This is a genomic window from Thermoactinomyces sp. CICC 10521 (genome assembly GCF_016055135.1).
GTDB classification, from domain to species: Bacteria; Bacillota; Bacilli; order Thermoactinomycetales; family Thermoactinomycetaceae; genus Thermoactinomyces_A; species Thermoactinomyces_A daqus.
The window spans coordinates 57,148-114,818 of record NZ_JAECVZ010000009.1 but is presented as its reverse complement, the minus strand read 5'-3'; the positions used below and the strand labels follow the sequence as shown (position 1 = coordinate 114,818).

The following is a 57,671-nucleotide window of genomic DNA, read 5'->3' as shown; positions in this document are numbered from 1 at the left end:
TTCCTTTTTCAGTTCGTCAGGTCTGATGATCACCGGGGACAGCGCAAGCATATTCCCGACATTCGTCGCCATATTTAAAAATACAGGTGAAAGATAAGTTAAAGTCAGCTTGTCGACAATGATGTAAGCAGCAATGCAGACACCGACTCCCAAAGACAGCAATATGGCCTTCAGCGGATGATCCGAATTCTTTTTCCCTCCTCTGCCACCGAGGAACATGATCCCAAACAGAATAAACCCCAAACCGATCCAGCTCCCGGCAGAGAGGCTTTCATGCAAAAAAAGAGTACCGATGACGGGGACCAATAAAGGGCTTGTTCCCCTCATAACAGGGTAAGCCAGGGACAAATCCCCGATGGTATAGGTTTTTGCCAGCAATACGACATACAGCCCGTGCAATAACATGGACATCAAAAGAAAGAGATACGCCGTCTTCTGGTCCGGCAAACCGCCGTTGTCCAAAATCGCCCATGGAAAAAAGAGAACGATCGCCACCCACTGACAGTACCACAGAAAAGCATTCTTATTGATACTCTTTTTCGCAAAGAGATTCCACAGAGAATGGACCAAACCGGAACCAAGCACCAACATCGCGGCAATCACCGCCACACGATTCACCCTCATTCGATTTGATTTTATTTTCAGACCATTAAAAAATATAACGTTTGCCCAAATCAGCTGAAAGAATGCATCGCAGGCCAGTAACCCGGATCTTTGAGTGAAAACCGGAAATAACACCAGCACGAAAAAACGCCTCCCTTAACCGAATCGATCAAGACAGGCGTTTTTAAGCGACATGTTTTGGCGTCCCAGGAGAGATTCGAACTCCCGACCGACGGCTTAGAAGGCCGCTGCTCTATCCAGCTGAGCTACTGGGACACAACTTGTTGATTGCGATAGCAAAATTATCATATACCAAACCAATACATTTCGTCAAGACCCATTTTTTAATTTTTACAGGCAATCAAACCAGTTATTGCAAAAAATCGAAACGAAGTCATTACCGTTAGAGAGGCGGAGCAGGATTTGCCCTGCTCCTCGTTTTTATTCAGTCCAGACGTCCCTTAAAGCCGCGCTGGCGGGTCGGTGTGCCGTCCGTCTTGTAATAAGTGACAGTCAACAGATCTTTTTCTTTTGTGAGCACAGCATAGGTCGGAAAGGGAAAACCGCGCGGAAGGGTAATGCTTCCCGGGTTAATCAGCAATACGTCTCCCACCTTTTCGCAAAAGGGAAAGTGAGAATGACCAAAACAGGCGATCTGCGCTCCAAGCTCTTGTGCCCGGTAGCGAACAGGCAGCGGAGTGGTTTTCACCTGATAACGATGCCCGTGTGTCACAAAAAACGTGAGGCTGTCCCGCTTCCAGATCTGTTCCATGGGAACCTGTTCCCAATCGCAATTTCCACGAACCACGGTTAACGAGCAAGCGGGCAGCTGTTTCTCGTCTGTGCAAAAATCGCCGCAATGGATCACATGATCCGCCTTGACGCGCTCCACAATCTGATTCAGCAATTTTCCTTTCCCGTGGGAGTCGCTGACAATGAGGACTTTCATCCGGACATCAACCTCCTGTCGGCAATGTTCATGAAAACAGATAACGCTCTTTCAATAAGGCGATCAATTTTTCAGTCGCCCTGGCCCTGTGGCTGAATGCAAATTTCTCTTCATTTGTCAGTTCCGCCATCGTTTTCCCTTTTTCGGGGAAGTAAAACAGAGGATCATAACCGAAACCCCATTCTCCGCGCGGTTGGTCTGTGATTTTTCCCCGGCATTCCCCGCGGACCACTTCGGTCTTTTCTCCCGGAACGGCCAGGGCCATCGCGCAGACATAAAACCCTTCTCTTCGCTCGGGCGGTATGGCTTGGATCTTGCCCAGGAGCTTGAGGTTGTTCTGTTCATCCGTCGCTCCCGGTCCGGAGTAACGTGCCGAGTAAACACCCGGCTCCCCTCCCAAGGCGGGAACGACCAGCCCGGAATCATCGGACACTACCGGAATATTTAACATTCGGGATATGGTCTCCGCTTTTTTGATCGCGTTTCCTTCAAACGTGTCGCAATCTTCCACAATCTCCGGCATATCAGGATAATCGGCCAAACCTTTAACCTCAAGCCCGAGATGTTTGGCAAACAGTTCGGCAAATTGTTTCAGCTTATTTTTATTTCCGGTGGCGATGGTAATGTGAGGATAAACCCAGCGTTTTTTCATGTTGTTTCCTCCCGCATCAAACATGGAAATGCCCATGAACGGGTTCGTCATGGGCAAGCGGCAGTTGCTGTACGCCATTTTTACGCTTTTTCCGAAGCCTCTTTTTTGACTTGGGCTGCTCCGACCAGCTCGGCATCTTCTCCCAAAATCTCTTTTTGCAGGCGGATCAGTTCCGACGTTCCTTTTTGGCCGAGGGAGAGCAATTCGGCAAGCTGCTCGGCGGAAAACGGCGTTTCTTCACCTGTTCCCTGAATTTCCACATACTGACCGGAGCCCGTCATCACGATATTCATATCGACAATCGCAGACGAATCTTCCTCATAGCACAAGTCGAGGCAGGCATGTTCCCCGATCACGCCGACGCTTGTAGCAGCCAAAAAGTCTTTGACCGGCAGGGATTTCAACGTCCCGTTTCTCACCAGCGGGGCAAGGGCCGAAACCATGGCGACAAAAGCGCCGGTGATCGAAGCAGTCCGCGTCCCTCCATCGGCTTGAATCACATCGCAATCCAGCCACAACGTCCGTTCGCCGAGTGCTTCCAGATCGACGACCGAACGAAGAGCGCGCCCGATTAAACGTTGAATCTCCATCGTGCGCCCGCTCAATTTCCCCTTGCTCGCTTCACGAATGGTCCGTGTCTGCGTCGCGCGGGGCAACATCGAATACTCGGCCGTGATCCAGCCCTTGCCGGAGTTTCGCAAAAACGGGGGAACCCGGTCTTCCAAAGTGGCAGTACAAATGACGCGCGTGTCCCCCACAGTTATGTAAACAGAACCTTCCGCTGTTTTAATAAAATCTTTTTCCATCGATACTTTTCTCAATTCATCATATGCGCGACCATCTACTCTCAATGATGTCACCCTCCTGTGCCAAGTCCCTTAAGTATAGCATACCCTTGGTTCAATTTCCGAATAAAGAAAAGAAAAAAGGATGATTACGTGATCATCCCGGAGTTGCCCGCAAACGAACCGTCAAGAGATGAATTGCATCCGTCCCTCAACACTTATCGTTTGCCGTTTTTTCTTATTTAAAGTGACTGAGGGTTTACGAATTTCGGACGTGTGACCGGCTGATCAAGCAAATCTTTTTCACCGGCCGCCATGATGTTTTGCTTTCCGTTTACACTCAGTTTTACCTTTTTATAACCGGTATTTTCCGTTAATGAAAGAACAATGGTTTGCAGCGCGTCTTTAGAAGCCGACCGGTTCCCATATTCGAGCAATTGCTCGCCAAAATCGGCAAAGACCGTGTCCCCTTTTACCTGTATTTTGTTTACCTCGGTATCGGAGTCCAAAGCTCCGCTCAAATCGGCATCCTGCCGCGGTCCCTTGATCAGTTCTTTGATGGTGACCTCCGCTGCATTTGACGTCTCATTGACCATTCTTGTGACCGGGACGTAATAAACCTTGTTATCAGGGGTTTGGCCGAGGAAATAAAGGGTGACCGGCATGCTTCGATTCATCTCGGTTCCTTCCGCCACTTCCAGATTGATCCCCAGATTTTCCCTGGTCAATCCCTGGGCCGGTGTCTTTTTCTTCGGCATTACCGCGATGGGTTTGCCCTCGACCCAGATATTTACTTCTTTTACTTGCGGAAAACCGGTCAACGTCCAAGTAACTGCCTCCAACATTTTTTCTTCCTGACCGGGATCATAGTTTAAAAACTCTTTGGAAAAATCGACGGTCGCCGTTCCATCCTGGATATTTAATCCTTTCAGCTGTGTCCCCTTTGGCAGGATCGGGGAAAAACCGTCCGGGATCATCGATTCCCCGGCCCCTCCCTTGACCATGAGGCTCAAGGCATCCCGGGCGATCGCCCTCCCCTTCGATAAAGGAATATTTAAGGCATAAGGGACGACATAACCGGAATCAGATAAAAAATAGAGTTCGGTCTTGCTCGTTTCCTTCGGGCTTTCCGCTTGTTTTGCCGCAACGGGGTTCGCGTTTGCGGGCGGAGGGTCGATCGGCCTGGATGTGTGTTTTTCCGGTCCGAACGTGCAACCGGTAACGGCCAGCGGCAACAGCAACAAGACGACGGATGCGCGAAACATCTTGTTCAACATGCAAATCCCTCCAAGGACAAGTCATCTACTATCATGTATACGAGCATTGGAGGGATTTAGCACATCTTTTTTGTCATTCTCTTCCGGGTGTGTGATGGTATTACGGGTTGGCCACCGGTACCAGTTCCGCCGTTTCCACCGGAACCGGAAAACCGAACCAACCCGCGGCGATTTCAGCAAATGTCTCCGGCGACCCGGTGGTAAAAAAACGATGGGAAGGATGTTCCCTCTCCGACAACAACTGCTGATGGTGCAATATGGTGCTCAGCTCCGCGGCAGTCTCTTCCGCCGAACTGATGATTTCCACCTGATCCCCCATCACTTTGCCAATCGCATCGGTCAATAAGGGATAATGCGTACATCCCAAGATCAAGGTGTCAATCCCCGTTCCTTTGAGGGGCTTCAAAGATTCACCGACAATCTGTTCCGCCATTTCAGATTGGTGCAACCCGCTTTCCACCAGCGGAGCCAGGGTTGGACAGGCCAAACTGTGAACCTCCAAACCCGGGTGAATCCGTTTCAGGGTCTGTTCGTAAGCGCCGCTTTGAATCGTCCCCTGGGTTCCGATCACTCCGATTCGCCCCGTCTTGGTCGCTTTGATGGCCGCGCGCGCTCCCGGTTCGATCACCCCCAGCACGGGAAGGCTCACATGTTGTTTAACCATCCGCAATGCCGCGGCGGTCGCCGTATTGCAGGCGATTAAGATTGCTTTCAGCGGAAACTGCAGCAAAAATTGGATGATTTCCATGGTGAACTGGCGCACTTCGTCCTCCGAACGCGGGCCATAAGGACAACGCTTCGTATCCCCGAGGTAATAAACCGTTTCTCTGGGCAACTGGCGCATCACTTCCCGGGCCACGGTCAATCCGCCCACACCCGAATCCAGAATCCCGATTACCCGCCCCTCTGTCTCTCGGCTCATGGTTTCTCCCTCTCCACTTCTCATCAATTCCGGCCATCCTCTCTGTTTAAATGGCATCAACTTCAACATCATATCATATGTAAAAAAATCATCCATGCACTGGACAAAACGAAGACTCCCCTCTCCCAGTCAAGGAGAGGGGGGAAGATTAAGCTTTTTTCATTTCCTCATGCAGAATGGATAAATGTTTTTGAATTTCAAGCGCCTCGTCATCACTCAAATGCGACAAAATTTCAGACAGATACTGGCGGCGCGTTTCCAGCACCTCCTCGATGATCTTCCGCCCTTTGTCGAGGAGATGAATACGTACGACCCGGCGATCCCGGTCATCCCGCACCCGTTCCACCATGCCGTTTTTCTCCATCCGGTCGATCAAATCGGTCATGGTGCTGCACGCCAGAAACATCTTTTGGCTCAATTCACCGATCGTCAAGTCTCCTTCATCTTTCAGCCAAATCAACGCCGTGAATTGAGGAGGGGTGATGGGAAAATGATTCAGGATATCCCGGCCTTTTCTTTTGACAATTTGACTGATTTCACGCAAAAGGTATTCGATTTCACTCACAATCTCGGGTGATAAGGACTGATGTTTATTCATGAAGCTCTCCTTTAACCTTTACATTAAGAATCACGATGGGAAAAAATGAGTTCTTCCTCGACGACTGAGTCCTTCCTGCATAGACATCGCTACGTTACATTATAGCAAATCACGAGGCCGATAGAAAATAAACCCTTTTCAAAGAGGTGTTTCCGTTCATCTGATTTGTCAGCAGACTTTCTCTTTTGATAAAATGGTTTCTCGTAGCAGGGTACCACCCACTTCTATGTGATAAAGGAGGTCTCCACATGAACGAGATGCCGAAATTCTTGCAAAAGATCGGGCAAGACTGGTGGCTGGTTGAAGATGAACGGGAAAACATGAAAATCAGTTACCGGATCAAAGATATTATATTTGCAGCACCATCCGATTTCCAACACGTGATGATTCTGGACTCATACGATTTTGGACGAATGCTCGTCCTGGACGGTGTGGTTCAAACCACCTCGCTTGACGGTCATATTTACAATGAAATGATTACCCATGTACCACTCTCCATTCATCCCGATCCCAAACGCGTACTGATTATCGGCGGCGGAGATTGCGGAGCGGCACGTGAAGCGGCTAAATACAGCGGAGTGGAACGAATTGATATGGTCGAAATCGATGAAATGGTGGTCCGCGTCTGCAAAGAACACCTCCAGGACGTATCCGGAAATCTTTCCGATCCCCGTGTTCATTTTATCTACAACGACGGGATTGAATACATTAAACAACACAAAAACGCGTACGATGTGATTATCGTCGACTCGTCCGACCCAATCGGCCCGGCCAAGCAATTATTTGAGCGCAGCTTTTACGAAAATATCCGTGAAGCACTCAAGGAAGACGGACTCATGGTCTGCCAAAGCCAGTCCCCGCTCTTTCACCGCGAAGTGATGAAGCAGACCGTTCATCATATTGAAGAGCTTTTCCCGATCAGCAAAATCTACATCGCAACCGTGCCAACCTATCCCGGCGGTTTTTGGAGCTTTACCATCGGTTCAAAGAAATACAAGGATCTCGTCGTGAAGAACTTTGATAAAGAGACCAAGTACGTCAACGAATCGATTTTACGCTCCTGTTTTGACTTGCCGGAGTTTCTGCGCACAAAATAAACAATAATCCCCGGCGCCAACGAACCTGCCCGGGGATTTCGCCAATTTCGCCAACTTAACTCTTGCCGCTGGCTTTCAGCAATTTTCGCCATCCATTCACCCTGGCCAACTCCAGGACTTCCTGTTCGATCATCGGATGGCCGCAGCCGGCAAAATCGAGAAACACTTCTTCCAAATCAGGATAATCCTTTCGCGCAAACGGACAACTTAAATAATGCAAAAAGTCGATAAATAAAGGATAATCTCCACGCAACGCCTCTTTTTTCAAATCCTCCAGCCTCATTAACCGTCCGAATTGAAAGTGAGCCAAAGCAGCGAGACAGTCGACCGGCACATCTGTCGGGCATATGCAGGCAGGATTCGATTCAATATACAAATCATCCAAATAAGACTGTTTATTTTCCGTATACGGACAGGGAAGGTAGTTGATCACCACGTAAAACTTCCCTTTATTTTCCCCTGCCGGAACGCGGTAAAAAGAAAAGATGGATGCGGAGTATTTGGTATAAAATTGGGAAATTTCCCCGCCGCTCGCGGAAGCCATCGTAATGAGTTCCGGGTCTAAAAACGGATTAAACACCGATGAATTTTCCAATGAAACCATGGTCTCGTCATAATGGCCGGAGCCGACAAACAAGGAAAAAACTTTGGCCCGTTCTTCACGCAGCTCGGTCATTTTCCGTTTGTGGCGCATGGCGAAAACCCGTGTCATCACGTCCTGGTATACATGGGATTGTTTGAGGAGCAGGCCCGGCTTCACATAAAATTCGGAAAAAAGGAGAAGCTGCTCCAATCGTGCTTCAATCGGGATCGTCACAGGCCGGTAAAGATCAAACGAGGCATAAATCCAGTGTTCATCCAACGGCTTATAGGCAATGGTGATGTTTCCTCCCGCCACGAATCCATCGGCACGCGCAAAGGCAATCGTATCTGTTTCGCGATTGATAAAGCGCTCTATTTCCATATCCAACGTTGTTTCATCCAATAACCTAAATCCCGTTTTATGCCAGCGTACATCATGAATCCATTCCTGCAGCCACTTAGGTAATAAATTCATGGAAATCATCCTTTTCCACTATGTATTCGTTATAAATAATCGATTTTAACATTTGGCTATAAATCAGTTTATTTAGCAAAATTATAAATCACCGGAAGATTAAGCTGCTATGAAAAAGGAGGAAAAACAAAAAGTTGTGCTTTTTTCTTTTCAGCTTCGACACGACTTTGGAATAAACAGGAATTAGATGAAATTCTCGACAGGATAAAGAAGAAAAAGAAAAACCGGACCATTTCCAAAAACATTCCAAATATTGATATCTAGATTCTCAATCGGAATTGTTTCCGGCTGTTTTGATTGCGTTGTGCAATTTGATGGTTTTGTTGATATTTATGCTTTTGGATTCGTAAAAACATCCTCTCCTTTGCCAAGTGGTAAAACTTTTGCACAGATGGCTAAACCGGACATGACAAAACGGCCCTGCCTTTTTCCACAGGCAGGGCCGTATTCGTTCCTCAAGCGACTTGTTCGTTTTTGATCTCTTTTTCGGAACGGTCACTCAGGCGAATCGGTTTCAAAAAGAGGGCAAACAGCCCACCGGCAAGAACCAGAACCAATCCCCAGACAAACGTGCTGTGCAGGGAATCCACCAGAGTGCTTCTCAGTACCGGCACCATGGATTCCGTTAAAAATGCGGGCAATTTTTTCAACGCATCCGGATTCAACAGCATCGAAAGCAGCGCATTCGGATCGTTCTCAATCATATCCTTAAATTTTCCCAGCACCGGTCCCAGCTGCGGAGGCATTTTTTGCATCGCAGGCAGCAACCGGTCTGTGAGCAACCCGCCGGCCCGTTGGATCATGACCGCATTGAGAACGGTAATCCCGATCGTTCCTCCGATCTGACGGAAGAACTGGCTGGATGAGGTCACCACTCCGAGCTCTTCCTTACTGAAACTCTCTTGCAAAGCCAGCGTCAGCGTCGGCATCACAAGCCCCAGTCCCAGACCGGAAACCAGCATCACTCCCGTTACATACAATTTTGTCGTATGCTGGTCAAAGAAGGTCATCATCACAAATCCGGCAGCCATAACGGCCATGCCGATGATCAACTGCGGTTTTACCCCGATTTTCAGCACAAGGCGTCCGCCGATAATGCTGGAGATAATCATGGTGATCATCATCGGAGTCATGATTGTTCCCGATGTGGTTGCACTGACACCGATCACCCCTTGCATGAAGAAGGGAATGAATGTGAGTGCGCCAAACATCCCCACTGCCATAAAGAAACCAACTGCATTCAGCAAGGTAAAGGTACGGTTTTTGAACAGATAGAGGGGGACGATCGGCTCCTCCGCTTTTCGCTCAACCAATACAAAAGCACCAAGCGCTACAACCGCCAGGACAAAGAGACCGATAATTTGCCACGAATCCCAGGCGTAGTTTTTTCCTCCGATGGACAAAGCCAGCAACAGGCTGACGATGCCCACGACCATCGTAAACATCCCCCAGATGTCAATCCGAACCGGACCGGAAACTTTTTTCCCTTTCAAGCCCATCCAGATAAACAGGACGGCCAGCAAACCCACCGGCAGATTAATGTAGAATACCCAGCGCCAGTTGAGCGAATCGACAATCCATCCGCCCACCTGAGGTCCGATCACAGAGGACAAACCGTACAGGGCACCGAAAACCCCCTGCCATTTGGCCCGCTCTTTTCCGGTAAACAAATCCCCGATAATAATCATCGCCATCGGCATCATAATACCGCCGCCGATTCCCTGCACGGCGCGGTAGATGATCAGACCGGTCATATCATTTGCAGTTCCGCAAAGCGCCGATCCGATGATAAAAATGACCAATCCTGTCACGTAGATGATTTTGCGCCCGATCAAATCGGCCAGTTTTCCGGCAATCGGGACAATCGTGGTCGAAGTAAGCAAGTAAGCGGTCGTCAGCCAGGCCATTTTATCAAGCCCGCCCAGTTCACCCACGATCCGGGGCATTGCCGTACCCACGATCGTACCATCCAACGCAGCAAACAACATGGCAATGATCAGGCCGGTGATCAAGGTCTTTCGTTTTTCCGTTTGCTTATGTTCCATCATCGTTCACATCCTTTCTTTCTCTTCCATATACGCTTTGTTCCAATTTCTCATAAAGCCGAATGAGCAAATCCAGTTCCTCTCGGCTGAAACAAGCCAGATAGTCGGCGGTTAACCGATCGCATTTCTGTTTCGCTTCCGCTAAAATGTCTTTACCTTCATCAGTCAGTTCAATTACGACCGCGCGCCTGTCAGACGGATCTTCTCTCCGGTTCACCCAGCCGGCCGAGACCAACCGGTCGATCATCAGGGTGATTGCGCTCGGTTTCACCTCCATGATGTTGGCAATATCGGTTACCCGGCAATGTTCCCGTTGACCGATAAATTGCATTATCATAAACTGAGGTTTGGTCAATCCGGTCTTGGATAACTGCTCTGCGACATCGGCTCCTATTTTCTTAAAGATCGATTGGAACAGCATTTGTAAACGGGTGATTGTTTCCTCATCGGATATTTTCATACTCACTCCCCCGATGCCGTTATTTAAGTGCATTAAATATTAGCACAGATAAATATTAATCACATAAATCAACTCTGTCAATCTCATTTTTAAATAAAATCATGCAAACAAAAAAACCTTATGGTTTTCCTCGCCATAAGGTTATGTTTCCCCGGATGGAACATGTTGTTTTGGTTTGCCCGAAAATTTTACCACTCGGCCACACTGCCATCATCGTGGCGCCAAACCGGATTTTTCCAATCATGTCCGGTTTCAGCCATTTTCCGCACTTGTTCCTCATTAATCTCAATGCCGAGTCCAGCCCCTGTCGGAATTTTGACATACCCGTTTTTATAGTCGAAAACAGATTGGTCAACAAGATAATCCAACAGGTCACTCCCTTGATTGTAGTGAATGCCCAGGCTTTGTTCCTGAATAAAAGCATTATGTGATGTTGCGTCCACTTGCAGACAAGCGGACAGTGCAATCGGGCCGAGCGGGCAATGGGGGGCAAGCGCCACATCGTATGCTTCGGCCATTGCGGCGATTTTTTTGCATTCAGTGATTCCGCCGGCATGGGAGAGATCCGGCTGGATGATGTCACAATAACCATTCGCCAGCACTGTTTTAAAATCCCAACGGGAAAACATCCGCTCGCCCGTGGCAATCGGGATCGAGGTAATGGCTGTGATCTCCCTCAATGCCTCATTGTTCTCTGGCAGAACCGGTTCCTCGATAAACATCGGATGAAACGGCTCCAGTTCCTTGGCCAAAAGCTTGGCCATCGGTTTGTGCACCCGACCGTGAAAATCGATCCCGATACCGATTTCGTTGCCCACCTCTTCACGAACCCCGGCCACCCGTTCAATCACTTGCTCCACCTTCGCGTATGAATCGATATAGTGCAATTCCTCGGTCGCGTTCATCTTGACGGCTGTAAAACCGCGCTCAACCACTTTCTTTGCAGCGCGGGCCACATCGGCAGGGCGGTCTCCGCCAATCCAGGAATAGACACGGATCGATTCCCGGCAGGCTCCGCCCATCAGTTCATGGATCGGAGCATTGTAAAACTTGCCTTTGATATCCCATAACGCTTGATCAATGCCGGCAATGGCACTCATGAGAATCGGGCCTCCGCGATAAAATCCGCCGCGGTACATCACGTTCCAATGATCCTCGATTTTCAGGGGATCCTTGCCGAGCAAATACCCCATAAGCTCGTCGACAGCCGCTTTGACGGTCCTGGCCCGCCCTTCGATCACGGGCTCTCCCCATCCGCTGATTCCCTCATCGGTTACAATTTTTAAAAAAAGCCAGCGCGGCGGAACCAAATACGTTTGATATCCGGTAATTCTCAAATTCCCACTCCTCCATCTCCCCGCTTTACCCTCTCGCGCTTCTTCCCTTTTCAACCAGACGAGCCGCTTTTTGCGTCAGTTCTTCCAAGTACTCCCGATCCACTTTTTGCGTCTTCCTCACCAAGGCGCCACCAATCCCCACAGCGATTGCACCGCTTTTGATGTAAGCAGACAGATTTTCTTCATTCACCCCGCCTGTCGGAATGACGGGAATTTGCGGCAGCGGATCACGCACTGCTTTGATGTATGCCGGTCCCAGCACATTGGCAGGGAAAATTTTGACAGCATCTGCCCCGTGTTCAAACGCGGTCAGCATTTCCGTCGGGGTGAAAACCCCGGGGATGCTGATGGCCCCGTAGCGTTTTGTCATGCGAATGGTTTCCAGGTTGAGGGACGGGGAAAAGATAAACCTAGCCCCCGCAGCAAGCGCCATCCGGGCCGACTCGGGATCCAACACTGTTCCGGCACCAATCAGCATTTCACCGGCAAACTTCTTCGCCGCCCGTTCGATCACTTCACATACGCCCGGCGTATCCATGGTAATTTCAATCGTGCGAATGCCGCCGTCCCGCAATGCCCCGATGATCAACTCAACATCCTGCGGTTGGTGGCCGCGCACAATGGCGATAATGCCGCTTTCCTCAATTTGCTTCAGAATCATATTCTCCCCCCTATCTCAGCACATCCTGACCGGATTGGTTCATGAACCGCATCAGCGTCTCCCGCAGTGGCAATCCCTCGAAATCCCCTCTTACCTCAACGGCCAGCGCCGCAACCGCACAAGCTCGGCGAACCGCCTCCGCGAGAGAAAGACCGTCCAATAAACCCGACAGCAAACCGGCAGCAAAGGCATCACCCGCCCCAACCGGATCGGCCACTTCTTTGACAGGAAAACCCTCAACATAACCGGAATTGGCCGCGGATGCGTAAAACGCACCTTTGGCCCCCAGTTTTACCACCACCAGCCCGGCTCCCCGTTCCAGCAAGCGGCTGGCCATCCGTTCCGGCCCGGATTCACCGGTCAGCAGGACGCCTTCTTCTATCCCCGGCAACACGATATCCGCCTGAGCCGCGATCTCTCCCAACGCGGCCTTCGCCTCTGCTTCTCCCCACAACTTGGAACGGTAATTGGGGTCAAACACGACCTTGACACCATGTTTTTTCGCCAGTTCAACCGCTTTTAACGCCATGGCCCGGCAACTCCCGCTCAGCGCCGGCGTGATGCCGGTCAGGTGCAGATATTTGGCTCCGGCGAGATAATCTTCGTTTAAAAACGATTCATCCATCTTGCTGGCTGCACTGTTGCTGCGGTAATAATAGACCCGCAACTCCCTTCTGTGCAGAGGTTCCTTCACCATCAGGCCCGTGGGTGCCGCCGGATGCTTTTTCACCTGTGTGGTATCCACCCCCTCGCCGCGCAGAAAGGAAAGGATCGCCTCCCCAAACTCATCCTGACCGACCTGGCTCATCCAGCCGACCCGGTGACCGAGCCGGGCCAACCCTACGGCCAGATTGCTTTCCGCGCCGGCAAAACTGAGCGAAAAATCCTTGGCATAACGGAGCAAACCGGTATTTTGGGGAGTGAACAAAACCATCGTCTCCCCAATCGTGACAACATCCACTGCACAACCTCCCTTTAAGGGATATATCCCATATTTCTTGAAATCACCCTGGTCGTGCTCAGCAAATGAAACACGATAAAATCATGTCGCTTCCGAATGCGATCTTTCGGCCCGGCCACACTGACTGCGGCAAAAACCAGTCCGGCGACATCAAAAACCGGGGCCGCGATGCAATACAATCCCTCTTCATTCTCCTCATTGTCAACGGCGTAACCCTGCTCCCGATACTGAATCAACAGCCGGTCCAGTTCATCCCGGTCGGTCACCGTGTTCTCCGTAATGGGGTGAAGCGCGGATTTGTCCAGGATCCGGTTTCGCTCTTCCTCCGGCAAATATGCCAACAGCACTTTGCCCAGACCGGTGCAATACATCGGCTTGCGCGATCCGATCTGCGCACTGGTCTTAATGGAGCGGTTGCTGTCTTCTTTGGCGACATAAACCATTTCATCGCCCGACAAAATCGCCATAAAAACAGTTTCCTCCACTTGCTCGGCCAGCCGTTCCAGCGGCCATTTTGCCTCCCGGTACACATCCATCGATTCCATGCTGCTCGTTCCCAGCTGGATCAACTTCGGCCCGAGCCGGTACTTTTTTGTTTCCGTCGCCGACAGATATCCGTGTTCATAAAGGGTTTTCACCAGATTAAACGTGCTGCTTTGCGGAAAGGATAAAGCGCTTGCAATTTCCTTTATATTCAAACCTTGCGGGTGATCCCGCAATAATTCAAAAATCTCCAGTACACGAACAGCCGATTTAACGGACATGGGACCTCCTTATTCACATATGTGAATCCGTTTTCTATCTGTAAATTTGTGTCGGTATCATAACATCTCTTTTATTTTATTTCAACAGAAATATAAATTCAGAATATAAAGGTTTTTGTAGTATTATCGAATTAGGAAGAGAAGAAAGCCCAAAAAAGAAAGGAGCTTGTTTATGCGCTTGCCTGTTTGGCGTGTATTGTTGGTTCTGGTTTTATCCTTCAGTTTCACAATCCCTGCCGCAAGCGCAAAGGAGCAGATGAAAGACAAAATAACCCGCACAAAGGCTTACAGCGAATTTCGCAATTTTGGCATCGGCGCTCATGCAGGAACCCGATTTTCCGGCAAAGCTCTCCGGCTGAACCCGCTCGCATTAAAATCCGGCACCGACACTGCCGGAAAATATAACCAAAGCTCCTATTATTACGGGCAATGGACCTCACCCGTGATAAAGAAAACATTTCTCGAGGCGATCGCCTCATGGCAGGCCAACACCCCGACCGGCACATGGAGCGAAGTGGAGTTGCGCAGCCGGGTCGACGGAAAATGGACGAAATGGTACAGCATGGGCGTATGGCTGCAAGGAGACACCCCTTTTAAACGCCACTCCGTCAACGGGCAGGGAGATGCAAACGGCACTGTGGCCACCGACACGCTCATCCTTAAGAAAACAGCTACGGCCGTCCAAGCGCGCATCACGCTGTTTACGACCGATCCGATGCTTACACCTGACTTTCGCTCTCTCGGCATCACCTTTGCCAACGGATCGGACCGTCCCGGAATCGTGCCTGGCACCGGCCTGGTCAGCGATCTCGATGTCCCGTTGCGGTCGCAGATGGTTTTTCCCGACGGCGGTGAAGCCTGGTGTTCGCCAACTTCCACATCCATGGTCATGGCTTACTGGGCCAGGGTGATGAACCGTCCTGAATGGAACCGGACCGTCCCTGACGTAGTGAACGGCGTATGGGACTATGTTTACGACGGGGCCGGCAACTGGCCATTTAACACCGCTTATGCCGCTTCACTCGGCCTGGAGGGAAAAGTGATCCGGGTGAGCAGTCTGGCTGAGCTGGAGCGCTGGACAACTGCCGGCGTTCCGGTCATCGTCAGTATCGCCTACAAACCGGGTGAGTTGGATCATACCCCGATCCCCAGCTCAAACGGTCACCTTCTCGTCATTCGCGGGTTTGACCAAAACGGCAATGTCCTCACCAATGACCCGGCGGCTCCGAGTGATGATCAGGTCCGCATCACCTATGACCGCACCCAGTTTGAAAGCGTCTTTCTGAAACACTCCAATGGCACGGCATATCTGATCTATCCCAGAGGCTGGCCTGTGCCGGTGAGCAACGGTCACTGGTAAAAAAAGCCTGGATCGATTCCGAAAAACGGAAAAGGTCCAGGCTTGGCTTTTTCTCATGTTTTAAGAACTTATCCTACTCAAGAAACCCGGGATTGTTTTGCAGGAAATTCTCCCATGCCCGTTTTGTGCTCTGGTTGAGTTCATCCCTTGAAGCGTGGAGTCTCTTTTCCGCATCCCCGTAGCCGATTTCAAGATCCCCGTTGGAAAGCCCTTGAAAGATCGCATCCGCGAATTGATCCACCGGTGCCCCGAAAGTATGTAAGCCGACGCCGCCCAAGTCCGTATTTACTGCCGGGGGCAGGACTTCAATTACTTTTACATCCGTGTCGGCCAATTGATGCCGCAGCGAGATCGTGAAGGAGTGAAGGGCTGCTTTGGTCGCACTGTAAACGGGAACCCAGACTCCCGGTGCCAGCGACAGCCCGGAAGAGACATTGATTATGGCTGCGTTCTGTTTTTTCACCAGATGCGGGATGAACAGCATACAGAGATGAATGGGGCCATCCAGATTGATCGCGATTTCTTGGCGGTAATAATCCCACTCTTTGTCCACCCGCAAAAGATTGACCCGCTGCTGAATCCCCGCATTATTCACCAGGACATTCAGTTCGGGAAATTCGCTCTTGACCCATTGAAACAAGGAAAGGCGATCCTCCACATTGGCAACATCACAAACCCTTGTATGCAGCTTTGGAAACTTTTCTTTTGCTTCTTTCAGCTTTGCTTCCCGGCGGCCGACGATGATCACTTCATTTCCGGCCTGCAAGAACCGTTCAGCAAAGGCGAGGCCGATTCCCGATGCCCCGCCGGTAATCAAAATGGTATTGCCGGATATATTCACTGATTATCCTCCTCCGTTCTCTCCATCCACATAACGGCCGTAGTCAGGGATGGCGATGCGGTCAAACTCTTTCGCCAGCTTCTCCAGTCCTTGCCGGAGCGCCTCTCCTTTCATCGGCATGCCATGTCCGGCCACGACCCGTAACGGCTTCAATGCTTCAAGACGCCTGACAGATTCACGGGCGGCCTGCCAATCCGTGGTCCAGTATCGCGGTGGTCCGCAGATTTCCGGCTCCTGCATGATCATTTTAAACAGCGAATCCTGTTTCACCGTCAAAAATGCATCACCGGCAATAAGGGAGCGGTCTGCTTCGCGGAAGAGGGAAACATGTCCGGGGGTATGCCCCGGTGTATGAATCCACTTCCAACCGGACAGTCCCGGTATCCTGCCGTCTGACGGGAGTTTCCGCACATGATTTCCCAAATCAACAGGGTCGACCGGAAAGAGCGCGGATAGTTTGGCCACCATTCCTCCCTCCACCGCGGGGTCAGGTTTGGGGTATTTGGACTTTCCCGTTAAATAGGGCAATTCCAATTCATGCGCATAAACCGGTACATCCCATTTTTCCACCAGATCGACAACAGCCCCGACATGGTCGAAATGCCCGTGTGTCAGCACAATTGCTTCAGGCTTGCAATCGTCGCCAAACCACTTCTTCGCGGCAGAAACAATCTCATCCGCCGACCCCGGCATCCCTGCATCTGCCAGAATCCATTTCCCCGGTTGATCATCGGAGCCGATCAAACAAACATTTACCATTTGCAGAGTCTGACAGTACAGACTAGGAGCCACCTCCTGACTCACTCCGCTTCTGATGGACGTTGCCGGGATCATCGTGCCTTCGATCGTATCTTTCATTGTCCTTCCCCATCACCTTTCTCTTTTTTGGCTAGTTATGGCCGGTTGATCGCATAAGTATTCGGATGGAAGGCAACTGACAGGGAAGGCACACCGGGTTTGGCGGGATCAAAATGCCCGCTTCAATACGTCAGCCACTTTTTGCACCAAATGATTGGCCTGATCAAGCACTTTCGTCATGTTGAAAAATCCGTGAATCATCCCTTCGTACCGGCAAAGCTCCACAGGTACCCCGGCTTCCTCCAACCGGCTGGCATACGCTTCTCCTTCGTCGCGAAGCGGATCGTATTCCGCAGTCACCACCAGGGCTGGAGGCAGGCCGCTTAAATCTTCGGCCAGCATGGGTGAGACATGGATATCGAATCGATCTGCCTCTGTCCGCAGATATTGACGGCCAAAATACAACATATCTTCTTCCGTAAGGAAAAGGCCTTTTCCAAACTCATAATAGGACGGATAGTTTTTCGACACATCGGTGACCGGATAGATCAAAACCTGAAAACACAACGCCGGTTCTTTCTTTTCGCGGGCCATGAGCGCGACGACAGCCGCGATATTGCCCCCGGCACTGTCCCCGCCAACCGCGATTCTCCGCGGGTCCCCGCTGAAAGAGGCAGCATTTTCGGCAACCCACTTGGTCGCAAGGTAACCATCTTCCACCGCCGTCGGAAATTTATGTTCCGGAGCGAGTCGATAATCGACAGAGACGACCACGCAGTTCGCCCGGTTGGTAATGGTGCGAAGGGGAGAATCAAGCGTGTCCAGATCCCCCAATACCCATCCCCCTCCGTGGAAATAGACAAAAACCGGAAAAGGTCCCTCACCCGAGGGGGTATAGATGCGGATGTCGATTTCGCCGTCCTTTACCGGAATCCGGCGATCCTCCACCTTGGCGACCGCTTCCGGAGGTGCAGCAAAATGCTTCACGCTGTTGCGAAACAAATTTCGGCTTTCTTCAGGAGCCAGTTCATGAATGGCAGGCCCTTCCATCTTTCCCAATTGCTCAAGCAATTGCTTTACCTGCGGATCCAGAGCCATTTTTTTAACCTCCGTTCACCGTTCAATTTACATCCTTTCGCCATCGAAACACAAAACCATCCTGATTTGTTGGCGGGGCATAACCCGACATCCCATGACCATTTCACAAAAAAAGGATGCTGCAACTTTTGCGCTTCCTTTTTCGTCCCTTAAAAAAGGGGATTTTCCCCCTTATTTATTTTATCATTGAGATCGGTTGTTTTGCGCTTATTTCCTTCAAACTTGTGGAATACTTTGTTCAAACCTTTCCTCGTGTCAGGATAAAAATTGGCTGTGGAGGCATTTATGGAAGGTCATCATTCACTTATTTCCCTCATGATTGTAGTCATCGCCGCCTTTATCGTCCCGATCGTGTTGCACCGCCTCAAATGGAATTTTATCCCTGTGGTTGTCGCGGAAATCGTGGTCGGTCTCGTTTTGGGCAAAAGCGGATTTTCCATAATCAATCAGGATAACTGGCTGGAATTATTATCAATGCTGGGGATTATTTATCTGATGTTTCTCAGCGGCCTGGAGATCGATTTCAATATGATCTTCCAGTCAAGAAAAAAGGAAAAAGGAGCACCCAATCCGCTGGCAATCGGATTCATCAGTTTTTTGAGCATCATGCTGCTGGCATTTGGGTTATCGATCAGTTTTTACGTGTTCGGGCTGGTCAAGGCACCCTTTTTTATGACTCTCATCATCTCCACCATTTCGCTCAGCGTAACCCTGCCGGTCATCAAAGATAAGGGAATTGCCCGCAACACCCTGGGGCAATCCATTCTGGTCACTGCCGTGATCGCTGATTTTTTAACGATGATCTTGCTGGCTGTTTATGTATCGCTTCGATCTCCGTCCGGATTTAAAAGCATCCTGTTGCTGATGTCGCTCTTCGTCATCTTTTTTGTGGTCTACCGTTTGATCCACACCTTGAAACCGGCCAACCTGACAGAAAAAATCTCAAAAGAAACGATTTCTATCGGAACGCGGGGCGTTTTTGCCCTCATTCTGTTTTTTGTCGCTCTTTCGGAAACCGTTGGAGCCGAAAACATTCTCGGCGCTTTTTTGGCCGGGATGATCGTCTCCCTGTTATCTCCCAAAAAATCTTTTGTCAACCAATTAACGGCCTTTGGATTTGGTTTTTTAATTCCCATCTTTTTTGTGATGGTAGGGGCCAAACTCGATTTAATCAGTCTGATTAAAGATCCGAAAGCCCTGATTACGTTTCCGCTTCTTCTGTTATCTTTTTACCTGTCCAAAGTGCTGGTCGTGTTTATCTTCCGCCGCTGGTTTGATTGGCGCAGCTCCATCGGCTCCGGCTTTTTGCTGACATCCACCTTAAGCCTGGTTATCGCCGGAGCGGCAGTCGGGATGGACCTCCAGATCATCACCAATACCATGAATACGGCATTGGTTCTGGCCGCGGTCGTCACAGCGATTTTGTCCCCCATTCTCTTTCAGCGGATCATCCCGGATGCAGAAGAGAAACAGACAGCTTCGGTCGCATTGGTCGGCATTAATGCCGTCACCCTGAAACTGTCCCACGATCTTCATGAAGACGGTTATGATGTGACGCTGTACGGACCAGACAAATCCAATTTGGAACATATGAATGACCGGCCGTTTAAAATCTGCGAAATGCCGGTTGCCGATCCCGAGCATCTCGATGAGCAAAAAGTGTTTGATAAAGACATTGTGATCGCTTTTACTTCAGATGACCGGCGAAACGTCGATATTGCGATGGCAGCGGAGAAAAAGGGCGTCAAACAAGTGATCGCACGCGTGGAAGACCCGAAATTGCAACAGCCGGCGAAGGATTCGCGCATTCAGTTCACCTCCGCCTTCTTCTCCAACACAACCCTGGTCAAAGCGATGATCGAGTATCCGTCCCTGTTCCGCCTGGTAACGGATGATGCGGGATATTTGATGGAAATCCCCCTGGCCAACCAGCGATACCATCTGACGCGCGTCCGCGATCTGCCCTTTCTCGGAGACACCCTCATCATCCGCATCTTTCGCGGAAATGAGGCGATCATCCCTCACGGGGACACTTTGCTGCAGGTCGGGGACCGCTTGATCATCAGCGGAAGCCCGGAATATGTACACAAGCTAAACCACATGCTTCAGTAAAGATGCCTTTGGAAAAATTGCGAGGTTTGCAGGGGAACGGGGCCCTGAACAACCAAAAAGACCCTTCTCCCGGCTTGTGAAGCTGTTCAGGAAGGAAATGAAAAACCGCTTCTGAAAATGCGGATCCAGAAGCGGTTTTTCATTATTAGGTATTTTTTTCTGTCCCGTTTGGTTTCAACTGTTCAAAAGAGTCGATGATAAGTGCTTCAATTCGTTTTCCCCGATCGCGCAAATCCTCTTCATTTACCCGGAAGCGGATCTTGCGCTCATCCAGGTCGAGCATATCGTCGACCATACTTTTAAGTCCCTTCCTTTTCTGATCCAATTCAAGTTCAAAAAGGTTTTTATGCAAATATTCGAGCGAAAATTCGGTGCAATAAGGGCGGTAACGTTCCGGAATGCGCAAACGGTAAAAACGGGCCGGGGCGCGATCAATGCCCAGGCGTTCCAGAACCTCGTTCACCAATTTCCTCTCTGCCACCCCCAGTTCCTTCTCAAAAAGCGCTTTCATCCTTTCTCCGCCTTCCTCGTGATCACTCGCTGAGATGTTAAGCATCCGGCTGTTCCGGCCGAGGAAGCATTTGATTTCACCGTTCCCTTTCCACAGGAGTGACACCGTGGCCGAAACCAGCCCGCCTGATTCAAGCGAAATCGATTGGTAATATGGAAAAGCGGGCGCAGTCGAACCAAAGGGAACCATCGGCCCGCTCATTTTGACCACTTTCATGCCCAAGGATTCCAGAATATCGAGCAATAATTGCAAATCGCGATGGGGCAGAATCGTGACCTCGTCATTATCGTGCGGATTGATGGCAAAGGGAATGTCCAAATCGGTGATTAAATTGGTACAAAATCCTTCCCGGAGATAATCGTGAAAAGTACAAGGCATCGTCTCCGGCACTTCAAGCTGAAAGGGGATCACTTTTTCTTCCTGCGGCCGGATCGTTCCGATCGGTCCGATTTTCACCTGTTTCCATGTATGTTTAACCGATTTTTTATGGTCATAGCGATATTCGCACACCAGGGTTAATGTGGCATTATTGATTTTCTGCTCGCTTTTCCCGCCGACGAGACGGAGTTGTCCGCCTACCTTTTCCCCCTGGCGCAATTCTTTTTTCTCCAATATGGTGTCGACAATGGTTCCGCCGATGTTCAAACTGGCTAATATCTTCCCAAACATCTTTTTCGTCTCCTTCTGTCATATTGCCCTGTTTTCTTTTCTCTTGTTCTTTCACATTTCCTTCATTTGAAACCGAAAAATACAGAAAACCCCGGACCAGGCTCCCGAGGTTTCCCTCACCTTCCCGCTTCCGGGGGCAACCGAAATGACAAGAGTTTTTTCTACGATTCCCCCTGACAGCACTCCTTCACCTTGGCGTCGAGATCCGCTTCGGCTTTCGCCAGCCTCTGCCGCTCCTGCATCAATTTCGCTTTCTCCGACTCCCAAATCCGCTCGCGCTTCCTGATCATTTCCGTCACCACTTGGGGTGCAGGCCCGCCAGTGCGATCTCTCCTATTGACAAAATACTCAGGATCGGCGATTTTGCCCCACATTTTCTCATCCAAATGCAGTGCTTTCCCCGTCACCTTAAGCGCTGCATCGTTCACCCACCCCACCGGAACCTGAGCGAGCCCGAGTTGGGACGAAGATGCCTTGGCAGCGACAAACGCGGCAATCGAATGGGCTTTGCGAAACGGGATTCCCTCTGTCCGGAACAGATGATCGGCCAGTTCTGTGATGGTACAGCAATATTTTCCGGCCTCGGCGCGGAGTTTGCCCCGGTCGACTTGCATGGTGGCGAGAACAGCCGTTAGCAGGCGGACAACGCGCTCGCTCTTTTCCAGAGCCTGATACAGGTGGGGCTGCAGATTCTCCTCGGTATCCACAATATCGCCAAACGGAGTATTATGCACCATCATCACGACCGCCTGCGCCTCACCGATCGCGCTGCTCGACAAAGCGCGGGCATGCTCCAGGCTGACAGGGTTCCGTTTCTGTGGCATGATGCTGCTCACCTGCACATACGGGTCGGCAACGCGGATCACCCCGGCTTCTTTCGTGCACCAAAACAACAAATTGTGCAAAAAGCGCCCCAAAAACGTCATCAACGATAAAGCTGAAGTGGCCGTTTCCACCAAATAGTCGGCTCCGCCAATCGCATCATAGGTATTTTCAATCACTTCGGAAAAACCGAGCCAATCACATACCGTCTGCCGGATAATCGGAAAGCCCGTTGCAGAGAGAGCAGCCGCTCCCATCGGGCTCCGGTTTACCGTTTTGTACGCACTCCAGCATCGTTCCGTTTCGCGGCGCAGTCCGTCAAACACCGCCAGCAGATAATGCGCGAGCGTAATCGGTTGTGCCGGCTGGGTATGGGTATGAGCCGGCATTAACGTGGAAACGTGCTCCCCGCTCAATTCCAGCAACGTTTTTTTCAACCGCAACAGCTGCCGGATCAGCGCCAGCAACCTGTCTCTCAACACCATCCGGAAAACGGTGACGCCCAAATCGTTCCGGCTTCGTCCTATGTGCATATTGCCGGCCAGGTCATCCCCGATCTCCCCGGCGATTTTCGCTTCCAGCAGGAAAAAGAGATCTTCATGGCGTGGATCATAAGCCAATGCCTGACTGCCTTTCTCCCGGATTTTCCCGATCGCCCGAAGCATTTGCGCCGCTTCCTGCCTGGAAAGAATCTCCGCATCAAACAGCATCCGGACATGGGCGCGCTGAACTTCCATCATAGCATGATACAAATGATCGCGCTGCAGTTCGAAAACCGGGCGCAGAATGGATTCTGCATAGGTTTTGCCGGGGAAAACGCTTCCGTCTTCCCGGGCAATCCGGTCACAGAGGCGCATGTGCCGTCTCCCCTTTTTATTGTGAAGATGTCGATGTGTCGAAAAGAGCATGTCTGTTTAAAGGGTATTTTGCATCTTGACGCCTAAGAACCGATTGGAGACAAACATGACCAGCGCGATCAACAAAATCTGATATACCGCATAAGCGGAAGCCTGACCCAGGTTAAACATGCGCAACTGATTCATGATCTCGATCGAGATCGGCCGATTATCGATGGTATAGAGAAGAACGGAAGAAACAAATTCACCGACAGCCGTCACAAAAGCCAGCAATGCACCGGCCATCATCCCGGGAAGCACCAGCGGCAAGATCACGCGGCGAAAAGCGGTAAACCATCCAGCCCCGAGATTTCGGGCCGCCTCCTCCAGCGAGTCGTCCAGTTGGGCAAACGCCGCACTGGTCGGCCGCACGACCAAGGGAATATGACGGATAAAATAAGCGAGCGGCAAAATCCAAAAAGTCCCGACCAAAACATGGCCAAATCCGAAAAAAGCAGGGACATTAAAGGCAAAAATCAGGTTCATCGCCACGACCGTCGCCGGCAATGCCCAAGGCAGCATCACGAGAATATCCAGCAGGTTTTTGCCGCGAAATTTCCGTTTCACCAACAGGTACGCCGTCAAAACGCCGAACAGGAGATTGCCGGCCGTGGCCAGAGCGGCCATCCACAAACTGTTGCGGATCGGTTCCCAAATCGAGGGATCTTTCATGAGCAGAATGTAATTTTCCAAGCTGAATTCCGTCGGATATGTCTGATATGTCCACGTCCCTTCCGGCACAAATGACAGCAGGATCAGGGTGAAATGCGGCAGCAACAGCACCGCCACCATGAGGATGCCCAAAAAGACCAGCAGCCATTTGACATAAGGATTGCGCACTTCCCTCCGCCGCCCGCTCACCCCTTTTTCCGATATATGATAATCCCGCCGTCCTTGATGCCACCGCATAAACAGCAAAAAGGAAATCGAGACGACGGACAAGATCACCGACTGGACAGCCGCCATCTGCATATCCCCGTTCAATTTGGAAAAATAGATCTGCAGGCTGAGCACGCGGTATCCGCCAGCCAGCAGAAAAGGGGCGGAAAAGGAAGCCATCGAGGTCATAAACACGAGCAGGGACGCGGCAATCAGCGACGGGGTGAGCAGCGGCAGGGTGATCTTGCGAAACACGGTCCACGGCCCGGCCCCCAGATTGACGGCAGCCTCTTCAACAGACGGATTCAACCCCTGAAGCGCCGATGAAACCGTCAGATAAAAATAAACATACATGGTGTAAGTGTGAACAAGCAAGATTCCTGGCACACCCGACAGCGTAAACGGCGGTGTGCTGAGCCCGAGCAAATGCTGCACGGTCCGTGTCACCAGACCTGATTCCCCGTACAGAAAAAGAAAAGACATTACCCCCACCAAAGACGGCAAAACCATGGGCATCACGGCCGCCATCTGAAACAGGCGCCTCCCGGGAAAATCGTACCGGTGGAAGATCAGCGCCAGAGGAACCCCGATCAATGCGCTGAAAATCACGCTTAGCAGAGACAGATAGACGCTGTTCCACAACGCTTCCAAATTGGACAGGCTGTCGCCGGTGAAAAAACGGCGGTATAACTCAAATCCCCAGTGACCGTTAAACCGGATGCTGTTCACAAAAGTTTGCCATGTCGGATAGAGTACATAACCGATCAGCACAAACAGAACCGGCAGCAATAAAATCCAGGTGGTTCGATTCCGCCAAACATGCCGCAGCACAATCTCCGCTTTTCTCCTCATTCCTCCTCTCCCCTTTGGGCAAACAGTCGCAATCGTTCTGCGGGAAAGTGAAAGAACAGCGCCTCCCCTTCTTTCATTCCCTGAAAGCGGTGATTGAGGATCAACGAACGCAAGCGGGTTCCATCCTCCGCTTTCGCCGTGCAGTGAATGGAAAAACCCATAAACTGAATCAGCTCCGTCGTTACGGAAATCGTATTGCTCCCGGGCCCGGTTACGATTTCCACCGCTTCCGGGCGAATCGACAGCCACATGGTTTCCCCGACCGCCGCCTCCCCTTCCACCGCCGTTACGGGCACTTCAAACAGGGCGGAGGCAGCGCAAACCAAAACCGAATCACCTTCCCGTTTGAGCACAGTCGCAGGCAAGAGATTGGTCTCACCGACGAAAGAAGCGACAAACGCATTCTTCGGGGATTGGTAAATTTCCTCCGGGGTTCCTACCTGTTGGCATGTTCCTCTCTGAAAAACGGCAATGCGGTCGCTCATCGTGAGCGCTTCTGTCTGATCATGAGTCACATAGACGGTCGTGATGCCGAACGAGCGGTGCAGCGCCAAAATCTCCGACCGCATCTCCTCCCGCAAACGTGCATCCAAATTGCTCAAGGGTTCATCCAGCAGCAGAATGCTCGGCCGAATCACCAGGGCACGGGCCAGCGCCACCCGTTGCTGCTGCCCGCCGCTGAGTTCGGATATTTTGCGATCTTCAAAACCCTCCAAGCGTACGCGCTGCAAAATGTCTTTCACCCGTTTTGTTCGTTCCGGTTTGGAAAGTTTGCGGACAGTAAGCCCAAAGGCCACATTTTCCATCACCGTCATATGTGGAAACAAAGCGTAATTTTGAAAAACCATTCCCGTATTGCGCTTATGCGGCGGGACGGAAGTGATCTCCCGTTCTCCCAGAAAAATCCTCCCTTCACTCGGGAAGGTAAAACCGGCAATCATGCGCAGGGTCGTTGTTTTCCCGCAGCCACTGGGACCGAGCAAAGTAAAAAATTCTCCGTTCCTGATCTCCAGATTCAAGTTTGCCACTCCGATGACATCCTGAAAGCGCTTGGTAACCGCTTCAAAGCGAACACTGCTCATGGCTGCCTCCCATCCGGATTTCGGCACTGTTATTTTGATTTGTTTTTGATATTCTGTTCCCAGTAATTCATCCACTCTTGTTCTTTTGCCTGCACAAGTTTGAAATCAAGATCCATCGGCGTAATCTTGCTATCCTTGATCCACTCCGGCAATCCGGTCACGTCCGTGCGTGTCGGAATGCGATAATATTGTTCCGCCAAGTATCTCATCGACTCCTGCGTATTGACAAATTCATAAAAAGCCTCAGCGGCCTTTGGATGTTTTGCTCCCTTTATAATGGCGATTCCTTCAGTCAGAACAGGGGTTCCGCTTTTGGGAATCACGTAATCAAACGGGTAATGTTTCTTTTCCTTCAGCATCACGGTATCCGGCATATCCCACACCGTAATGACTCCCTCACCGCGTGCGATCTGGTTGTACATAATTTCCGGATTGGCCGCATAGGAATGGGTATTGGCATCGAGTTTTCTCAGCCATTCATAGCCCTTTTGCGGGCTGTGATCCTGTTGCTCGAAACGATAAATCATCGCACTGAAAATGGTGCGCATCGTCCCTGAGGCAAGCGGATAGCGGATAATGATTTTCCCTTTCCACTTGGGGTCGAGCAGGTCATCCCAGTCCTTCGGAGCTTCGGAAGGAGAGACCTTCTGTGAATTGTACATGATCACTTCCGGGGTTTGACTGGTTCCTGTCCAACTGTCATCCACAGCACGGAATTGCCTGGGCAACGCCTTGCTGTAAGAGGGATGATAGGGTTGAAGCAATCCTTCCTCCCTTGCCTTTTCAAACATGACCGACGGCGCTCCCCACCACACGTCCGCTTGTGGATTTTCCCTTTCCGACCGAACGCGGTCCAAAATCTCCTGCGAACCGATATCCAGCCACTCTACATCGACATGGGGATGCGCTTGTTCAAACCGTTTTTCAAACTCCTGCAAGATCTCTTTGCCGTGGGGAGAGTAGACGACAACCTTTTCTTCCAAACCGCCTTTGTCGGCGGACGGAGGCGTGGTGGCCAAACAACCGGTCACAAACAGAAAAACGAGGGCACCGCTCAGCCAACAGCGCCATCTTTTCTTCATCAAACCCCTCCTTTTTCCTCCTTCATCATCCGCCAAAAACTTCCTCTCTACTTATATTACACAAAAATACGATAATTATGAAATAAAATACTAGTCAATCAATTGTCGTGTTGGCTCAATCGCCTTTATGATCGATTTCCATTCTCTTTCTTTCTCTTCATTTCTTCGATTCCCGAATTTGAAAACGAAAACCGGCTTCTGGTTAAATAAATATACAGATAAAAATAAACTTTCATTCCATTTCACAAAATAAAGATCAAGAAAACTGCTTTCACAACATCCCGGGTCAGGCAACCAATTTTAATCCGAGGAGGAAAAAGCATGAAAATGTCACGCAAGCGGGTTTTGATCGCTCTGCTGCTCGTTTTCGTTCTGTTATTCCCCTTGGCCTCCCCCTCACGCTCCGTCGCGTTTTCCACTGCATCCGAACCGGATCAGGAACTGTGGAAAGCACTGCGTCCGCTCGACACCATCGTCAACTTTATGAACACCGGCGCTCACCCCGATGATGAGAACAGCGCTCTGCTCGCTTATCTGTCATTGGGTAAAGGGGTACGGACGATCAGTGTCCTGGCCAACCGCGGCGAAGGCGGTCAAAATGAGATCGGACCCGAACTCGGAAATGCACTGGGAATTATTCGCAGCCGCGAATTGCAGGAAGCCGCCAAAGTGCTGGATGTTCATCTGTTCATGCTGAGTGAAGACTTAAATGACCCGATCTATGACTTCGGTTTTTCCAAATCACCCGAAGAAACCTTGAAAAAATGGGGTGAAACCCTGACGTACGAACGGTTGATCCGCCGGATCCGCCAAGAGCGCCCGGATATTATCATGCCCTCTTTCCGCGATGTCCCGACCGAACACGGCCATCATCGGGCGATCAGCGAACTGACGGTGCGCGCCTTTAAAGATGCCGCCGATCCCAGTGTTTTTCCCGAACAGATCAAAGCCGGGCTGAAACCCTGGCAAGTGAAAAAACTTTATCTGCCGGGAACAGACGGGCACGAAACGCTGCGCTTTAATGTCGGCGGAAAAGTCGATCCGGTATACGGACTCACCTATCCCCAATTGGGAGAGGAATCACGCAAAAAACACAAAAGCCAGGGGATGGGGCGCGACCTGCCCGTGGCTGACCAGTATATCTCCCTGGAATTGATCCGTTCTTCCGTCAGCGCAACCGGACCGGAGACGTCCCTGTTCGATTCACTGCCCTATGATTTTAAAAGTTACGCCAGCCAGGTAAAAGACCCGGCCCTGAAAACGACGTTAACTCATCTGCAAACCCAGTACGAACGAACCCAGAACGCCTATCCGAACAGGCCTGAGGTGACTGCCGCCGCTGTCAAGGCATTAAGCATGACGCGAATGGCCAAGGAATTGGCTGCCCACGCCCCGTTAAATCACGAACAAAAAGATGACCTCTTGTACCGCCTGAACATCAAAGAACAGCAACTGCAACATGTGATCACCATCGCCGCAGGCATCCAAACCCGCGTGACCCTCGACCGCGACGTCTGGACCCCAGGCTCCACCTCCACTGTCAAACTACAGCTGAACAATACCGGAAACAACGCCATTCATCAGGTCCGGATCCACCCCCTGCAACCCGCAGGCGGATGGAAATTCGCGATGAAGCCTTATCGAACCTTTCTCCCTTCCAAAGGAGAAATGACTGTTTCCTTTGCGATGACCGCTCCCGCCAATCCCGAATCGTATTTCCATCCCTATCATCCTCCGGTTTTGCAAGTGGATCTGTCTTACCTGATCGGAGGACAAAAAGTGACCGAGCAAATTACCGCCGATCCGCTGACCTTTACACCCGCCCTGCTGCCGGATTGGGGGATCACACTCACCCCCGAAGCGAGCATTCTGAATACGGAAGCGACACAACCTGAGCAAACGATTGCGATTAAAGTGACCAATTATAAAAACGGCCCCAGCCAGGGAACGATCTCTCTGGACTTGCCAAAAGGCTTCAAGGCAACTCCGGCAAAATGGAACGTGCAATTTGCCAAAGCGGATGAAACCAAAAACTTTACCGTCCGCATTCAGGCCACCGGGCCGTTAAAAGCTCAGCAATACCAGATTCCGGTCACCGCCGCCGTCGGCAACCACAAGTTCCATGCCCAGGTGGAACGCATCTCCTACCCTCACATCGGCACCAGCTACTACATCACCGATGCAGCCATCAAGTTGAATGCCTTTCCTCTCAAACTTGACCCGTCCTTAAACATCGGCTATGTGGACAGCGGCTTTGACGATGTTGCCGAACATTTGCGGCAAGCCGGGTTGCACGTGACAATGCTGACTGAGGATGACCTGAAAAACGGGGATTTAAGCGTATATGATACGATCGTTGTCGGGATTCGCGCTTATCTGTCGCGGGATGACCTGCTGGCCAACAATCAGCGTCTTCTCGATTACGTAAAAAACGGCGGCCATGTGGTCATGCAATACCATAAGCCGACCGACCGCTGGAAACCGGAGCTCGCTCCCTATCCGCTCACACCCGGCGATCCGCCAATCAACTGGCGGGTCACCGATGAAACGGCACCGGTCACCTTTTTAAAACCGGATCATCCCTTGTTGCAATGGCCCAATCCCATCACTTCCGCCGATTTTGACGGCTGGGTGCAAGAGAGGGCAGTCTATTTTCCCTCTGACTGGGACCGGCAGCACTATGTTCCCCTCTTCTCGATGGCTGATCCCGGGGAAAAACCGTTCGACAGCGGGCTGTTAGTGGCCGATTACGGGAAAGGCACCTATCTGTACACCTCCATGGTCTGGTATCGGGAAATCCAGAATCAGGTACCCGGTGCTTACCGGATGTTTGTCAACATGGTCAGTTATCCAAAAGGAAAACACTGACACAGAAAAAAGGGGGTCTCCCGCGCTTCGGGAGACTCCCTTTGTCATGTTTACAACACGGCGGAAAAACACTGCTCAATAACCCTGCTCCTTAAAAAACCGCAGCTGCTTTCCGATGGGCAATCCTGCGAGCGGAACCGCCACAGGAATCGTTTCAGGAAACAACTCAATTAAAAAAGTGCGATAATCCTCCCCGGCATAAAAAGCAACCAACTCGATCTCTTCCCAGGCGATCGACTGTTTGCGCAGTTGATCGAGCAGTTGAATATGAACGCGCACTGCCCAATCCCGGCGCTGTGACGCACTTAACTGGCGCATCGCCCGGTCAAAAGGGGCAATCATCTGCTTTTCATGCAACAACCCGTAGTGGGCGGAAAGAATATAGACTTGGTCATAATGATCTTTGCAATAGGAAAAAGCTTTGCGAAACAGCGCGGAAGTAAACATTTCGCAGGCGGGGCAGCGAATCTCCCTTTTCATTTTCGAGCAGCTGACAAAAGCGATTTTCATAGAAGAGGATTCCCCTCATCTTTGGTTTTAACGGAGAAAGTACAAGCGCGTCATCGGAGATCAGCCCGGTATTTGTCTCATCAACATTCCCGGAAAAATCGACAGACTAATCCTATTATATATTTATTTTAAAAACAATCACACTTGATGTTCACAATCCGGTCTCAGTCCGGCCGTATGTGTCACAGAAAAAATTCCGCCGCTTCTTTGCGACGGAATTCCGCTGCTCAGCTACTCTCTCACTTGCCCGGTTCCGCGGATCCGGTATTTATAACTGGTTAATTCCTTCAGTCCCATCGGTCCCCGCGCATGCAACTTTTGCGTGGAAATGCCGATTTCCGCTCCATAGCCAAACTCAAAGCCGTCGGTAAAGCGGGTGGATGCATTATGGTACACCGCAGCAGCATCCACCTGTGCCAGAAACGCTTTCGCCGCTTCGTTGTCTTCGGTCACAATCGCTTCCGAATGGCGGGTGCCAAACTTTTCTATGTGCGCAACTGCTTCTTCCAGTCCGGATACCACTTTCACCGCCAGCGTCAGATCGAGAAATTCGGTCGCATAATCCGCCTCCGAAGCGGGCACCAGTTTTAATCCCGGAGTGTGGCGCAGAATTTCGCATGTCTTTTCGCATCCACGCAGTTCAACGCCTTTTTCAGCCAGATCCCTGCTTGCTTGCGGGAGCCAGACAGGAGCGATCGCTTCGTCGACCAATACGGTCTCGATGCTGTTGCACACCGATGGCCTTCCGGTTTTGGCATTGACAACAATTCGGGTGGCCCGCTCCGGATCAGCCGCCTGATGGACATAGACGTGGCAGTTGCCCACTCCCGTCTCAATCACGGGAACCAGCGCATTTTGGATGACGCGCTGAATCAATCCGGCTCCCCCGCGCGGAATGGCCAAGTCGACCGTATTTTTGGCGCGAATGAGAAAATCGACCGTCTCCCGTTCCGGGCGGTCAATAAAATGAATCGCCTCCGGGGGCACGTTCGACTGGCGCAACCCTTTTGTCAATGCTTCGATCAGGGCATGATTGGAGCGAAGCGCTTCTTTTCCCCCGCGCAAAACCACGGCATTTCCCGTTTTCAGGGCCAGCCCGGCCGCATCGACGGTAACGTTGGGCCTCGATTCATACACCATGGCAATGACCCCGAAAGGAACGCGCACCTTCTCCACTTTCAGCCCGTTTGGCCGCTGGAAGGTTTCCAGCACCTCTCCCACCGGATCATCCAGTTCGACAATCTGCCTGAGACCTTCGATCATCTCCAGCAAACGGGATTCGTTCAAGCGTAACCGATCCAGCTTACCCTCCGGCGTTCCTGCTGCTCTGGCCGCCTGGATATCTTTTTGGTTTGCCATAAGGATTCTCTCCCGTTCCCGCCACAGTGTATCTGCCATCTCAAGGAGTGCCTCATTTTTCTCCTCGGTGGTGCAAAGAACCAGCTTTCGGGAGGCCTGTTTAGCTCTCTCCGTCTTTTCAATCACATAACGCTGCAATTCATTTTGTGTCATCACTGATTCCCCTCTTTCACAAGAATCACCAGTGCATCCCGATGGATGACGACCGGATAGTGGCTTTGCTTTTTCTCCACTTTTTTTCTCTCCAGAAGCAACCGCAAATCAAAGCTGGAGAAATGGACGATTCCCTTGCCGATCTCCTCTCCGTCTGCTTTCCTGATCGCAACAGCCGCACCTTCCAAAAACTCCCCACTCACCTTTTCCACCCCCGCGAGGAGGAGGCTGCCATAACCATCGATCAAAGCCTCAGCAGCACCTGCATCGACGGTGACACTTCCTTCCACTCTCGTGCCGTAGGCGAGCCAGGACTTTTTTCCCGAGAGACGGTGGTGGGGAAAAAACCGCGTCCCCACCTGTTGCCGGGAAACGATTTTCGTTAATACGTCCGGCTCCTGACTTGATGCGATAAAGGTCTCAATCCCCGACTGCGTGGCAATTTCGGCTGCTGCCAGCTTGGTCTGCATGCCGCCGGTTCCAACCCGGCTGATGCTTTGACCCGCCATCGCTTTTAAACCGGGCGTAATCTCCGTCACTTCAGAAATCCGCCGCGCATTCGGGTCCCGGGCCGGATTGGATGTATACAATCCGTCGATGTCTGTCAGCATCACAAGCGCATCCGCCTCCGCCACCAACGCAACAAGGCTGCCCAGCGTATCGTTATCGCCAAAGCGGATTTCATCCACTGCCACGGTGTCATTCTCATTGACAATGGGCAAAATGCCCCGGCGCAGCAAGGTTTCAACCGTATTCCGAATATGGATGTACCGCTTGCGATCCTCCACATCCGCACGTGTCAGCAAAAGCTGGGCGATCTGAATCTGTTCAGCCGCGAAGAGCTGCTGGTACATCCCGATTAAAATGCCTTGTCCCACTGCAGCAGCGGCTTGTTTTTCGGGAATGGTAATCTGTGCACGCGACCAGCCCAGTCTTTCCAATCCGGCAGCGACGGCTCCGGATGAAACCAGGATCAATTCCATCCCCTGCCGGATCAGACTTGCCATTTGCGCTGTCAAGCTTTTCATTTTCTCTTGTGATATTTTTCCGCCGGCTTCCGTTATGCTGCTCGATCCCACCTTTATGACCATGCGTTTTCCCTGCAAGGATACCACCACCTTCAACCATTTTTATCGAAAATATTCCTCTCTTTTGCGGCAAGCCCCGGATGAAACTCAGTCAAATCGGAAACTTTCACAGTAAAAAAGAAAAGAACCCCTCATCCCCAGAAGGACGAAAGGTTCTTTCGCGGTACCACCTTCATTGGCAAATCCGCCCAGCAGCAGCGGATCGCCCACTCGAACCGATAACGGCGGTAACCGTCCCGCTTTTCACAGGAAGCTCAGGAGGCGGGGTTCAGCCCGGGCGGCGGCAGATTCTTCCAGCCTCTGAAATCTGCTCTCTGGGCGCCGGAACCAAGCTTACTCACTCCATCATTGCGTCAACCGATCCATTATATAGAATTGTTTATAACCGAAAAGACCATGCCTGTCAACGATTTTTTCTCAATACCCGCGTTTCGCCAGAATCAGCCCGCTGATGCCGCCGATCAGGGCGAAGATGATCAGGTAGGAAAAACCGACATTAAACGAAAGGCCGAGAATATACGTCCCCACCGCAGCGATGATGTTTTCCAACCCGTTTAACAGCCCTGCGCCGATTCCGACATTTTGGCTGGGAAACATGCGTTGCAGCGAACTCCAAATCGTGGGTAAAACCACGCCGTTCATCGCGGCCGATACGGAGATGAGCAGCATCGCCAGCACGAGATTATCCGTATGCGTTCCCAAAAAGAGCCCCACACCGGCAATGATGGTTCCAATCCCGGCAAAGATGGAACGTTTCATCAGGCGGTCGCTGGCAACAGCGGTCAAAATAATGGCAATTGTCATCAAGATATAGGGCAGCATGTACCAAAATCCGGTCATATGAAGGGAAAGATGGCGCACCTTCATCAGATAGGAGGGAAGCCAGAATAAAATTCCGTAAAAGACCGTCGCCATCCCCGACCAGTTGATCAAAAGCAGCCAAAAATCCGCTTTTCTTAAAACATCGCCGACACCCACGCTGGAGGCGCTTTCATCCTTGCGCCCCTTTTGAATATAGGCGAGCTCCTCCGCGGAAACAAAACGGCTTTCCTCCGGCCGGTCCTTCGCAATACTCCAAAGAATCGGGGCCATGATGATGATCCCGATGACAGCCATCACGATAAACGGGGTTTTCCATGTGCCAGTTGACAGGATGAGCCAGGTCACAAACGGCCCGGTGATAATCGGCCCCATCGTCAGCCCGAATTCCCAGAACATGTTTGCGCGAGCACGTTCATGGGACGGGAACCACTCTTTGACCCACTTTGAGTTGAGCGGCCAGTGCATCCCTTCCCCCAACCCCAGGAGAACCCGTGAAAAAACGAGCGCCAATGAACTCCAGACAAAACCGGTGAACAAGGTCATGAGCGACCACCAGATCAGCGCGAACAAGGCGACTTTTCTCGGCCCGAAGCGATCACCCAGGTAACCGCCGAACAGATTGGACAATCCGTACATAAAGAGAAACAGGCTATTGGCAAGAGCGAGTGCACTCTCCGTGACCACTCCGTCCTTGACCATCTCGGGACCGGCGATGGAAATATTGGTCCGGTCGATGTAGGAGATTAAGAGCAAAACCCATAAGCAAACGGCAAACCACCAGCGAAAATTCATTTGTCTCACTTTTTTCGCACCATGATTCTCTTTCACAGCTTGATTTTGTGATGCAGACAAACTGGTCAACCCCCTTCTTGAGCTGGTTCACTGACCGCGGGCAACAAAGACAATTCTCCATATACAAAAATATTCCTATTATCTAATAATTTAATCGTATTGAAAAACACCATTCATTGTCAATGTTTTCCCGCTCCATTCCCCGTTCACTCATTTCGTTGACATGTGTGGCAGAAATGGAAGGGAGGAGGCTCCATGATCCGGAAAACGATCAATATTACGAGAAAACCTCCCCCATCCGGAGGAGGTTTCGTCTTAATGCGAATGTGAAAACAAAGCCTTTCCGCTTTTTCGCTTGCCCCGGAACGAACGTTCAAACGACTTTACGCACATCGGGCGGCGGAACTTGGCGGTCGTTCACCGGCATCGTGTAACATCTGGCCGACATTCCTTGATCAGGCCGGTAAACGGCAAACAGAGCGACGTCCCGCCGAAGAATTTCGCCTGTTCGCAGATAAACGTCCAAATCGAAAGGCAACATATCGACAACCGCATGTTTGAACAGATCGCGCTCGGAAAGCCCAAGGTTTGCGAAATCGCCTGAAAGAAGTTCCGGTTGTTCCGCAGCCTGTCGCAACAGAGCAGCCTGCTCTTCCTTGCTCAAACTCAGCTCCCACCAAACCTTGCGCGGGCGGTGTTTGTGTCCGAGGTAGTAGTCGTATTTCATCAAGCCGAGAATCAGGTCAAGATGCCTGGTAGCCCGTTCCAACAAAAAAGCATGCAAGCGGGTGAACAAATCTTCCAGCTGATGACCGATCTTTTGCCAGCCCTTGCGTTCCCAAAAATCCCCGAAATCCTGGAAGAAATCAAAGGGAGACGGAAACTCCCGCTCCACCAGATAGGAAATGGTATGATCCATGCGATGGGCATTCCAGTACTTTTCCAAAACATCCTCGACGCGCTTGATGCGGACAATGTCGGAAAACGGGAGAATCTCGTTCCCCAGGATTTCATAAGGCGCTTTCTCCATAAATACATAGCCGTACTTCTCCGCTTCCAGCCGCATCCCGGTTCCCCGCAGCATTTTCAGAAAGCCGAGCTGCAACTCTTCCGGCCTCAATGCAAACACATCATTGAATGTTTTCTTGAAAGTGTTGTAATCCTCCAGCGGCAACCCGGCAATCAAGTCGAGATGCTGCGCGATTTTTCCGGACTCCTTGATTTTGGTCACGGTGCGGCTCAGCTTGGCAAAGTTCTGCCGCCGTTTGACCGCTTCGTTTGTCGGGTCGTTGGTCGATTGCACGCCGATCTCAAAGCGGAAAATGCCGGGCGGGGCCTTTTCCGCCAGAAAATCCAGCACTTCCGGGCGCATAATATCCGCAGTAATCTCGAACTGAAATGTACAGCCCCCATGGTGATCAATCAAAAACTGAAAAATCTCCAGTGCATAATCCCGCTTAATGTTGAAAGTGCGATCGACAAATTTGATCAGCTTTGCACCGTTGCGGATGAGGTAGAGCAAATCCTGCTTCGTCCGCTCGATGTCAAAATAACGGACCCCCACTTCGATGCTGGATAAACAAAACTGGCAGCTGAACGGGCAGCCGCGGCTGGTCTCAAAGTAAACAACGCGATTGGGCAGATGGGGAAGGTCTTCCTCAAACCGGTGCGGTGAGGGAATTTTGTTCAGATCCAATTTGGGGCGCGGCGGATTGATGATGATTTCATCACCTTTGCGCCAAGCAAGTCCAAACACAAAATGGAACTTTTGTTCACCGCTCAACTCGGTCAGCAAGTGATGAAATGTCTCTTCCCCTTCACCCATCACAATAAAATCGACTTGGGGCAACCGCTCCATCCATTCTTTTGTGTCATAGGACACCTCCGGCCCTCCCAGGACGATTTTCACATCCGGTTTTACTTTCTTCAGCATGTCAATCACGGTGATCGTCTCTTCGATATTCCAGATATAACAAGAGAAACCGACCACGTCGGGAGCGCGGTTAAACAGGTCGGAAACGATGTTCATCTCCGGATCCTTAATGGTGTACTCCGCGATTTCCACAGCAAATTCACGCTCACAAAATGCTTTCAAATAGCGCAAAGCAAGCGAGGTGTGAATATATTTGGCGTTTAACGTCGATAGTACGATTTTCATATAAACCTACCTCATTTAACGTTCTTGCAAAACCTCCCCTTATTCTACACCGAATGAACCGCAAAAAAAACCCGCAACGAGGCGGGTTCAAGCTTTCCGCTGCTTGTAGCGGAGATATTGGTAACGGATAAAGCATCCGATGCAAAAACCGAGAATGGCCACAAAGGCCGCGATTCCCAACAGAATGGCAAATACATACCCAACCGCCGGCACTCCGGCATAAAATCCGATCAGGCTGAGTACCAGGCAGACAGCTGCGATCATCTGGTTAAATCTCTGCTGGTCAGGATCTTCCATCGCATAGTGCGAATGCGGTTTTCTTAAAAACGGACGAACAACCCAAAATACCGGATTTTGGCCCACGATCAGACTGTACAGCCCGGTGAGCAACGGGAGCAGCAAAATCCAGTATTGACCTGTGATCAGGGCAAAAACAACCGACAGTACCTGAAACCATTGGTTGGCACGTACCAGCGGGCGCGGGATTCCGTTCATCGGCGTCCACCTCAATGCTTATATTCCACTTCTCCTGCTTATTATACCAATTTTAAAAAAACAGACAATATTTATTCACCTGTCTCTCTGTTTGTTTTTTATTTTAAAATAAATTTTCCCAAGGCTCACCATCGCTGCGGGACCCTTCGGAAAAGATCATGACTTTTCACCAGAGTCCGGAACGCAAAAATCTCCTTCATCGTTTTTGGATCCCAAACAAATTCCCTTGCAAAATACATTGCAAAAAAATCACAATTTATTATAATGTAGTAAATCGATAAAAAAACATATATTTTCACGTTTTATACTCTTATCCAGAGCGGCGGAGGGACTGGCCCGATGAAGCCCGGCAACCCCGGTGAGACGAACCGGAAGGTGCCAATTCCTGTAGAGACTGAGCATCAGTTTCTAAGAGATAGGAGAGGAAAATGGATCACAAAGCCTCTTCTCTGGATCAGGGAAGAGGCTTTTTACTGAGAAGGAGGAAAAACATGAGCGAACAAAAAAAGCACCAGCTTGAAACGATTGCCGTCCACGGCGGACAGGTACCTGATCCGACAACCAATGCCCGGGCCGTACCGATTTACCAAACGACTTCCTATGTGTTCAATGATCCCCAGCATGCGGCGGATTTGTTTGCGTTAAAGGAATTCGGCAATATCTATACCCGCATTATGAACCCGACCCAGGACGTATTTGAAAAAAGGGTGGCCGAACTGGAAGGAGGCGTCGGGGCGCTGGCGACCAGTTCCGGACAGGCAGCGATCACTTATTCCATTCTTAATATCGCCAATTCCGGAGATGAAATTGTCGCTTCAAGCCATCTTTACGGCGGCACGTTCAACCTCTTCAGGCATACACTGGCCAAACTGGGGATCACAGTGATTTTCGTCGATCAGTCCGATCCGGAAAATTTCCGCAAAGCCTTCACTGATAAAACCAAAGCAGTCTTCGCCGAAACCATCGGCAATCCGCAAACCGATATCCTGGACATCGAGGCAGTCGCGAACGTTGCCCATGATCACGGTGTTCCTCTCATCGTCGACAATACGTTTGCCACGCCATATTTATGCCGTCCCTTTGAATTCGGGGCTGATATCGTCGTCCACTCCGCAACGAAATTTATCGGCGGTCATGGCAACAGCATTGGCGGGGTAATCGTCGACTCCGGCCGTTTTGACTGGACGAACGGGAAATTCCCGGATCTTACCGAGCCTGATCCCAGCTACCATGGCGTCCGATATACCGAAGCGGTCGGCCCATTGGCCTACATAATCAAAGCCCGCGTTCAACTGCTGCGCGACACCGGCGCCGCCATTTCTCCCTTTAATGCTTTCCTTCTCTTGCAGGGACTGGAAACCTTGCATCTGAGAATGGAACGGCACAGTGAAAATGCCCTGAAAACAGCGAAATATCTGGCAGAGCATGAAGCAGTGGAATGGGTAAACCATCCCGGCTTGCCAACCCACCGCACCTATGAGCTGGCGCAAAAATACCTCCCCAAAGGCCAGGGAGCCGTTTTCACCTTCGGCATTAAGGGAGGTTTGGAAGCCGGCAAGAAATTTATCCAAAATGTGAAGCTCTTTTCTCATCTCGCCAATGTCGGTGATGCCAAATCATTGGTCATCCATCCGGCGAGCACGACCCACCAGCAACTGTCGGAAGCGGAACAGCGCAGTGCCGGTGTAACGCCTGAACTCGTCCGCCTGTCCGTAGGCATTGAATCGATCGACGATATTCTTGAAGATCTCGATCAGGCTTTGCAGAAAAGCCAACAGTAAATACACAAGCAAGTTCACTCAATTGAAGGCAAAACACCTTTCTCCGGCAATAGCCATGGGGGGAAGGTGTTTTTCTGTGAAAGTTCGTTGCCGGCTAATGCCACGGTGTCCCCCCTCACCTGCTGGCTAACATCCGGTCAGCGGATGCCTTTTCTCTCCATTTGCTTTAACCCCCACCTTTGAAAGGAAACCAATCCCACTTCCAACTATTTCTACTAAATATCGTCAAAACCTATGTTATCCTCTAATAGAGAAACGCTCAGCTTCACTGTTGAGCCAGGAAATGAACAGGAGGGTTATTCTGTGAAAAATCGTCGTATTTTGACTTCATTGGCAATTGCAGGAGCATTGGCTGTCACCAGCCCGCTTACAACTTTTGCTGCCGGCAAACAAGATCCCGGTACAGAAGCTGATTCCGCCAATTCCTCTTATTGTCACTATATTCAAGAAACCTTGAAAGAGTTGCATCTCGACCAGCTTCTCAAACAATACGGCATCAAAGTGGACTCGCTGGAAATCATCCAAAACCGGCCGCAATCCGTTCCGGTACAGCCCAAGCAGATCCAACAGCAACCGGCTCCGGTCAAAAAGCAACCTGCAACCAACCAGACGACAAAACCGGCATCGACCCCACCGTCTTCTTCCGGACAACAACAAACCGGCTATACGCTGAGCGAATACGAGAAACAAGTGGTTGACCTTGTCAATCAGGAACGGGCCAAATACGGGTTGCCTGCCCTGAAAATCGATTCGAAATTGAGCCGGATGGCACGGGACAAAGCACAAGACATGCATGACAAACACTATTTTGACCACAACAGCCCGACTTACGGCTCTCCATTTGACATGATGAATAAGTATGGCATCCAATACAACAGCGCCGGAGAAAATATTGCCATGGGGCAACCCACTCCGCAAGAGGTTGTGATAGACTGGATGAACAGCAAAGGACACCGTGAAAATATCTTGAATAAAGATTTCAATTACATCGGTGTCGGTTATGTAAAAGACGGAAATTACTGGGTACAAGAATTCATCGGAAAATAAACGGTTATTTGAAAACATGCAGCTCACGGCGGGCTGCATGTTTTTTGTCTCGCGCTTTGGCTGATGCATGACAGAAAGGGCGAATAAAGAGCGCGGGGTCCCTTTTCTGAAGCGGTTTCCAACTCTAATCAAACTGCTTGGAATACAGGTGTGCATATACCCCATCTCGTGCAAGTAACTCATCGTGCGTACCTTGTTCCACAATACCACCCTCCGTCAGTACAATAATTCGTCGGGCATTGCGGATTGTGGAAAGGCGATGGGCAATCACGAGGGTTGTACGTCCTTTGGCCAATGATTCCAGTGATTCCTTGACAATGCTTTCACTCTCGTTATCCAGCGCGCTCGTTGCCTCATCCAAAATCAGAACGGGTGGATTTTTCAAGAATACGCGGGCAATACTCAGCCGCTGCTTTTGCCCACCAGACAATTTGACACCTCTTTGTCCGATCTTGGAGTGATAGCCGTTTGGCAAGCTCATAATAAAGTCATGTGCATTGGCATGCTTGGCTGCCCTGATAATTTCTGCATCGCTCGCCGCTGGATTTCCGTAGCGAATATTTTCCAACACTGTTCCCACAAAAAGGTAAACATCTTGCTGTACAATACCGATGTTATTTCTTAATGATCGCAGGTCAAGATCGCGGACGTTGATTCCGTCCAGCAACACCTCCCCCTCTGTCACGTCATAAAAACGGGGGATGAGCGAGCATAATGTAGTTTTTCCCGCACCGGACGGACCAACCAACGCAACGTACTCCCCGGGTTGTATACGAAGCGACAGATTTACCAATACATTGTCCAAATGGTCTTCGTAACGGAAGGAAACCTTCTTGAACTCAATCTCTCCATGTACCTGTGGCAAGGTTATGGCATTCGGTTTGTTTTCGATTGCCGGCTTCAGATTCATGATTTCCATAAAGCGCTGGAAGCCCGTGATCCCTTCTTGAAACTGCGTGCTCATATGAGTCAACTGTTGAATGGGTTCAATCATAAAGCCGATATACAGTAGGAAAGTAATTAAATCAGCTAACTCTAAAGTATTATTCACAATACTGACACTGCCAAAGATAATCACCGTGATCATAATCAGTTGGATAAACGCTTCAACACCATTGAAAAAATACGCTTCCGCCTTGTAAGTTTTTTTCCGGCTATCGAGGAAACAATTATTTTCCCGGTTAAACTTCTCAATCTCCACGTGCTCGTTGGCAAACGATTTTACCACGCGGATTCCCGACAGACTGTCCTCCACCTGTGCGTTTACGTCCCCGATTCGCTCTTTGTTTCTTCTTAAAGCCTTGTTCAACTTCTTATTAAAATACAATGTGAAGACACCCAAGAATGGCAAAAAGCAGAACACAGCGATTGTTAAAGGGGCGTTAATGAAGAACAAAATGACAAATGCTCCAATAAAACGGGCGAGATATTTGGCGTAGTCTTCCGGGCCGTGATGGCAGAGCTCGGAAAGCAGTAGCAGGTCGTTCGTTATCCGAGACATGAGCTGACCTGTCTTTTCCTTGTCGTAAAAGCTTAAGGAAAGCTTCTGCATATGCGCGAACAACTCACCGCGCATATCCCTTTCCATACGGGCACCAATCTCATGACCTTTGTAGTCTACAAAATAGTTTCCGACATTCTGGATCACGACCAAAACAAGCATCAGCCCGCCGATCTGGTACACTTCATCTAACGCAGTGGATAAGTCTCCTTCCAGAACATCTTTCGTTATATACCGAACGAGCAATGGAAACACCAAACTCACAGCAGAAACGATCAAGTCGCATGCCAATACCGAAAGAAACGGCATTAAATACGGTTTGTAATATGAGAAAAATTTTTTTACCGGAAAACGCATGATTTACCCCTTTTTGTGTTATTTAAATAAACACATATAAGGGGTACATCATTTACAGATAAGAGGATGTCACACCCTTATATGTTTGTACGGTTTGATTTGTCATGTTTTTCATGTGAACGGCCTCCTTGTTCGTTAATAATTTCATTTTAAATGAGTTTATGCAGAAGTATACACTATATTTATCGAATTTATAATATATCAAATAATCATAAACGTGTATCTCTTTGCACGGAGTGACAGGTGACAGTTCGAAAAAAATCATATACGTCAACCGAGTTGTTCTCCCTGCCAACAGAGCATGCGAGCCTCGGTTTCGGCTTTGCCGGGAGATGGCGGTCAACGTTGGCTCTGCCTTGAAGCCGCCCCGGTTACGTACTACTATGAAAAGGAGAACGTTATCCAACAAAAACAACTTTTCTTTTACCCCGGGAAACAAACCGGGGAGGGAAGTGGCTCTCCCCTGAACGGCCATCGGGAAATTCAGGGACACCACTGCCCGACGGCAACATGTCTTGCCCAGAAACATATTTTCACAAAAAGGGAGCGATCACATGGCTCTGGATCTTACCAGCACGACCACGTTACATAATGGTGTGAAGATGCCTTGGCTCGGTCTCGGCGTTTACAAAGCCCGGGAGGGAACTGAAGTCATCAACGCAGTCAAGGCGGCGCTGAACACGGGATATCGAAGCATCGATACCGCCGCGCTCTATGAAAATGAAGAAGGTGTCGGCCGGGCAATCAAAGAATCCGGGATTCCCCGGGAAGAGATCTTCCTGACCACCAAAGTATGGAATACCGATCAAGGTTATGACACCACCCTGAAGGCATTTAACGAGAGCCGCCGAAAATTGGGGGTGGATTATATTGACCTCTATCTTATCCATTGGCCGGTAAAAGAGAAATTTATCGACACATGGAAAGCACTCGAAACATTATACCGGGAAGGACAGGTTCGGGCGATCGGTGTCAGCAACTTTCAAATCCATCATATCGAGGAATTGAAAAAACACAGTGATCTGCTGCCGATGGTAAATCAAGTGGAATACCATCCCCTGCTGACGCAAAAGGAACTGCTTCAATACTGCAAACAGGAAGGGATCCAGCTGGAAGCCTGGAGTCCGCTTATGAGAGGAAATAACCTCGATCACCCGACACTGACAGCCCTTGCCGAAAAACACGGCAAGACTCCGGCTCAAATCATTTTGCGCTGGGACTTGCAGCACGGAGTCGTCACGATTCCCAAATCCGTGCGCGAACACCGCATCAAGGAAAATGCAGATATCTTTGATTTTGAACTCTCCCCCGCAGAGATGGACCAGATCGATGCAATGAACCAGAACCACCGTTTCGGCCAGCATCCCGATCATTTCAAATTTTGATGAAAAAGCGGATAGGACGGGAATGGCCCCGGGTTTTCCGCTTACGGCAAACTCCCGAAACGGAAATGTCCGTCGGACCGGGTGCTTTTTTGCTTCAGTTCCTTCGCCGTCCCTCTCGTTGAATTTTGCCAACAGCCCCAATCAGGGAAAGGGCCCGGATTTCTTCGGAAAAAACGGGTTCGGTGCGCTGCGTACAACGTATAACTCCGGCCACAATACGTAACCCTATGGATAGATGAGGAGGGATTGCGCATGGATCTGGAACGTGCAAAAGAGATTTTAAAGTTTCCGGAACACATCGAAGTCACCTACCGGGGACGCCCGGTCTGGATTGAAATGGTCGATGAACACGCTGAAAAAGCTCAGGTGCATGAAGAAGTCAACAAGGATAATGTCATGATCGTGCCTGTTTGGGATCTGGAAGATAAAGGTTAGAGCAAACTGCCTCAGGGAACTGGGGCAGTTTTTTTTCAGCAGGTTACGCCGGCTTCCTGAAATTGCAGCCATCGCCCGCCTGCATCCATTTTTGCCCGGACCCCGACCGGCAGTGTCAAGTTGACATTGGTATGTCCCGCTTTCAATCCATAAAAAGCGGGGATGCCAAGGGGCTTCAAAATATCTTCCAAAACCTGTCTCACGGTTAAACTCTTCGCATCATCCGCTGCTTCACAGTCGGTACATTCCGTTATAACAATCCCGCTTGCCTGCTGCAACTTTCCGGCCAGTCTCAGCTGGGTGAGCATGCGGTCAATCCGGTATGGCTCTTCCTCAATCTCTTCGATGAAGAGAATGTGTCCCCTGGTATCCACTTCATACGGCGTACCGAGCAAAGCCGCCAGGAGGGACAAATTTCCGCCGACCAACTTCCCTTCCGCTTCACCTTGGACAATGGTGAACGGACAGCTTTCCGCTGAGGAGAGGTATCCGCCAACTGGACAAGGCCGGGACAGGTGCGTAAAAAGCGTATGCCAGGAAAGGGCATCGAAGCGCTTTGCCAGTTCAAACACCATCGGGCCGTGAAAGGTAACCAATCCCGTCCGCTGATAAATCGCCACATGCAATGCGGTAATATCGCTATAGCCGGCAAAAATTTTCGGATTGGCCCGGATGATTTCATAATCGATCAGATCCAGCAGACGAGGGGTTCCGTACCCTCCTCTCAGACAAAAAACAGCATCCACTTCGGGATCGGCAAACATCCGGTTGATATCCTCCGCCCGAATCTCATCCCTTCCAGCCAGATAACCGTAGCGCTCTCCCAGCGAACGACCGGGCTTCACCCGATAACCAAAGCCCGCCAAAATTTCAAGTGACATTTCCAGTTCCACCGGATCAGTCGGGCTCGCCGGGGCGATAATGCCAATCGTGTCGCCCGGTTGTAAACATTTTGCTTTCATTTCTTTCCCCCCTTTCAGCATTCGGACAAAAAATTCGATCTGTTCGGAATTCAGGGATGACGGGATGGAAACTGCCGACCATGCGTTGGTCAGCAGTCTTTTTTCAAAGCAAACGCCTCCGCCAACAGGCGGTATGATTTCAGTTTGGAGGCAAAGTCATGCATCAGGGTTACTATCATAAATTCTTCTGTACCATATTCTTCGCCGAGTTGAAGAATTCGCTCTTTCACCCGTTCTTTTGACCCGACGATCATCCGTTTGCGGTTCTCTTTTATGCGATAGCGGTCATAGGCAGAATAAGGATAACGGAGCGCCGTTTCAACGGAAGGAATCCCGTTGGCTGCACCCCCCTTTTCAATCAAGAGCAGGGATAAATCCAGGCTCGCGGCCAAATGCTCCGCCTCATCATCCGTTTCCGCGCAGACGACGAAAATGGCGAGAATGGTTTGCGGCTGCTGATTCAATTGCGACGGGCGAAAATGTTCCCGATAAAACCGAACCACATCGGCTCCGCCTTCTCCGTTGATAAATTGCGCAAATGCATACCCCGCTCCCTGTTGGGCAGCGAGCAAGGCACTGCCGCCGCTGGAACCGAGCAACCAGATCTCCGGTGCAGTTCCGATCAGCGGAGTCGCACGCAATCCCGGGTACTCAGGGTGCTCATGATCATGGAGAAAGGAAATCAGATCCGCTATTTGCTGCGGATAATGGTCTGCATAAGAGATTTTTCCTTCTTGGAGCGCTTTGGTCGCCAGCGGCATTCCTCCCGGTGCCCTTCCCAGGCCCAGGTCGATCCGGTTCGGGTACAATGCTTCCAGCACCTTAAAGTTTTCAGCCACTTTATAAGCGCTGTAGTGGGGGAGCATCACACCGCCGGAGCCGATCCTCATTTTCTCCGTTTTGGCCGCAAGATGGCTGATGAGCACTTCCGGACTGGAACCTGCCAGGCTGCGGGTGAAATGATGCTCGGATACCCAAAAACGGTGAAATCCCAGCTTTTCTGTTTCCTGCGCCAAACGGGCCGTGTCCGCCAAGGCCTCTTCTGCCGTTTTTCCTTCCGGAATCGGGGATTGGTCCAACACGCTCAGTTTAATCAACGAAGTTCACCTCTAATCATCCGTCATCCCTGAAGATGGCGGTGGACATACTAATTTTTTTATAGTTACCTTAAATTATACACTTTAATGTCAAGCTTCATGTAAAGAGCCACAGGTTTCCTCCGATCATTGAAATCCTGCGGCTCTTGCAAAGCTCTCCCGTTTATATTCCGCTATGCCCGCTCCTTATCGTGCACGCAGCGGATCACCGTTTCGTACACCTCCTGGAACGGAACCCCTTTTTCCCGCGCGATTCGGGCCACCTCTTCGTATTCCGGCATCTGCCGAATGGCCGTTCCATCCCGGTATGCCCGCTTGACGGCAATCGTTCCATAGGGGGTCTCCACCCTGTCGGTCTCCCGCCTGAGAATCGATCTCGTCCACCTCGTTCGCCGCACGCCGAGAGTTGTCGTTTCCCTGAGCAGGACGTCTTCACAACGTTCGGCCAAATGCTCCGGCGCCAAAACAGTAATCAACGTTCCTGGACGATTTTTTTTCATATAAACCGGCGTATAAAACACATCGAGCGCCCCGGCGCGAAACAGTTGGTCCATCGCATAACCAAGGGCTTCACCGCTCATGTCATCCACTTGGGTTTCCAGAACGGCGATCGTTTCCCTTTGCCTGTCATACTCCTTTTTTTCTTCACCATCTTTTATGAGAAGCGCCCGTAACACATTCGGATGATCGAAATCCTTCTCCCCTGCACCGTACCCGATCTTCTCTATGGTAAAGCCTCCAATCGGCCTGAACTCGCTGACGAGCGCTTTCAAAATCCCGGCGCCCGTCGGGGTCGTCAATTCTCCATTCACATGGAGAGAAGCCAGCGGGATCCCTGTCAAAAGCTCCGCTGTGGCCGGTGCCGGAATCGGATACAAACCATGGGCCATCTGCACTTTTCCGCTTCCGACCGGCACTTCAGAGGCGAAAATTTGTTCAATCCCCAGGTTTTCCAAAGCTAAACAAGTTCCGATGATATCGATGATCGAATCCATCGCCCCTACTTCGTGAAAATGCACTTTCTCCGGCGAAATCCCGTGAATTTTCCCTTCGGCTTCAGCGATCAGCGAAAAAATCGAGCGGCTCCTTTCTTTAACGCGGGACGGCAGCTCACTTTGCTCGATCATCGCCAGAATATCGGCAGCATGGCGATGGGCGTGATGACGGGAATGATGAGGTTGCGGTTCAACGTGGAGGCAGAGTTGTTTGGCTGAAATGCCCCGTTTTACCACCTGTTTGATCTGCATGAAAAAAGGATCGAGCGGAAGTTTTTTCAAATGTTTTTCGATATAACCGGGGTCGGCCCCCAAATCGATCAGGGCGGCCAATGTCATATCACCCGCAATGCCGGATATACAATCGAGATATAATGTGCTCATTTGCCGACAGCCTCCTGCACCAATTGTTGAATCATCACCGCGGCATAACCCGCACCGAATCCATTATCGATATTCACCACTGTTACTCCGGCGGTGCAAGAAGTCAGCATGGAGAACAGCGGGGTCAACCCGGAAAAATGCGCCCCGTAGCCTACCGAGGTGGGAACGGCAATGACCGGGCGTCTGGTCAGCCCGCCGACGACGCTTGCCAGTGCCCCTTCCATTCCGGCGACCACAATAACGACCCGGGCCTCTCTCAGTTGTTCCCTGAAGGCGAGCAAACGGTCGATGCCGGCTACTCCCACATCATAGATCCGCTCCACTTCGCACCCCATCCATTGTGCTGTTCCCGCCGCTTCTTCCGCGACCGGCAAATCCGACGTCCCCGCGCAGACTACGGCCACCGTGCCTGCATAACGCCGAGGCGACTCCCCGCATGTCAGCAGGCGTGAAACAGGATCATACACCGCCTCGGGAAACTGATCTTTGACAAGCGCTGCCATCGCTTTCGTCGCCCGTGTGGCCATCGCCCGGTTGTGTGCCTTCATCAACTCGGCAAAGATCGCGGCAACCTGCTTCTCCGTTTTTCCTTGCCCGAAGATCACTTCCGGATAACCCGTTCTCTTTTCACGGTCAATATCGAGCTTGCAAAAACCGATATCCTTAAAAGTGTCCATGACCTGTCCCCCAAGGATCATTTTGCCGTTTTCAGGGTTTCATTCATTGAGCCGGAGCGGTATCCTTGCAAATCCAGGGTTACGTAAGTGAACCCCTCCGCTTTCAAAACCGCGGTAATCCGCTCGGAAAGGGCCAGAACTTTGGCGAATTCCCCGGGCGGAACCTCGATCCGGGCGATCGTATCATGATGGCGAATCCGCAAGGTGCGAAAACCCATCTCGCGCAGGGCTTGTTCCCCCCGGTCCAGCTGCCGCACCTTTTCCAGCGTAATCGGATCACCGTAGGGAATGCGGGAGGACAGACAGGCAAAAGATGGTTTGTCCCAGTTTGGCAAGCCCATTTCCCGCGCCAGTTCGCGCAGCTCTTTTTTATAGATTTCCGCTTCTTGCAGCACACTGCGCACTTCATATTCTTTCGCCGCTTTTCTTCCCGGCCGGTAATCCCCCAGATCATCCATATTGGCCCCGTCGAGTATCCAGGGAATATTGCGCTCTTTGGCCAGACGGGTCAAACTCCCGTACAACCCCGCCTTGCAATGGTAGCAGCGATCGGGATTGTTGGCGACAAAGTGAGGGTTTTCCATTTCGGCGATCTGAATGATTTCATGTTTTACGCCGAGCAGTTTCGCCAGGGCAACCGCTTCCTGCATTTCCCTCTCCGGAAACGTTTCCGAAGCGGCGGTGACTGCCAGCACCCGCTCCCCCAGTTCCTCGACCGCCCTTGCCAGGACAAAGGTGGAATCGATGCCCGCCGAAAAAGCGACGATCACCTGATCCATCCCTCGCAAGATCTCTCCCAACTTTTGATTTTTTTCCCGAATGTTCATCCCTCTCCCCCGCTCACGAGGCAAAGACGGAACGTGAGGGTCATACTCACGCTGTGTCTGCCTCCAAGGTTGATTTTTTACGGTTTAATAAACACCGTTTTCACTGCGGTAAAAAATTCTTTTGCCGCCTCTCCCTGCTCTCTGGAGTGGGAGCTCGACTGCTTCATGCCGCCAAACGGCGCCTGGAGTTCAACACCGGCCGACTCCGCGTTCACCCGCACCAGACCGGCTTCCATCTCCTCGATAAAGGTGAAGGCATTGGATACGTCCTTGGTAAAGATCGAAGCGCTCAGGCCATAGTCGGAGTTATTGGCGATCTCAATCGCTTCTTCCAAACTGTCCACTTTCATCAGGGCCAAAACCGGACCGAAAATTTCTTCCTGAGCCAGAAGCGAATGGGGGTTCACATTTTCAAAAACAGTCGGTTCCACGTAAAAGCCGTTGCGGAAACGGTCTCCCTGCGGCACTTTCCCTCCGCAGAGCAAAACAGCTCCATCTTCCAGCCCTTTTTGCACATAATATTGGAATTTCTCCTGTTGCTTTTTATTGGCGCACGGCCCCATCCATGTGCCATCCTCCAGGCCGTTTCCCACCTTTAACTCGCTCACTCTCGCCAGCAGTTTCTCCTTGAACTGGTCGTAAACGGCGCTTTCAACAATCACCCGGCTGGTGGCCGTGCATTTTTGACCGGTCGAACGCAAGCCTCCGCTGACCGTCGCTTCAACCGCCAGATCGAGATCGGCATCTTTCAGGACAATCACCGGATTTTTACCGCCCATCTCCAGCTGGTACTTCGCCCCGCGCGCCAGAGCAATCTGACCGACCAGTTTTCCCACCTGTCCCGAACCGGTAAAAGTAACTCCGTCGACCTGCGGATGTTCGGCGATCCCCTGTCCAACCGTTCCGTCGCCCATCACGAGATTCACCACGCCTGCCGGCAGGCCCGCTTCAGCAAAACACTCGACCACTTTGGCCGCCGTGACCGCTGTTTCCGGAGCCGGCTTAAAGACCACAGTATTGCCGTAAATCAGCGCCGGCGCTATCTTCCAGATCGGGATGGCAACCGGAAAGTTCCACGGCGTGATCACACCGACTACCCCGAGCGGGAACCGCTTTGTAAACATGAAGGCATTTGCTTCGGAAGATGGAATCACATCCCCCGTTTTTCTCATTCCCTCCCCGGCATAATAGCGCAGGATGGCTACACCTCTGGTGGTTTCTCCCTTGGCTTCCGGCAGTGTTTTGCCCATCTCCCGCGTCATCGTTTCCGCGATCTCATCCAGGCGTTTTTCCAATATGTCCGCCGTTTTGTACAGATAGTTTCCCCGGGTGGCCCCGGACAATTTGCGCCAGGTTTTCTGCGCCGATCTGGCCGCGGCCACCGCCCGGTTCAAATCTTCAATCCCCGATTTTTGCACATAGCCGACAACTTCTTCAATATTGGCCGGATTAATGCTTTTTTCCACCTCACCGGTCGACGCAGACCGCCATTCTCCGTTTACATAGTTTAGGTACGTGCGTGCGTTTTTTTGATCCACCATGTTTTCTTTCCTCCCTGAGGGCATCCGTTTTCAGAATGTGGGTCCGATCCGCCAAATTCCAAAGTCGTGTTGTTTCAAAATTTCCGCTTTCGTCAATTTTCCGGAAGCGACTCGGATCACTTCGTCAAAGATGCGATTTCCCACGGATTCAATCGTTTCCGTGCCATCGATGATCGTTCCGGCGTTCAGGTCCATGTTGTCGCTCATCTGTTCAAATATCGGGGTGTTGGTGGAGATTTTGATCACGGGCGCAATCGGGGAGCCGGTGGGTGTGCCCCTGCCGCTGGTGAACAGGACGATTTGTGCGCCGCCGGCCACCATCCCGGTCAGCTGCTCAATATCATGGCCCGGTGTATCCATCCAGACCAACCCTTTTTTGCTTGGGATCTCCGCATAATCAACCAGTTGCTGAAGTGTCCGGGAACCTGCTTTGGCAGCGGCCCCGAGCGATTTTTCCTCCAGGGTGGTAAGTCCTCCCCTGATATTGCCCGGGCTGGGGTTTCCCGTCCGAATGTCCACCCCCATCGCAAAAGCACGGCTTTCCATCGCCTGGATCACTTCGTAAACGCGTTTCTTCACTTTGTCGTCAGCGGCCCGCTCCGCCAGCAGGTGTTCGGCCCCGATCAACTCCGTCGTTTCCGCCAAAATGGCCGTTCCCCCGTGATCGGCGATCAAATCGCTGACAACGCCCACCGCCGGGTTGGCCGAAATTCCGGAACAGGCATCCGATCCCCCGCACTCCGTCCCGACAATCAATTCACTTAATCGGAGGGGTTCCCGATGCAAAGCAGACGCATCCTGCACCATTTTTGCGGCGATTTTTGCTCCCTGCGCGATTGCATCCAAAGTGCTGCCGTGATCCTGGATGGAAACGACTTCAACCGGTTTTCCGCTTTTGGCGATATCCTGGGCAATTTTCCGTGCCTGATGGGTTTCACAACCGAGCCCCAACACGACCACTCCGTAGACATTTGGATTTTTTCCCAAACCAGCATAAGTGCGAAAGGTTTGTTCATAATCGGCTCCCACCTGGGCACAACCGTGCTGGTGGATAAACGTCACCGTTCCCTGAACCAGCTCCGTGATCCGGTAAGCCGTCTGGGTGGCACATGTAATCGTCGGGAGGATCAACACATGATTGCGCACGCCTGCTTTTCCGTCCGGACGCCGATAGCCCCAAAATTCAGTTTGCATGGCCCATCCGATCCCCTCTCCCTCTTTTTCCTTCCACATTGTGAACATGCACATGCTCCCCGACGGCAATCTCCGTTACGGCCGCTCCGATCACTTCACCGTATTTGATCACATCGCCGCCGGCGGGAATCTCCTTGACGGCAAATTTGTGGCCAAACTCGATATCGCTCACGAGCTTTACCGTGACGCTCCGATCCCGGCATTGCACCTGAATCACCGTCCCTTTGGGAATGTTGCTCAATGCAACGGCAACATTATCCTGAGGCTTGATCATGACGGTTTTATAAGCCGTTTCCATCGCCACGCCTCCTTTTTAACCGGCTGGTCTCTTCACCAGATTGGAAAGTACGCCGATTCCGGAAATTTCAATCTCAATCCGGTCCCCGTCCGCCAAGGTAAAATCATCGGGCGGGACAATGCTGGTTCCCGTCAGCAGAACCGTTCCGTCAAAGATTTCATTATCCCTTTTCAAATAATCGACCAGCTCGGCAAATTTCCGTTTCAATTGGCTCGTATTGGCTGACCCTTCGACCACTTTTTGCCCGTTCCGGTAAATGCGGCAGGTAATTTCCATCCGGTAAGGATCCTCAACCGCTTCAGCCAGCAAAACAGCGGGGCCCAGGGAACAGGAATGGCGCCAGATCTTCGCCTGAGGGAGATAGAGCGGATTTTCGCCTTCAATATCCCGGCAGCTCATATCGTTGCCGATTGTATAGCCAAGAATCTCTCCTTTATGGTTAAGGACGAGACCCAGTTCCGGTTCAGGAATTTGCCAGTTGGAATCTCCCCGCAGATAAACCGGCTGATTCGGCCCCACCGTGCGCCTGGCGGTCGACTTGAAGAAGATTTCCGGCCGGACTGCATCGTACACTTTATCGTAAAAGGTGGTCTGATCCATTTTTCCGCCGGTTGCTTCATAGTTGCGGGCTTCTTTGCTCCGCTCATAGGTTACCCCTGCCGCCCAGACTTCCGGCGCATCCAGCGGCGTGATCAACTGGAGGCTTTCCAGATCCCGGGGCAAGGGAGCAGCTTTTTCAATCGAGTTCAAAATCAGACGCAGCGGAGTGGTTTGCTTTGCTTCCGCTTGATTGACCAGCTCGAGAAATCCGGCAAAGGGAAGCGGATAAACGCTGTCTTCCTCGGTTACTGCAGCGAGGACAGGAAGGGAATTCTCCAAAAATCGAATCACTCTCATGGTGCACAACTCCTTGGACAGGTGATGGCGTTGCTGTCAATGGTCGTCACAGGACGGGCCGCGGAGCCCCTTTTCCCCTCTGAGGGACTCCACTCCCTCCTGTTTTGCTTCACACTTTCATTCCGGGGGTATGACAATAAGACATGAAATTTTCCGTTCAGCAAAATCCGTAACCCATTTGTTCGGAAATCTTGCCGGCTGCGCTTTTCAAGCAATCCACGATTTGTTCGTCCGTTCCGTCATCGTGGGCCGAAACCGGAGTGGAGACGCTGATTGCCGCGATCACCTGTCTGGTGTGATCCCGGACGGGCACGGCCATGCATCTTACCCCGCGCTCATTTTCCTGATCATCCACGGCGTACCCTTTTTTGCGGACAGCGGCCAGCTCATTCAAAAATTCCGCTTCACAGGTAATGGTATTGGGCGTTTGCCGGGTATAGACATAGCCGCTGAGAATTTCCGCCAATTCCTGCTCTTGCTTGAAGGCGACCAGAACCTTCCCGACCGCGCTGGAATGAATGGGAACGCGGCGGCCGATGCGGGAGTACATGATCACTCCCGATGCCCCTTCGACTTTGTCAATATAAACCCCTTCCTTCCCGTCCAGAATGACCAGATGAACGGTGAGTCCCGTTTTCAGCGATAATTCCATCAGAAATTTCTTAGCGATATTGCGGAGATCCATCCCTTGCGAAACGAGATTTCCCCGCTCCATCAATTTAAGGCCAAGCCTGTATTTTCCGCTGTCCGGGTCTTGAATGATGTACCCGCGCGACTGAAGCGTTTTGAGCAAAGAATGAACCGTGCTTTTATGAAGACCGAGGCGCCTGCTGATTTCAGTGATTTTCAATTCGGTTTCGTATTCATCAAAGAGATCCAAAATTTGCAATGCGCGATCCACAGCCTGAATGATGGGCATAAGCACATTCACATCCAAATCAATTGTTCAGTTTTTTTGAAAGAAACAGGACATCCGTCCGGTAGTCGTGTTCAGCTTCTTCTGCTACGGAGACGGGGACGACTCCATACGCGGCATCGGTATGCGCGGACATCCGGTTGCTGGTGGCCACCAAACGCTGTCGTTGCCTGAGTCTCACCCGTCTTTCTTCCCCCAATTGCCGGCGCTCCTTTGGAACAGAATCGAAAGCGAACGAAATTCGTCCCTCCATCAACGCGTCCGGATCGATAAATTGAATCTGCCTTCCACGTAAATCAAGGTAGAGAAGGTCGCCGGTTTGCAGGTAAAGAATCCCACCTCCTTCAAGCGCTTCCGGTGTCATGTGACCGATGGCTGCACCATAGGTAACCCCGGAGTACCGGCCGTCGCTGATCAGCGTGACCAGCTTTTTCAACCGGCGGTTGGCGTTTATGTGCTGCATCGGGGTAAACATCTCCGGCATACCAAAGGCGACCGGACCCTGCCCGGCTATGACGATGGCGATTTTCAGAATCGCTTTATCAACCATGCGCGCAAACAGCTGATCATAGTCAAGCTCCGCGCAGCGATCGTACTCGCCCGGTGCATTCTGTTTCAGTACAGCCAGCAGCCGCTCACGGGAAAACAGCCGTTCCTCGCAAATCCGCTCCAGCAACCGGGGGTCGAGCAGACTGCGGTTGGCATCGTCTTCGTTTTCATAATAGAGAACAAAGGCCGCCTTGCAGTCAAATTCATCCAATTGGGCACTGGTCATCCCGCTGATTTTCACTACAGCGCTTTCAAAAAAGTTTCCTTTCAGAACATCGACCCCGCTGAAAGAACGGCGCGGTTTGGAAAGGATGACGGGATTGTCGCTGACATTTGCCGCGGGGAGGCGATCATTGTCTTTCAGGCGCTCTCTCCAGCTTGTGCCGGTAACCGTGGGGGCGTCCAGATCCATCGGAACCCCGTTTTGCACCAGTTCATAAAACAGCGTTTCCATCCCGCGGATGCGTCCGCTGCAACACTGCATCGCCAGCGCGAAAATGTCTCTGCCTTCGGTCAGGCTGTAGTCGAATAAATCAGGAACCGGCACTTCCTGGTGAATGTGATTGAGATCCCATAAACTGAAACGATAGCCTCCGTAAAGCATGGCCGCAACCAAATGCATCATCAGGTTGGTTGAACCTCCGGAGGCGCTGTGAATACGAATCGCATTGCGGATATTGGCTCCCACGAGGTTAGCCACCCCGAAAGCCGGCTGATTGATCATGAGAGCCAACGCGTCAATCGCCTGATTGATCTTGTCCTGCCCGGGCGGTCCCGTCAATTGCTCGACCGCCGGATGGACTAGTCCCAGCCCGGCGACGAGGTGGCGTGAACTGTTTCCCGTACCGTTGAAGGCACAGATGCCCCCTTTGCTGTCACAGGTGTTCACAGCGAGTCGTTTCTCAAACTCCTTATGCTTCGCTTCCGAGATGATCCCTTTCTCCCTCGCTCGCAAAAAAATCCCCTGAAACGCCGTATTGGTGGTACATTGCAATATATAAGCCATCGTATCGCGCAAATCATCGGCAATATCCCGGGCCCCCGCTTTCTCGGCATCTTCTGTCAACCGCTCCAGCTCCGTCCGCAAATCGTCCGGAATCGTCCCGCCTTTCAAGACATGGGCCGGAGCAAAAGTGGCAAAAAACGGCGCTTCCCCGCGATTACGACGGAGGCGGTCGATATGGGCCAGGGCGCTGACGACACCGAGCGGCTGTTTGTCGCATCCCTGAATCACAAAAGCTCCGTGATAGCTGTGGGCTTCCAGTTGATTCACCACCATTTGCGCCACGGCATTCCGGCTTTGCAGGGAATAACTCATCCCGTAATTGCTTTGGGCTGTCCCGTCGCAGAGGACTGGCGTGGAAAAATAAAAGGGAATTCCGCCGTTTTGCCAAATGCGGATTGCTGCCAGCGCGGAGGTTTGGTAATCCATGATATGAGCCGGATGGTCGCTTGAACCGCCGATAATGGCGATGCGTGGCGCGTTCTCTTCCAGGCGGTCGTAAATTTCCTCCAACGTCCAGTCCGGCATCGTTCCCTCATACGAAGGGCCGAGAATCTGTTTGGCCCGATCCAGCAAAGCGGCCACAGTAATCGGCTCATTCGCCTTTCCCTGTACATTGTCCCGGTAAGGATTACTGTCGGCCTCTATTTTGGAAAACAACGGCAACCGGTTTCCCTCCCTGAAGTTCATGATCCGTCCAGTTGACTTTGAAGCGGTACGGGATCAGACAGAATATCAATCTCCGCCCGCTCTCGCGCCTCGTCAATCAATCCTTCGGAGATCCAAATCTCTTTCAGTTCCAATGTGTTTTTAATGCGGACAACGCGAACTTGATTCAGATCAAACGCGTTGCATGTCTTGATCGCCGCTTTGACCGCCAATTCTTCCGTTTCGAGAAACATCGGCATTTTCACTGTTTTCACGACCGTGCTTGTCAGGGCATTTGCGTATCCCTTCACCCAGTCAATCGCATCGAATACTTTTTTTGTGGTGATATCCGCAAGCCCGATGCCGTTGGCATTGCCGTGGGTCCGTTCAGTCAGATCCAAAACGACAATCCGCTTCACCTCGGGGCCGCCGCCGGCATAAGGAGTCGGATATCGCCCGGTGATATTGGGATCCATGCCGTCACCGGAAATGTCTTTGCCGATCTCATCGACGATCAGCACATCGATCGGATCAAACAGGATTTTGGGCATGAGCGCCTTTGCTTCGAGCAACAAACCCGGCTCCGTCTCTTCAAACTTCTCTCCGGGAACGGCGACGATTTTGGCCGGCCGGTCATACGCGTTTTCAATGGTGGCCAGCCCGAACAGCACCGGCACTTTTTTCAGAATTTCTCTCGCCATCGTCGGCACATGCTCGGCCATATACTTGAAGCCATAGGCATGTGCGGCTTCAGCCCCTTTTTGTTTTCCCAGGCCGATGGTGAGCATTTTCATCAATCCGCTTTCAACCGGGCCGCGAAAGGCGGTATGCGGTTTGATCCGGTTAATGACCACCACTTGCTCCGCCCCGTATGCATATTTGTCAATATAGATAGGAAGGCCGTTTGCCAATTTGCCAATTTCCACCACTTCCATACTGGAATGAATCGGCGCTCCGACGGATGGTTCGGTCACCCCCAACTGTTTCAGCACGTCAATCTGCCCTTCGGCAGTTGCTCCGCCATGGCTCCCCATCGCCGGGACGATGAAAGGCCGGCCCCCAACCGACTTGATTGCGGCGGCCACTTCTCTCACCAAGATGGGAAGGTCGGCAATTCCCCGGCTTCCGACGGCGATGGCCACCCGGTTGCCCGGAGCGATTTTCGTTAAGACGCCGGCTTCCTTGATCGTTTTTTGCACAGCCCCGGCCACGTCCACAACCTCGGGAGCGGGAAAATTTTGACGGACCCTCACCATCTTGGGAAGAGGATAGGGCCGGAGCAATTCCTCAATAACGTTCATGCGATCCCCTTCTTTAGTGAAGTATCAGTAAGCAAGCGCGTTCGGCTTAAGCTTGACCCGCTCTTTCACTTTCCGGTTAACCAGGTACTTTGGATACTCGCCTTTAAGCAGGACATCAGCCACGCCATGCGCCGCTTTTGAGCGCATCTCTTCCGCTGATTCCTCCGAATACCAGGCCATGTGAGGGGTAAGGGTTACTGATTTCATCGAGAGAAACGGATGGTCTGGCCGGATCGGTTCCTCCCCGGCCACATCAAGCGCTGCCCCGGCCAGGCTCCCTTCGCGCAGGGCTTCGATCAGTGCGTTTTCATCAACCACCGGACCGCGAGATGTATTGATGAGATAAGCCTCTTTTTTCATTTGCCTCAATTGCTCCCTGCCGATCAACCCTTTTGTCTCTGCCGTCAGCGGTGCATGGACGGAAACGAAATCGGACCGCCTGCACACTTCTTCGAGAGAGA

Annotated in this window: 50 protein-coding genes, 1 tRNA gene and 1 riboswitch (2 of these 52 only partly in view); of the genes, 8 read left to right on the top strand and 43 right to left on the bottom strand. The window is 51.3% G+C overall.

Annotated elements, in window-relative coordinates; genetic code table 11:
* The 8 genes from I8U17_RS08715 to I8U17_RS08680 form a co-directional block, all read right to left on the bottom strand.
* A protein-coding gene (locus I8U17_RS08715) for a DMT family transporter (protein WP_198059288.1) crosses the window boundary here: on the bottom strand, window positions 1-609 show its 5' portion. 240 nt of this gene lie to the left of the window's left edge; only the first 609 of its 849 coding nucleotides appear in the window; it begins with the start codon at window positions 607-609; its stop codon lies beyond the left edge, outside the window.
* Between the two features lie 193 nt (window positions 610-802).
* Window positions 803-879: transfer RNA gene (locus I8U17_RS08710), tRNA-Arg, on the bottom strand.
* Between the two features lie 169 nt (window positions 880-1,048).
* On the bottom strand, window positions 1,049-1,552 hold the full coding sequence (locus I8U17_RS08705) for a metallophosphoesterase family protein (RefSeq protein ID WP_033099251.1): 504 nt from the start codon (window positions 1,550-1,552) through the stop codon (window positions 1,049-1,051).
* A gap of 28 nt (window positions 1,553-1,580) precedes the next feature.
* Window positions 1,581-2,204 (bottom strand): XTP/dITP diphosphatase, encoded by a 624-nt coding sequence (locus tag I8U17_RS08700; protein WP_198059287.1) that lies wholly within the window; start codon window positions 2,202-2,204, stop codon window positions 1,581-1,583.
* 80 nt (window positions 2,205-2,284) lie between these two features.
* Window positions 2,285-3,055 carry a ribonuclease PH gene (gene rph, locus I8U17_RS08695; protein ID WP_033099252.1) on the bottom strand — a complete coding sequence of 257 codons (771 nt, stop codon included), beginning with the start codon at window positions 3,053-3,055 and terminating at the stop codon, window positions 2,285-2,287.
* Window positions 3,056-3,231: 176 nt separating this feature from the next.
* Entirely contained in the window at window positions 3,232-4,266 is a 1,035-nt protein-coding gene (locus I8U17_RS08690; RefSeq protein WP_033099253.1) for a GerMN domain-containing protein, read from the bottom strand.
* 100 nt (window positions 4,267-4,366) lie between these two features.
* Window positions 4,367-5,188 (bottom strand): glutamate racemase, encoded by an 822-nt coding sequence (gene racE, locus I8U17_RS08685; protein WP_198055048.1) that lies wholly within the window; start codon window positions 5,186-5,188, stop codon window positions 4,367-4,369.
* A 148-nt stretch (window positions 5,189-5,336) separates the two neighbouring features.
* Window positions 5,337-5,786: a MarR family winged helix-turn-helix transcriptional regulator gene (locus I8U17_RS08680; RefSeq protein ID WP_033099254.1), complete on the bottom strand. Its 450-nt coding sequence runs from the start codon at window positions 5,784-5,786 to the stop codon at window positions 5,337-5,339.
* A gap of 248 nt (window positions 5,787-6,034) precedes the next feature.
* Between I8U17_RS08680 and speE the strand changes: the two genes are divergently transcribed.
* A complete protein-coding gene (speE, locus tag I8U17_RS08675) occupies window positions 6,035-6,883 on the top strand; it encodes a polyamine aminopropyltransferase (RefSeq protein ID WP_198055049.1) in 849 nt (282 codons plus the stop codon).
* A 55-nt stretch (window positions 6,884-6,938) separates the two neighbouring features.
* Here speE and I8U17_RS08670 read toward each other — a convergent pair whose 3' ends face one another.
* The 7 genes from I8U17_RS08670 to I8U17_RS08640 form a co-directional block, all read right to left on the bottom strand.
* On the bottom strand, window positions 6,939-7,940 hold the full coding sequence (locus I8U17_RS08670) for a hypothetical protein (RefSeq protein WP_198055050.1): 1,002 nt from the start codon (window positions 7,938-7,940) through the stop codon (window positions 6,939-6,941).
* Window positions 7,941-8,395: 455 nt separating this feature from the next.
* On the bottom strand, window positions 8,396-9,985 hold the full coding sequence (locus I8U17_RS08665; RefSeq protein WP_198055142.1) for an MDR family MFS transporter: 1,590 nt from the start codon (window positions 9,983-9,985) through the stop codon (window positions 8,396-8,398).
* A complete protein-coding gene (locus I8U17_RS08660; protein WP_033099257.1) occupies window positions 9,975-10,445 on the bottom strand; it encodes a MarR family winged helix-turn-helix transcriptional regulator in 471 nt (156 codons plus the stop codon). The genes I8U17_RS08665 and I8U17_RS08660 overlap by 11 nt, the downstream gene beginning before the upstream one ends.
* 188 nt (window positions 10,446-10,633) lie before the next feature.
* Window positions 10,634-11,782 carry a galactonate dehydratase gene (gene dgoD / locus I8U17_RS08655; RefSeq protein ID WP_033099258.1) on the bottom strand — a complete coding sequence of 383 codons (1,149 nt, stop codon included), beginning with the start codon at window positions 11,780-11,782 and terminating at the stop codon, window positions 10,634-10,636.
* Between the two features lie 25 nt (window positions 11,783-11,807).
* The gene (locus I8U17_RS08650; protein ID WP_033099259.1) at window positions 11,808-12,443 is read right to left on the bottom strand and encodes a bifunctional 4-hydroxy-2-oxoglutarate aldolase/2-dehydro-3-deoxy-phosphogluconate aldolase; all 636 of its coding nucleotides are present in this window, start codon (window positions 12,441-12,443) and stop codon (window positions 11,808-11,810) included.
* Between the two features lie 10 nt (window positions 12,444-12,453).
* A complete protein-coding gene (locus I8U17_RS08645) occupies window positions 12,454-13,404 on the bottom strand; it encodes a sugar kinase (RefSeq protein WP_198055052.1) in 951 nt (316 codons plus the stop codon).
* 14 nt (window positions 13,405-13,418) lie between these two features.
* Window positions 13,419-14,168 (bottom strand): IclR family transcriptional regulator, encoded by a 750-nt coding sequence (locus I8U17_RS08640; protein WP_033099261.1) that lies wholly within the window; start codon window positions 14,166-14,168, stop codon window positions 13,419-13,421.
* Between the two features lie 172 nt (window positions 14,169-14,340).
* Here I8U17_RS08640 and I8U17_RS08635 point away from each other — a divergent pair, with 172 nt between their 5' ends.
* Window positions 14,341-15,528 (top strand): C39 family peptidase, encoded by a 1,188-nt coding sequence (locus tag I8U17_RS08635; protein WP_052153869.1) that lies wholly within the window; start codon window positions 14,341-14,343, stop codon window positions 15,526-15,528.
* Window positions 15,529-15,601: 73 nt separating this feature from the next.
* On the opposite strand, the gene I8U17_RS08630 is transcribed toward I8U17_RS08635, so the two are convergent.
* The 3 genes from I8U17_RS08630 to I8U17_RS08620 all read right to left on the bottom strand — a co-directional run bounded on the left by I8U17_RS08630 (window position 15,602) and on the right by I8U17_RS08620 (window position 18,265).
* Window positions 15,602-16,369 (bottom strand): SDR family oxidoreductase, encoded by a 768-nt coding sequence (locus I8U17_RS08630; RefSeq protein ID WP_198059286.1) that lies wholly within the window; start codon window positions 16,367-16,369, stop codon window positions 15,602-15,604.
* A gap of 3 nt (window positions 16,370-16,372) precedes the next feature.
* Window positions 16,373-17,227: an MBL fold metallo-hydrolase gene (locus I8U17_RS08625; RefSeq protein ID WP_198055053.1), complete on the bottom strand. Its 855-nt coding sequence runs from the start codon at window positions 17,225-17,227 to the stop codon at window positions 16,373-16,375.
* A 108-nt stretch (window positions 17,228-17,335) separates the two neighbouring features.
* On the bottom strand, window positions 17,336-18,265 hold the full coding sequence (locus I8U17_RS08620) for an alpha/beta hydrolase (protein WP_198055054.1): 930 nt from the start codon (window positions 18,263-18,265) through the stop codon (window positions 17,336-17,338).
* Window positions 18,266-18,550: 285 nt separating this feature from the next.
* Here I8U17_RS08620 and I8U17_RS08615 point away from each other — a divergent pair, with 285 nt between their 5' ends.
* Complete coding sequence (locus tag I8U17_RS08615; protein WP_198059285.1) at window positions 18,551-20,377, top strand: monovalent cation:proton antiporter family protein; 1,827 nt, start codon at window positions 18,551-18,553, stop codon at window positions 20,375-20,377.
* 145 nt (window positions 20,378-20,522) lie between these two features.
* On the opposite strand, the gene I8U17_RS08610 is transcribed toward I8U17_RS08615, so the two are convergent.
* From I8U17_RS08610 to I8U17_RS08590, 5 genes are all read right to left on the bottom strand, one after another.
* The gene (locus tag I8U17_RS08610; protein WP_198059284.1) at window positions 20,523-21,557 is read right to left on the bottom strand and encodes a sporulation protein; all 1,035 of its coding nucleotides are present in this window, start codon (window positions 21,555-21,557) and stop codon (window positions 20,523-20,525) included.
* 161 nt (window positions 21,558-21,718) lie between these two features.
* The gene (gene argH, locus I8U17_RS08605; RefSeq protein WP_033099267.1) at window positions 21,719-23,236 is read right to left on the bottom strand and encodes an argininosuccinate lyase; all 1,518 of its coding nucleotides are present in this window, start codon (window positions 23,234-23,236) and stop codon (window positions 21,719-21,721) included.
* A gap of 57 nt (window positions 23,237-23,293) precedes the next feature.
* A complete protein-coding gene (locus tag I8U17_RS08600; protein ID WP_198059283.1) occupies window positions 23,294-25,006 on the bottom strand; it encodes an ABC transporter permease in 1,713 nt (570 codons plus the stop codon).
* Entirely contained in the window at window positions 25,003-26,088 is a 1,086-nt protein-coding gene (locus tag I8U17_RS08595) for an ABC transporter ATP-binding protein (protein WP_198059282.1), read from the bottom strand. The genes I8U17_RS08600 and I8U17_RS08595 overlap by 4 nt, the downstream gene beginning before the upstream one ends.
* Window positions 26,089-26,117: 29 nt before the next feature.
* Window positions 26,118-27,170 carry an extracellular solute-binding protein gene (locus I8U17_RS08590; RefSeq protein WP_198055059.1) on the bottom strand — a complete coding sequence of 351 codons (1,053 nt, stop codon included), beginning with the start codon at window positions 27,168-27,170 and terminating at the stop codon, window positions 26,118-26,120.
* 321 nt (window positions 27,171-27,491) lie between these two features.
* Between I8U17_RS08590 and I8U17_RS08585 the strand changes: the two genes are divergently transcribed.
* The gene (locus I8U17_RS08585; protein WP_198055060.1) at window positions 27,492-30,038 is read left to right on the top strand and encodes a PIG-L family deacetylase; all 2,547 of its coding nucleotides are present in this window, start codon (window positions 27,492-27,494) and stop codon (window positions 30,036-30,038) included.
* A 75-nt stretch (window positions 30,039-30,113) separates the two neighbouring features.
* Here I8U17_RS08585 and I8U17_RS08580 read toward each other — a convergent pair whose 3' ends face one another.
* From I8U17_RS08580 to I8U17_RS08555, 6 genes are all read right to left on the bottom strand, one after another.
* Window positions 30,114-30,548, bottom strand: a complete 435-nt coding sequence (locus I8U17_RS08580) for a DUF6884 domain-containing protein (protein WP_198055061.1) — start codon at window positions 30,546-30,548, stop codon at window positions 30,114-30,116.
* A gap of 231 nt (window positions 30,549-30,779) precedes the next feature.
* Window positions 30,780-32,060 (bottom strand): glutamate-5-semialdehyde dehydrogenase, encoded by a 1,281-nt coding sequence (locus I8U17_RS08575; protein WP_198059281.1) that lies wholly within the window; start codon window positions 32,058-32,060, stop codon window positions 30,780-30,782.
* Entirely contained in the window at window positions 32,060-33,166 is a 1,107-nt protein-coding gene (gene proB, locus I8U17_RS08570) for a glutamate 5-kinase (RefSeq protein ID WP_198059280.1), read from the bottom strand. Before proB ends, I8U17_RS08575 begins: the two co-directional genes overlap by 1 nt.
* A 399-nt stretch (window positions 33,167-33,565) precedes the next feature.
* The gene (locus tag I8U17_RS08565; protein ID WP_232330988.1) at window positions 33,566-34,822 is read right to left on the bottom strand and encodes an MFS transporter; all 1,257 of its coding nucleotides are present in this window, start codon (window positions 34,820-34,822) and stop codon (window positions 33,566-33,568) included.
* A gap of 313 nt (window positions 34,823-35,135) precedes the next feature.
* The gene (locus I8U17_RS08560) at window positions 35,136-36,920 is read right to left on the bottom strand and encodes a B12-binding domain-containing radical SAM protein (RefSeq protein WP_198059279.1); all 1,785 of its coding nucleotides are present in this window, start codon (window positions 36,918-36,920) and stop codon (window positions 35,136-35,138) included.
* A gap of 87 nt (window positions 36,921-37,007) precedes the next feature.
* Window positions 37,008-37,415, bottom strand: coding sequence for a DUF4395 domain-containing protein (locus I8U17_RS08555; protein ID WP_033099272.1), 408 nt, complete (start codon window positions 37,413-37,415; stop codon window positions 37,008-37,010).
* 307 nt (window positions 37,416-37,722) lie between these two features.
* Window positions 37,723-37,837: riboswitch (SAM riboswitch) on the top strand.
* 69 nt (window positions 37,838-37,906) lie between these two features.
* Here I8U17_RS08555 and I8U17_RS08550 point away from each other — a divergent pair.
* Both I8U17_RS08550 and I8U17_RS08545 read left to right on the top strand, forming a co-directional pair.
* Window positions 37,907-39,196 carry a homocysteine synthase gene (locus I8U17_RS08550; protein WP_198055065.1) on the top strand — a complete coding sequence of 430 codons (1,290 nt, stop codon included), beginning with the start codon at window positions 37,907-37,909 and terminating at the stop codon, window positions 39,194-39,196.
* A 303-nt stretch (window positions 39,197-39,499) separates the two neighbouring features.
* On the top strand, window positions 39,500-40,243 hold the full coding sequence (locus I8U17_RS08545; protein ID WP_370589231.1) for a CAP domain-containing protein: 744 nt from the start codon (window positions 39,500-39,502) through the stop codon (window positions 40,241-40,243).
* A 124-nt stretch (window positions 40,244-40,367) separates the two neighbouring features.
* On the opposite strand, the gene I8U17_RS08540 is transcribed toward I8U17_RS08545, so the two are convergent.
* Window positions 40,368-42,101, bottom strand: coding sequence for an ABC transporter ATP-binding protein (locus tag I8U17_RS08540; RefSeq protein ID WP_198059278.1), 1,734 nt, complete (start codon window positions 42,099-42,101; stop codon window positions 40,368-40,370).
* 554 nt (window positions 42,102-42,655) lie between these two features.
* Between I8U17_RS08540 and I8U17_RS08535 the strand changes: the two genes are divergently transcribed.
* Together I8U17_RS08535 and I8U17_RS08530 are read left to right on the top strand one after the other, a co-directional pair.
* Window positions 42,656-43,486: an aldo/keto reductase gene (locus I8U17_RS08535; RefSeq protein ID WP_033099275.1), complete on the top strand. Its 831-nt coding sequence runs from the start codon at window positions 42,656-42,658 to the stop codon at window positions 43,484-43,486.
* Window positions 43,487-43,738: 252 nt separating this feature from the next.
* Window positions 43,739-43,921, top strand: coding sequence for an H-type small acid-soluble spore protein (locus I8U17_RS08530; RefSeq protein WP_198059277.1), 183 nt, complete (start codon window positions 43,739-43,741; stop codon window positions 43,919-43,921).
* Window positions 43,922-43,956: 35 nt separating this feature from the next.
* Here I8U17_RS08530 and I8U17_RS08525 read toward each other — a convergent pair whose 3' ends face one another.
* The 13 genes from I8U17_RS08525 to I8U17_RS08465 all read right to left on the bottom strand — a co-directional run.
* Window positions 43,957-44,883, bottom strand: coding sequence for a S66 peptidase family protein (locus I8U17_RS08525; RefSeq protein WP_033099375.1), 927 nt, complete (start codon window positions 44,881-44,883; stop codon window positions 43,957-43,959).
* A gap of 89 nt (window positions 44,884-44,972) precedes the next feature.
* On the bottom strand, window positions 44,973-45,980 hold the full coding sequence (locus I8U17_RS08520; RefSeq protein ID WP_198055066.1) for an LLM class flavin-dependent oxidoreductase: 1,008 nt from the start codon (window positions 45,978-45,980) through the stop codon (window positions 44,973-44,975).
* Window positions 45,981-46,153: 173 nt separating this feature from the next.
* Window positions 46,154-47,359 (bottom strand): nickel pincer cofactor biosynthesis protein LarC, encoded by a 1,206-nt coding sequence (gene larC / locus I8U17_RS08515; RefSeq protein WP_198055067.1) that lies wholly within the window; start codon window positions 47,357-47,359, stop codon window positions 46,154-46,156.
* A complete protein-coding gene (gene larB / locus I8U17_RS08510; RefSeq protein WP_033099280.1) occupies window positions 47,356-48,036 on the bottom strand; it encodes a nickel pincer cofactor biosynthesis protein LarB in 681 nt (226 codons plus the stop codon). The genes larC and larB overlap by 4 nt, the downstream gene beginning before the upstream one ends.
* Window positions 48,037-48,053: 17 nt before the next feature.
* On the bottom strand, window positions 48,054-48,863 hold the full coding sequence (larE, locus tag I8U17_RS08505; protein ID WP_198059275.1) for an ATP-dependent sacrificial sulfur transferase LarE: 810 nt from the start codon (window positions 48,861-48,863) through the stop codon (window positions 48,054-48,056).
* A gap of 77 nt (window positions 48,864-48,940) precedes the next feature.
* On the bottom strand, window positions 48,941-50,404 hold the full coding sequence (gene gucD / locus I8U17_RS08500) for an alpha-ketoglutaric semialdehyde dehydrogenase GucD (protein WP_198059274.1): 1,464 nt from the start codon (window positions 50,402-50,404) through the stop codon (window positions 48,941-48,943).
* Window positions 50,405-50,434: 30 nt separating this feature from the next.
* Window positions 50,435-51,637 (bottom strand): UxaA family hydrolase, encoded by a 1,203-nt coding sequence (locus tag I8U17_RS08495; RefSeq protein ID WP_370589232.1) that lies wholly within the window; start codon window positions 51,635-51,637, stop codon window positions 50,435-50,437.
* The gene (locus I8U17_RS08490; RefSeq protein WP_198059273.1) at window positions 51,588-51,896 is read right to left on the bottom strand and encodes a UxaA family hydrolase; all 309 of its coding nucleotides are present in this window, start codon (window positions 51,894-51,896) and stop codon (window positions 51,588-51,590) included. The genes I8U17_RS08495 and I8U17_RS08490 overlap by 50 nt, the downstream gene beginning before the upstream one ends.
* A gap of 15 nt (window positions 51,897-51,911) precedes the next feature.
* Window positions 51,912-52,793 carry a fumarylacetoacetate hydrolase family protein gene (locus I8U17_RS08485; protein ID WP_198059272.1) on the bottom strand — a complete coding sequence of 294 codons (882 nt, stop codon included), beginning with the start codon at window positions 52,791-52,793 and terminating at the stop codon, window positions 51,912-51,914.
* Between the two features lie 157 nt (window positions 52,794-52,950).
* Window positions 52,951-53,712: an IclR family transcriptional regulator gene (locus I8U17_RS08480; RefSeq protein ID WP_198059271.1), complete on the bottom strand. Its 762-nt coding sequence runs from the start codon at window positions 53,710-53,712 to the stop codon at window positions 52,951-52,953.
* 19 nt (window positions 53,713-53,731) lie between these two features.
* A complete protein-coding gene (locus I8U17_RS08475) occupies window positions 53,732-55,951 on the bottom strand; it encodes a dihydroxy-acid dehydratase domain-containing protein (protein ID WP_198059270.1) in 2,220 nt (739 codons plus the stop codon).
* Entirely contained in the window at window positions 55,948-57,210 is a 1,263-nt protein-coding gene (locus tag I8U17_RS08470; protein ID WP_198059269.1) for a nickel pincer cofactor-dependent isomerase, group 22, read from the bottom strand. The genes I8U17_RS08475 and I8U17_RS08470 overlap by 4 nt, the downstream gene beginning before the upstream one ends.
* Window positions 57,211-57,234: 24 nt before the next feature.
* A protein-coding gene (locus I8U17_RS08465) for a C-terminal binding protein (protein ID WP_033099287.1) crosses the window boundary here: on the bottom strand, window positions 57,235-57,671 show its 3' end. 571 nt of this gene lie beyond the right edge of the window; 437 of the gene's 1,008 nt are visible here — the last part of the coding sequence; the start codon falls outside the window, past its right edge; its stop codon occupies window positions 57,235-57,237.

Coding starts and splice junctions, on each gene's coding strand:
- I8U17_RS08470 (WP_198059269.1), bottom strand. CDS start 57,210: ATGAACGTTATTGAGGAATTGCTCCGGCCCTATCCTCTTCCCAAGATG.
- I8U17_RS08635 (WP_052153869.1), top strand. CDS start 14,341: ATGCGCTTGCCTGTTTGGCGTGTATTGTTGGTTCTGGTTTTATCCTTC.
- I8U17_RS08560 (WP_198059279.1), bottom strand. CDS start 36,920: ATGAAAATCGTACTATCGACGTTAAACGCCAAATATATTCACACCTCG.
- I8U17_RS08550 (WP_198055065.1), top strand. CDS start 37,907: ATGAGCGAACAAAAAAAGCACCAGCTTGAAACGATTGCCGTCCACGGC.
- larE (WP_198059275.1), bottom strand. CDS start 48,863: ATGAACATTCGGGAAAAAAATCAAAAGTTGGGAGAGATCTTGCGAGGG.
- I8U17_RS08680 (WP_033099254.1), bottom strand. CDS start 5,786: ATGAATAAACATCAGTCCTTATCACCCGAGATTGTGAGTGAAATCGAA.
- I8U17_RS08530 (WP_198059277.1), top strand. CDS start 43,739: ATGGATCTGGAACGTGCAAAAGAGATTTTAAAGTTTCCGGAACACATC.
- I8U17_RS08665 (WP_198055142.1), bottom strand. CDS start 9,985: ATGGAACATAAGCAAACGGAAAAACGAAAGACCTTGATCACCGGCCTG.
- I8U17_RS08590 (WP_198055059.1), bottom strand. CDS start 27,170: ATGAAGAAAAGATGGCGCTGTTGGCTGAGCGGTGCCCTCGTTTTTCTG.
- I8U17_RS08575 (WP_198059281.1), bottom strand. CDS start 32,060: ATGACACAAAATGAATTGCAGCGTTATGTGATTGAAAAGACGGAGAGA.
- larC (WP_198055067.1), bottom strand. CDS start 47,359: ATGAGCACATTATATCTCGATTGTATATCCGGCATTGCGGGTGATATG.
- argH (WP_033099267.1), bottom strand. CDS start 23,236: ATGCGCCTCTGTGACCGGATTGCCCGGGAAGACGGAAGCGTTTTCCCC.
- I8U17_RS08700 (WP_198059287.1), bottom strand. CDS start 2,204: ATGAAAAAACGCTGGGTTTATCCTCACATTACCATCGCCACCGGAAAT.
- I8U17_RS08580 (WP_198055061.1), bottom strand. CDS start 30,548: ATGAAAATCGCTTTTGTCAGCTGCTCGAAAATGAAAAGGGAGATTCGC.
- I8U17_RS08485 (WP_198059272.1), bottom strand. CDS start 52,793: ATGAGAGTGATTCGATTTTTGGAGAATTCCCTTCCTGTCCTCGCTGCA.
- speE (WP_198055049.1), top strand. CDS start 6,035: ATGAACGAGATGCCGAAATTCTTGCAAAAGATCGGGCAAGACTGGTGG.
- I8U17_RS08535 (WP_033099275.1), top strand. CDS start 42,656: ATGGCTCTGGATCTTACCAGCACGACCACGTTACATAATGGTGTGAAG.
- I8U17_RS08690 (WP_033099253.1), bottom strand. CDS start 4,266: ATGTTGAACAAGATGTTTCGCGCATCCGTCGTCTTGTTGCTGTTGCCG.
- I8U17_RS08705 (WP_033099251.1), bottom strand. CDS start 1,552: ATGAAAGTCCTCATTGTCAGCGACTCCCACGGGAAAGGAAAATTGCTG.
- I8U17_RS08540 (WP_198059278.1), bottom strand. CDS start 42,101: ATGCGTTTTCCGGTAAAAAAATTTTTCTCATATTACAAACCGTATTTA.
- I8U17_RS08620 (WP_198055054.1), bottom strand. CDS start 18,265: ATGGCTCTGGATCCGCAGGTAAAGCAATTGCTTGAGCAATTGGGAAAG.
- I8U17_RS08640 (WP_033099261.1), bottom strand. CDS start 14,168: ATGTCCGTTAAATCGGCTGTTCGTGTACTGGAGATTTTTGAATTATTG.
- gucD (WP_198059274.1), bottom strand. CDS start 50,404: ATGGTGGATCAAAAAAACGCACGCACGTACCTAAACTATGTAAACGGA.
- I8U17_RS08585 (WP_198055060.1), top strand. CDS start 27,492: ATGAAAATGTCACGCAAGCGGGTTTTGATCGCTCTGCTGCTCGTTTTC.
- I8U17_RS08495 (WP_370589232.1), bottom strand. CDS start 51,637: ATGTGGAAGGAAAAAGAGGGAGAGGGGATCGGATGGGCCATGCAAACT.
- I8U17_RS08490 (WP_198059273.1), bottom strand. CDS start 51,896: ATGGAAACGGCTTATAAAACCGTCATGATCAAGCCTCAGGATAATGTT.
- I8U17_RS08525 (WP_033099375.1), bottom strand. CDS start 44,883: ATGAAAGCAAAATGTTTACAACCGGGCGACACGATTGGCATTATCGCC.
- I8U17_RS08595 (WP_198059282.1), bottom strand. CDS start 26,088: ATGAGCAGTGTTCGCTTTGAAGCGGTTACCAAGCGCTTTCAGGATGTC.
- I8U17_RS08660 (WP_033099257.1), bottom strand. CDS start 10,445: ATGAAAATATCCGATGAGGAAACAATCACCCGTTTACAAATGCTGTTC.
- I8U17_RS08650 (WP_033099259.1), bottom strand. CDS start 12,443: ATGATTCTGAAGCAAATTGAGGAAAGCGGCATTATCGCCATTGTGCGC.
- racE (WP_198055048.1), bottom strand. CDS start 5,188: ATGAGCCGAGAGACAGAGGGGCGGGTAATCGGGATTCTGGATTCGGGT.
- I8U17_RS08615 (WP_198059285.1), top strand. CDS start 18,551: ATGGAAGGTCATCATTCACTTATTTCCCTCATGATTGTAGTCATCGCC.
- I8U17_RS08625 (WP_198055053.1), bottom strand. CDS start 17,227: ATGAAAGATACGATCGAAGGCACGATGATCCCGGCAACGTCCATCAGA.
- I8U17_RS08480 (WP_198059271.1), bottom strand. CDS start 53,712: ATGCCCATCATTCAGGCTGTGGATCGCGCATTGCAAATTTTGGATCTC.
- I8U17_RS08555 (WP_033099272.1), bottom strand. CDS start 37,415: ATGAACGGAATCCCGCGCCCGCTGGTACGTGCCAACCAATGGTTTCAG.
- larB (WP_033099280.1), bottom strand. CDS start 48,036: ATGGACACTTTTAAGGATATCGGTTTTTGCAAGCTCGATATTGACCGT.
- I8U17_RS08475 (WP_198059270.1), bottom strand. CDS start 55,951: ATGAACTTCAGGGAGGGAAACCGGTTGCCGTTGTTTTCCAAAATAGAG.
- I8U17_RS08610 (WP_198059284.1), bottom strand. CDS start 21,557: ATGTTTGGGAAGATATTAGCCAGTTTGAACATCGGCGGAACCATTGTC.
- I8U17_RS08670 (WP_198055050.1), bottom strand. CDS start 7,940: ATGAATTTATTACCTAAGTGGCTGCAGGAATGGATTCATGATGTACGC.
- I8U17_RS08600 (WP_198059283.1), bottom strand. CDS start 25,006: ATGAGGAGAAAAGCGGAGATTGTGCTGCGGCATGTTTGGCGGAATCGA.